Raw genomic sequence first — 55,629 nt, 5'->3', positions numbered from 1 at the left:
CCGCTCGCGGCCCCCATCGGCTCCGGCCTCGGCATCAGGAACCCGCTCAACATCCTCACCATCGTCGAGAACGCCTCGGTGCCCATCCTGGTGGACGCAGGCGTCGGCACCGCCAGTGACGCCGCCGTGGCCATGGAGCTCGGCTGCGACGGCGTGCTCATGAACACCGCCATCGCCGCCGCCAGGGACCCGGTGCTCATGGCGGGCGCCATGCGCAAGGCCATCGAGGCCGGCCGCGAGGCCTATCTGGCCGGCCGCATGCCCGCCAAGCGCTTCGCATCGGCGTCCTCACCCATCGAGGGGACCTTCTTCTGACCAAAGCCGCAGCCACCGCACAACGGAGCTGACCATGTCCCAAGCGCTCCCCGTCGCCCGCATCCCGGTCGCGGATTATCTCGATGGGGAGCGCACATCCGAGATCAGACACGAGTATGTCGATGGTCGCGTCCACGCGATGGTCGGCGTCAGCAAGACCCACAACCGCCTGACCAAACGCCTGTCTCGCCTCGTCGATGACCGCATCGGCGGCATGCCCTGCGAGGCATTCACCAGCGATGTCAAGGTCCGCATCAAGACGCTGGAAACGGAGCGCTTCTACTACCCGGACGTGCACATCGAGTGCGAGCCCTACACGGCAGACCCGTACTATTCCGATCACCCGGTGCTGGTGATCGAGATTCTTTCCAAACGGACGGAGCGCAAGGATCGCCCCGACAAATTCTACGCCTACCGCAAGCTGCCGAGCCTGCGGGAGTACGTGCTCGTGGCCCAGGACGAGCCCAGGATGGAAGTCTACCGCCGCGAGCGTGACTGGGAGCTGGAGGTCTATGGCGCAGGGGACCGGCTCCGGCTCGGCAGCATCGCCGGCGAGCTGGCCGTCGATGACGTCTACCGGGGGATCGAGCTGTCCACAGACGGCTGATCGGCATCGATTGACGTGCCGATGTCGATGGGCTCGTCCTTGCTGCTGATCGCAATCGCGCCCGACCAGCTCAATCGGCCGCGCCCTCCGTCGGCTCGAAGCTCACATCCTCGTAGACGGCGTCCAGGTCGCAGGCGAAGCCCAGCGATGCCAACCGCAGCTGCCCGCCCTCCGGCACGGCCTGGAACAGCCAGCCATCGTCGCGGCGGGAGAAAACCTCGACGCTGCGGCTGCGGGAGTCCACGAGGACGTAGTCCTTGAGCATCTGCAGCTGGCGGTAATGGGCAAACTTGGCACCGCGGTCGTAGCCCTCGGTACGCTCGGACAGGACCTCGATGATGACGCTCGCGCGCTGCTTGGCGGTGCGGCGGCCGGCATCGGCCGGGTCACAGGTGACAAAGACGTCGGGGTAGAAGTAGGCGTCCGCCCGCTCGACGCGCAGCTTCATGTCGGCGATGTAGACACGGCACGGGCCACCGCGGACATGCGCGCGCAACAGCGCAAAGAGGTTGCCGGCAATGGTGACGTGCTCGTCGCCGGCGTCGGCCATGGCGAAGACCTCACCGGCGATGTACTCGTGCTTGACGGGCGACCCGGCCTCGCCGGCGAGATAGTCGTCGACGGTGATGTAGGGGATTTCGGCGAGATTGGACATGGCGGGTCCGGTCCGGCGGTTGGCCCTGAAGATTAAGGCACGTCCGCCGCCGTGATCAACCGCCAGGCTTCAGCAGGGCCGCGGAGAAGTCCCGGTGCAGATAGCCGTCGACGATGGTCACCGCAGCGCCCAGCTCCGCGGCCCAGGCCTCCACCTCCGCCGGCTGGCGGTAGTTGAAGGTCTGGGAGGTGTCCTTGCCGCGCAGCAGGTTGAACGCGAAGCCCATGCGTGCTGCCGCGTAGCAGCGCGCGACGGCCGTGCGGGTCTCCTCCAGCGTCAGGTTGTTGAGCGCGCCGCTGCAGACGTACCAATCGGCTGATGGCAGGGGGTCGGACAGCACATCGGCCCGAATGATCTCGGCGCCGGTGCGCTCGCGAGCCACCTCGACCATGCGCTCGTGGAGATCGATACCGATATAGCCGCCGGGCGCCTCGCCATGCTCTTGCAGGTAGAGCAGGAAGTCGCCGAAGCCGCAGCCCAGGTCCACCAGGGTCACCCCGGCGAGAACCTCCGGCAGCAGCTCCCGCAGCACCCGGAAGCGGGCGCGTTGCGAGTCGGCGGATTGGTAGTGCAGGCCCTCGGCGGTCTCCCCGCAGCGGGCGAGCTCCCGGTCGTAGAAATCGTGGACGCTGATGCGTGGCATGGTCGCCTGTATCGGTTACGCGCTCGGGCTGGTGGTCCCGGTAGAATGGGCGCGCATCATAGCGCCGGGCCGCCCGCCGCGCAGCAGCCGGGCGACGGCGGTCGCCGCGGCACCGATGCTGCGGTGCTACCTGGCGCAGGTGCGTTGTACCCACCCCCGATTTAGCCCAGCCAAATCGCCCCAGAGCCACTGTGTCCGATGTTGCAAGTCCCGATTCGCCGGCGGCGACCGAGCCGGCCAAGCCCCCGCATCACCGCCCGGTGCGCAGCTTCGTGCTGCGCGAGGGCCGGCTCACGGCGGGGCAGCAGCGGGCCTTCGAGACCCTTTGGCCCCGCTTCGGCGTGGACTGGCAGCCGGGCACCGCGCTGGACCCGGCGGCGCTGTTCGACACACCGCAGCCGTTGGTGCTGGAGATCGGCTTCGGCAACGGCGAGTCGCTGGCGGCGCAGGCCGCGGCCGCGCCCGAGCGCAATTTTCTCGGCCTGGAGGTGCACCGGCCCGGTGTCGGGCACCTGCTGCTGGCCATCGAGCGCCTTGGGCTCGGCAATCTGCGGGTCATGCGCGCCGACGCCCGGGCCCTGCTGCGACCGCCGCCGGAGGGCGGGCTCCCGGCCGCGAGCCTGGCGGCCGTGCAGCTCTTCTTCCCGGACCCCTGGCCCAAGAAGCGCCACCACAAGCGTCGCATCGTGCAGCCGGACTTCATGCAGGATGTCTCCCGGGTGCTGGCTCCAGGCGGCATCTTCCACGCGGCGACCGACTGGGCGCCCCATGCCGAGCACATGCTGACGGTGCTGGAGGCCATGCCGGCGTTGTTCGAGAACACCGCGGGCCCAGGGCACTTCGCCAAGCGACCCGCGAGCCGACCGCCGACCAAGTTCGAGCGCCGCGGCGAGCGCCTCGGGCATCAGGTCTTCGACCTGGTGTACCGTCGCCGCTGACGCTGCCGCGAGCATGCCCCCAACACCCAGCCCCGAGCCCCCAGCCTTCCAATGCAGCGCTGTCGACACATGCGGCCAGGCCCATCTGCCGTCGGCGGACTGAAGTCCGCCGACCCCAGGGTGCCGACTGAAGTCGGCGTACCCAGGGCGGCCTTGCGACTGCCGCAGTGGTCCATCCGCCACTGGACCTGAGCTCGACACCGCCAAGGCCGTCCGCCCGATGTCCGCGCTGCGCCTGCAAGCCCTGCAACTGCGTCTGCTTGAGCCCATTGACCTGACCGTGGAGGCGGGTGAGCTGGTGTTCCTGTGCGGCCCATCCGGCGCCGGCAAGAGCCTGCTGCTGCGGGCCATTGCGGACCTGGACCCGAGCACCGGCGAGGCCTGGTGCGACGACACCGCACGCTCGGCGCTGCCGGCGCATGCCTGGCGCCGGCGCGTCGGGCTGCTGCCGGCGGACTCGGGCTGGTGGGCGGACCGCGTCGGTGTCCATTTCCCGCCGGCCGAGAGCGCGGAGCACGACCCGGCGGCACTGCTCGCGCGGCTGGGCTTCGGTCCCGAGGTGCTGGACTGGGAAGTGCGCCGGCTCTCCACCGGCGAGCGCCAGCGCCTGGCCCTGGCGCGACTGCTCGCCAACCGCCCGGAAGTCCTGCTGCTCGACGAGGCCACCGCCAACCTGGACCCGGAGAACCGCGCCCGCGTGGAGGCCGTCATCGGCGACTACCGCGCCGAGCGGGCGGCGGCGGTGCTCTGGGTGAGCCATGATCCGGAGCAGCGCGAGCGCATGAACGGCCGCCGGCTGGTGATCCGCGATGGCCGCATCGAGCCGGAGCTGCAGGCGACGGATGCCGCGGAGACCGGCCGGTGAGCCTGATCTCCCTCGGCCCCTTCGACCTGGCCCTGGCCGCCGCGCTGGTGCTGCTGCTGGCGGCGCTGTCCTGGCGCCTCAGGCTCGGCGTGGAGCGGCGCATGCTCGTCGCCGCCGCCCGCAGCACCGTGCAGCTGGTGCTGCTGGGGCTGGTGCTCAAGGTGCTGTTCGACACCACCAGCCCATGGCTCATCGGCCTGCTGGCGGCGGTGATGCTCTCGGTGGCGGGCTTCGAGGTCATGGCCCGACAGACCCGGCGCTACCGCGGCCCCTGGGGCTACGGCATCGGCGCGCTGTCCATGTTCCTGTCGTCCTTCAGCATCACGGTGCTGGCGCTGACGCTGATCATCCGCGTGGAGCCCTGGTACCAGCCGCAGTACCTGATCCCGCTCCTCGGCATGCTGCTCGGCAATACCATGACCGGCATCGCCGTTGCCCTGGACGGCCTCACCCGCCAGGCCCACGACAACCGCGAGCGCATCGAGGCGCGGCTCATGCTCGGCGCCACCTGGGGCGAGGCCATCGCCGACATCCGCCGCGACGCCCTGCGCGCGGGCCTGATCCCCATCGTCAACGCCATGGCCACCGCCGGCCTCGTCAGCCTGCCGGGCATGATGACGGGCCAGATCCTCGCCGGCAGCCCGCCCATGGAGGCGGCCAAGTATCAGCTGCTGATCATGTTCCTGATCGCCGCCGGCACCGGCCTCGGCAGCCTGGCGGCGGTGTGGATCGGCTCGCGGCGGCTGTTCGATGAGCGCGAGCGGCTGCGGCTGGATCGGCTCGCAGCGGGCCGGCGCTGATGTGCCGCAGCAGCACCCGCACAAGCATTTGAGACAGCAAGCACCACCGGGAGACGCACATGAGCCTGGAACGCCTTGCGACCACAGCCGACCCGCACGGCAGTGCGGCACCGAGCGCTGACCCCGAGCCCGCCGCCAAGCGCTTTGACTGGCGCCAGCACTGGTACCCCGTGGCCTTTGTTCGGGATCTGCTGCGGGACCGGCCGCACGCCTTCTCGCTCTACGACGAGCCGCTGGTGCTCTTCTTCGACGGCGCCGGCCGGCTCGGCTGCCTGCGCGATCAGTGCGCTCACCGGGCTGCGCGACTGTCTGACGGCTGCCTCCGCGACGGTCGGCTGGAGTGCCTGTACCACGGCTGGCAGTACGATGTGGACGGCGCGTGCCGGCACATCCCACAACTGTCCGCGGGGCGGAGTATTCCACCGAAGGCGGCGGTGACAAGCCATCCGGTGGTGGCGGCACAGGGCATCGCCTGGGTCTGGCCGGGCGACCCCGCGGCGGCGGACGAGGCCCTGCTGCCGCTGGTGGACGAGCTGGATGCGGACGGCGTGACCCGGGTGGACTTCCAGATGGACCTGCCCTACGACCAGAGCTGGTTCATCGAAAACGTCATCGATATTGCGCACATCCACATCGCCCACGACGGCATGCGCGGCGGCGGCCACCGGCACCTGGCGGGGCCGCTCCAGTTCGACGTGTTGCAGAACGACGCCCGCGGCATCATTGCGCGCTTTCGCTCGGATCCGGGCTCGGACGCCGGGCGTGCGCCGTCGGCGCCGGACCAAGGGCCGCTCGAGGACGCGCGCATGGAGTTTCACGCCCCCAATCTGGTGCGCTACCGCTCGGTATACCGGGACCGGAGCCGCATTGCCGGGCTCGCCCTGTACTCGATCCCCCTCGGGCGCAGCCGCTGCCGCATGCTCTACCGCAAGTTCAGCAACTTCACCTCCAGGGCCGAGCGCCGCAAGCCGCGCTGGCTGGAGCACTGGACTCAATGCACCATCCTGGAGCAGGACATGGGCGTGGTGGTGGGCCAGCACGCCACCGTGGAGGGCGCGGACCAGCCGCTCAAGGACCTCTGGCTGCCCATCCGCAGCTCGGACCCGCTGGTACTCGCCTACCGCCGCTGGCTGGACCGCCACGGCGCCTCCCTGCCCTTCTACCGCGGCCTCGACACCGCCAAGGACCCGACACCGCCGCCCGACCCGGCCGCGGGCGGCGAGGACCCGGTGGACCGCTACCGGCTGCACACGCGCATCTGCGCCACCTGCTCACGCATGCACCGGCGCCTGACCACGCTCGGCCGTATGCTGCCCTACACCGGCGCCGGGCTGCTGGTGGCAGCGCTGCTGCTGCCGGGGCAGGCGGTCACCGCGACGCTGGCGGGCCTCGGCGGGCTCGCCTTCGCCGGCGGCGCCGGAGCGGACTGGATGCGGCGGCGCTTCGAGTAGGCGGCAACGGGTGAATGCCGGCTGATGGGAGCAGCATCCCCGCCGCGAGGCCCGGTTGCCGGCGCCCGGGAAACGATCGCGGCCTGGAGGCCGCTCCCTTGACGATTGCCTAAGCGTCCGCGGATTTCTGCACCAGAAACACGAAGAAGCCTGGGAAGTAGCGCCCCTCAGCCAATCGCTGCCGGGCCAGGTCCCGGAAGCCCTCCTCCAGCGCCAGCACCCTGTCCACAGACTCGATGGGCTCGAAGCGGTTGATGGACGTGCTGACCAGCGTCGTGCCCTCGGCCTGAAGCAGCGGCAGCAGCTCGGCGAGGGTGTGCTGGGTCTCGTGCGGATGCAGCACCTGGTCGCGGAACCAGGAGCGCGCGTGCAGGTCATCCGCGAGCGACGGATGCAGCGCCCGATAGGCCGCGAACAGCTCGTCGTCGGTGGCGCCGCGCTCGCGCAGGTCGCGAAAGTGCCGCAGGAAGGGCTCCCGGCCCGGGCCGTGGTAGAGCCCGATGAAGGCATGGCCGCCGCGGGCGACGCAGTGCCGCAGCACATGGCGCAGCGCCGCGTGGCAGTCGATGGTGTGGTGCAGCACGCCCAGGGACACCACGACCTCGAAGGCCACATCGGGCCGGAACAGGAACAGGTCCGCCACCTCGAACCGCGCCGCTGAGCCGAGCGCCTCGCCCACGGCCCGGGCGCGCTCCACGGCCACCGGGTTGAAGTCGATACCGAGCACGTCGGCCCCCTGGTGCACCGCCGCCGCATGGCTGAGCCAGCCGCTGCCGCAGCCCACCTCCAGCATTCGCGTGCCCGGCTGCAACAGGGGCTTGAGCGGCGGGTAGGCCTCCAGGCTGTTGCGCCGGCGCACCGCCGCGGCCTGGTCCTCTGCCGATGACTGGTAGTTGAACGGCAGCGCCTTGTAGAAGGCGAGGACGGCGTCGCTGGCTTGGGTGTCAGCCCTCATGCGGTGGCGGCGCCCATGGTCTGGTCCGGCTGCCGCCAGGCCGCGACCTGGGCTGGGTAGAGCGCGGTCAGCGCATCCAGCAACTGTCCGGCGATGAGCCGGTTCGGCAGTCGGCCGGCGTGGATGAAGTCCCGCGCAAGGCCCGTGGAGGGCTCGTCCCGGTGGGCGTCGATGAGGGCGTGGATGCCGGGGCCGACGATGCGCCGGGGCTCCCGCAGCAGCCCCAGCAAGGGCTCCAGATGACGGGTGTAGGCCTCGGTGACGAACAGCCAGGGCACCCCCGCGTCGTCGCAGAAGGACTCCCAGGTCTTGATGTTGACCAAGAGGTTCATCAGGTTGTTGGCGGGGTTGCAGATGGTGCGTGCCGCGCGGTGCATCGCCGAGCGCTCCGGGTCCAGCAGCCGGTGCTGCCAGTGCGGCCTGGCGTCCACCGTGAACGGCCGGCCGGTCTCGCCGAAGAGCTCCCGGCGGTTGATCGGGAAGGCCGTCAGCACCAGCAGGTGCGGGCGCATCACCGGCAGCACGGAGCACAACAGCCGCGTCACCAGGTCCGGGCTGGAGCCGCCGACGCCGAGGTTCCAGTGCGTCACCGGGCGGCCGAGTGTCGCCGCGAGGTCGCGCGCCAGCACGGCGAGGAAGGTGTCCGGCTCCGGCAGCGCGGCGCCGAAGAGGCCGCTGGAGCCGATGCCGACCAACCGGAAGCTCGGGTCTGCGGCCCAGTCGCGTCCGGCGAGCTCGGGACATCGGTAGCCATCGCTGTTGATGTGGTATTCGACGTCCTGCGGACCGATGCTCGCGTGCGGGCGCTTGCGGAAATTCGCGGCTGAATCGACGCTGTACCAGTGCATCCGCCCCACCCGGTCCGGGCGCAGGTCCGGGCTCGGCGGGATGCGACGGCGCGAGAGGAGATAGGCCGGCGGCTGATCCAACACGACATCCATGGCGATGGCTGGCCCTGTTGCCGATGTCTATCGGCGGCGGCCTCGGGGACCTGAATCAGAAATGCGGGTAGATGTAGGGATCCTCGTCCTTCTCCTTGCGCTTGCGCTTGCGGCGGTCGAGGAACGCCTTGAAGGAGGCCTGCAGGTTGTTCCAAAGGGCGGCGAGCTTGCTCATCACGGACCTATGTGTACAGCGTTGATCGGTGGGCCTGGCTGACGCGTTCGATGTGGGGCGAAACCTTAGCAATTGATCGGGGTGAACCGCAATCACCGCGGGCCGAGTGCACGTAGAATCGAGCTATTCGCAGACACGCTGACGAGCGGGCACCATGGGCAACGACGCGGGCCGGGAACGGCGGCCGGACTTCCTCAACCTCTACCGCCACGGCCTGATCCGCGCCGCAGTGTGCGTGCCGGAGGTCCGTGTCGCGGAGCCCGGCTTCAACGCCCGGGCCACCATCGAGCTGGCCCGGCAGGCACATGCCGCGGGCGCCGTGCTGGCGCTGTTCCCGGAGCTCGGCCTCACCGCCTACAGCAACGACGACCTCTTCCATCAGCAGGCACTGCTGGAAGCCGGCGTGGCTGCGCTCGCCGAGGTGCTCGACGCCAGCCGCACCCTGCGTCCCCTGCTGGCGGTGGGCCTGCCGCTGGCCGTGGACGGCCGGCTCTTCAACTGCGCGGTGGCGGTGCATGGGGGCCGGGTGCTGGCGGTGACGCCGAAGACCTATCTGCCCAACTACCGGGAGTTCTACGAGAAGCGCCAGTTCGCGGGCGCCGACGCCGCCGTGTCCACGGACATCGAGCTGCTCGGCCAGCGCGTCCCCTTCGGCAACGATCTGCTGCTCACCGCCGCCAATGTGCCGGGCCTCAGCCTGCACATGGAGCTGTGCGAGGATCTGTGGACGCCCATTCCACCCAGCACCTATGCGGCGCTCGCTGGTGCCACAGTGCTGCTGAACCTCTCCGCCAGCAACATCACCATCGGCAAGGCGGCGTATCGCAATGACCTGATTGCCGCGCAGGCGGGCAAGTGCATTGCCGCCTATCTCTACTCCGCCGCCGGCCCCGGGGAGTCCACCAATGACCTGGCCTGGGACGGCCATGCGGTGGTGTTCGAGCAGGACCGGCTGCTGGCGGAGTCCGAGCGCTTCCCGGCCGGCGCGCAGCTGGTGCTGGCGGACATCGACCTCCAGCTGCTGCAAGCCGAACGTCTTCGCACGACAAGCTTCCACGACAACGCCGCAGCTCACAGGGAGCGCGTGCGCGACCTGCGGCGGGTGGCCTTTGAGCTTGATCTGCCAACGGGCGACCTGGACTTGAGGCGCCAGTTGCAGCGCTTCCCCTACGTGCCGGCGGCCGCCGCCGAGCGCGATGCGCTCTGCTACGAGGCCTACAACATCCAGGTGCACGGGCTCGCCAAGCGGCTTGCGGCGAGCGGCATCCAGCGCGTCGTCGTCGGCGTCTCCGGCGGGCTCGACTCCACCCAGGCGCTCTTGGTGGCGGCGCAGACCATGGACCGCCTCGGGCTGCCGCGGGCCAACATCCTGGCGTACACCATGCCGGGCTTCGCCACCAGCACTGAGACCCGTGACAACGCCCGGGCGCTGATGCGCGCGCTCGGCGTGACGGCCGGGGAGATCGATATCCGCCCGTCCTGCGAGCAGATGCTGAAGGACCTGGGCCACCCTTATGCCGACGGCGAGCCGGTATACGACGTCACCTTCGAGAACGTCCAGGCCGGCGAGCGCACCAGCCACCTGTTCCGGCTCGCCAACCACCACGGCGGGCTGGTGCTCGGCACCGGGGACCTGTCCGAGATCGCGCTCGGCTGGTCCACCTACGGCGTCGGCGACCAGATGTCCCACTACAATGTCAACGCCTCGGTGCCCAAGACCCTGATCCAGTACCTGATCCGCTGGGTCATCGCCACGGGCCGGTTCGACGCCGCCACCAACCGAACGCTGCAAGCCATCCTGGACACCGAGATCTCCCCGGAGCTGGTGCCGGCGGGCGGAAGCGATGACAACGGCGGCGCCGGCCTCCAGAGCACCGAGGCCAGGATCGGCCCCTACGAGCTACAGGACTTCAACGCTTTCTGGATCACCCGCTACGGGCTCAGGCCCAGCAAGGTCGCCTTCCTCGCCTGGCATGCCTGGCGCGACCGCGACACCGGCGACTGGCCGGACAACCTGCCGCCGGAGCGCCGCAGCCAATACGACCTGGCCACTATCAAGCACTGGCTCAGGGTCTTCTGCCGGCGCTTCTTCCAGACCAGCCAGTTCAAGCGCACCTGCATGCCGAACGGACCGAAGGTCGGCGCCGGCTCATTGAGCCCGCGCGGCGACTGGCGGGCGCCGAGTGACTCAGAGCCGGATGTTTGGCTGGAGGAGCTGCGGCGGAATGTGCCGGATGCTTAGGCACTCGGCCGAGTCTCCCAAGGCCGCGGCGCCGAGATCGCAGGTCTGCGCCGGGCGGCCTTCGTCGACACCCTCTCCCGCTGTCGCGTCAGCGTGATGCAGTACTCCAAGCAGGAACTGTTGGACGAGCAGCCCCCTGCGTCGGCCTGGGCAGGCTCCCCCGAAGGGATTCCGGGAGGGCGCCTCATCCCCCTCTGCGCATGCGGCGCCTATGGACCCCAGTCCTCCAGCCTGAGCCCCGCGACCCGGCCGAGCTCGCCGACATTGCTGATCACCAGGGTCGCCTCGAGCCACCGGGCATGGGCGGCGATGAGCAGATCGTTCGGCCGGATCGGGGTGCCGCGGCCCGCCAAGTCAGCACGGATCTCGGCAGAGAGATCCGCCGCCTCCTGCGGCCAGTCGAGCGCCAGACAACAGCGGAGGAAATCGTCCAGCGGGGCAGCGCTTCGCTCCCGCCGAACGCTCTTGCGGACGCCGAAACGAAGCTCGGCGAGGACGATGGCGGAGATGGCGACTTCCCCGACCGGTACACGGCGCAACCGCTGGGCGACGGCGGGCGGCTGGTCCTTCATCACATAGATGCAGGTATTGGTGTCGAGCATCCAGCGCATCAGAAGGGGTCCCTTTCGTCGGCCGGGCGCAGCTCCCGTGGGTCGGGAAAGTCGCGGTCCAACCGCCGGGCGCGGGCGAAGTCGTCGTCGCAGGTGCGCGGCCTCGGCGTCAGGATCAGGCTGTCGCCATCACGGCGGATGACGACCTCATCGGCGTCGAGCTCGAGGTCCCACGGCAGTCGCACGGCCTGATTGGCCCCATTGCGGAACAGTTGGGCAATGCGCGTGTCCGGGGGCGTCTTGACACCGGTTCGGGAAGGGCGTTCCGAGATTGGCCAAACCTCGCGTATGTCATTTGCATAGGCAAAGTCCAGTCGTCTGTGCCGGGCGCCGCCAGCCCGGATCGGTCGACCGACTCGCGGCGGCGCAAGCCGACCGAGCCGCTGTCACCGCGGGTGTGTCGCTGAGTCTATTTGGCCAGATGTCCGGACCGCGGGCATGACTTCTGTCCCAACTGCGGTGCGGACATGCGCATCATCGCCTACATCACCGGGGCTGCGCCCGTCGAGCGGGTTCTCACCCAGATCGGTGAGCCACCACGTCCACCCCCGATCACGCCCGCGCGCGGCCCCCTGCCTGGGACGAAGGGCCGGAATACGCACCGGAGCCGATGCCGGACTGGGACCTTGTCCAACAGCCCGAGTCCGACATCGAGCCAATTTGTGAATGGGATCAGCGCATTGCGTGGTAGCCGCCATCTCTGTCCCGCAGGAAACAGTGCAGCCCGCTCGTCTCCCAGCGGCGCGCTGCGGCGCCTGTGCTCACCCCAGCACCCGGAAACGCGCGCGCCCACACCGCGCGCAACGTCCGTCAGCCCCGCAGTCGGGCGTTGACGGCGTATCCCACCCCCGCCACCCTTCGTCCTCGGGTCAACCTGGACGCTCAGGGTGGCTTGGATTTCCTATCCGTATCGGGTTATCCGGTCGCGTCTCCTGCATAAACCAACCAAGACCCACCCTAGCCGAGCTTGTCGAAGCCAACGCGTTCTTTGGCAACCACAACACTTCTCGAGCCCGGTCCGCACAGACGCGTCGTACGTTTCTCGTGGCAGCCGACGAGCAGCGCCCGGCCCGTTCGACGCGCATGGCGCCGGAGTCATCTTCCGTCCAGTGCAATCCATCCCGATCGCACCAATCCCACACATGAAAGAGGAAATCGATATGACAGCACAGGTCTATGGCGCAGTTGATGGTCGCGGGAATGCCCTCATCGACGGCTCAGGCGATTGGACGGCCCAGCGGGTAACGTCCGGGGTCTATGACATCACATTCTCGACGCCCTTCACCGCGCAGCCGGTGGTGATGGTCACCGGCTACATCCCCCGCGAGCAGGGCGGCGCGGCCAGCGATAACGTGTTCTGCGTGGGTCCCATCACAGCCGACAGCGTGCGGGTGCGTACCTTCGACGTGGAGTCGAAGGATGTCGACAACGCCGGCGAGGCCCAAGACGCCGAGTTCACCTTCATCGCGCTGGGAGCCCGTTAGCCGTCGCTCACTAAGGCAACAGCGGAGCGTCGTCGTCCTGTTCCGGCTCTGACGGTCCAGCAGGGCAGCAAGCGACGACGCTCGGGCGTGGCGTGCCCACCCGGCATCCGCAACCACAACGAGCCGTGTGCGATAACGCGACAGCCTCGCGTGAGTATTCGGAGGCTGAGTATGGCGATCTAATCAGTATAACGTCCCCGGAATTATGCGGAATTGTGTTCTCGGTGAGGGCGGCTTCGCCGCGCAGGGCCGACTGAAAGTCGGCGCCCCAGGTGCGTCAGCGAAGGCCGCCGTCGGGGCCGAGGAGGCGGTCGATGATGGCGCGGATGCCGGGGTTGCTCATGAGCCCGCCGAAGCCTTCGTGCTCGCGCAGGGCCTGGACGTTGCCGGAAGTGATGAGGCCGATGAGCTCCGGGTCCTGGAGGACGCGCTGGAGCTGCGGGTCCTGCTGGAGGGCGATGATGGACTGCATGATGTCGGGGTCGCCGACAAGGCTGCGTTGGATGCCCTGGAGCTGATCACTGTAATCTCCGCCGCCCGCGCCGGCACCGCCGCCGGCGGCGGCCGTGGCCCGCTCCATGCGGCGGATGCGGGCGGCCTCGACGTCGATCTCACCGAGCGCCGGGGTGCGGATGCGGTAGACGCCGCCCGCGAGCCCAAGGGCCTCGCCGACGATGACGCTGCCGTCGTCGAGCTCGAAACGGGTGAGGTCGCCGGCGCCGGCGGTGCCCGAGAAGAGGGCGATGGTCACGAGCGCCGCGCAGGTGACGGCGCCGATGCCGAGCGCCCGGAGCCGCGCCCTGATGACTGCGCCGACGAGCATGCGGGCTTGCGGTGCTCGCTCCTGAGTGCCTGTATGCATGCCGCCCTCCGCTTCAGCTCAGGTCCATCATGGCGCGCAGCTCGTCGCTTCTCACCACGTGGCAGTAGATCATGTGGATGACCTCCAGCTCATGCTGGTGCAGCGCGTCGGTGCCGGCGGCGCAGCAGTCCTCCACCACGACGACGTTGAAGCTCTCGTCGGCGAGGCTCCGCACCGTGGAGCTGACGCACTGGTCGGTGTAGATGCCGGCGACGACGACGTTGCGGATGCCCATGTTGCTCAGCACCAGCCGCAGGTTGGTGCCGGTCAGCGCGCTGTCGGTGGTCTTGGTGACGAGAATCTCGCCCGGGGCCGGGGCCAGCTCCGGCACGATCTGCGAGGCCTCGCTGGTGAGCGGCATCAGCAGGTTGTTCCAGCCCGGCAGCTTCTGGCTCAGGGAGCGGTCACGGCCGTCCTCCAGCAGGCAGGCGATGCGGGCGTGGATGACGTCCATGCCGGCGGCGCGGAAGCTGTCCTGAAGCGCCCGCAAGCGCGGGATGACGGTGCCGTGCATGCGCTTGTGGAAGGGCGCCCAGCGCGCGCGCTCGGCGGGGTCGTCGTGCAGCACCATGCCGTAGTTCTGCACGTCGATGCAGAGCAGCGCGGTCTCCGCCGGCGGCAGGACCAGGTCGTCGGGCTCCGGTGCGCCCTGGTAGTAGAAGGAGCGGTTGCGGGTTTTCCAGGACATGGTGGGCTCTCGGCAGCAGGGGGTCGCAGGCCCGCAACTGTGCCAGATCCGCCGCAGCGATCCCAGACGTGTCTGACAGCGGGCGCAGGCCGCCGTTGCCTGTGCGAGAGACACCCCGCGGCGCCGGCCGCCACGCCGTCCGGACCGGGACCGCCGAGCGCGCTTTGCGAATCTTCAATGCGTGAACGGCCGAGATCCCTAGAATTTCGGTGAACTTTAACCGGATCGATAAGGGCGCAGATGAAACAGACCCTGCTGCAGGAAAAATATCCCGTCTACACCCTGGAAGTGCCGAAGGCGGAGTGCCGCTTTGCGGACGTGGACGCCATCCTCGCGCACCTGCGGGACTGCGTGGAGGGTCATAAGGTGGCGCGCATGATCGGCGAGTTCGACCATCACGCCCACACCAGCGACCTGCCAGAGGGCGAGATCGCCAGCGACATCCGGGCCGCCAAGCACATCGTCTTCTGCTTCGGCACCCACCTGCCGAATCCGCAGGTGATGGCGGTGCGCCCGCGCTCCATCGGCGTTGCCGACCTTGGGGACCGCTTCGTGGTCAGCTTTCTGGAAGCACCCATGCCGCTCGCCAACAACGCCATGACCGCCTGGGTGCGGGCCATCGTCGAGGCGTCAGCGGCCGAGAGCGCGGCGGCCTGACATCCGCGCGAGCGTCCTGCGCCAGACCCGTCAGCCCTTCCGGGCGCGCGCTGCGGCGACGCTCTCGGCGGTGATCTCGCCGGCGGCCATCCGCTCCACCTTGGCGAGCACCTGGGCTTCGAGGTCCGCCTTGAAGCGCGCCACGCGCTCCAGCAGCGCAGGGTCGGCAACGGCCAGCATCTGCGCCGCCAGCAGGCCCGCGTTGCGGGCGCCGTCGATGGCCACCGTGGCCACGGGCACACCCGGCGGCATCTGCACGATGGACAGCAGCGAGTCTTCGCCGGACAGCGCCCGGCTCTTCACCGGCACGCCGATGACCGGCAGCGGCGAGATGGCGGCGACCATGCCGGGCAGGTGCGCGGCACCACCGGCACCGGCGACGATGACCTTGAGTCCGCGCTCCACCGCGGAGCCGGCATAGTCGTACAGCCGCCGCGGGGTGCGGTGGGCGGAAACGATGGTCATCTCGAAGGCCACGCCGAGCTCGGTGAGCGCGTCGGCGGCGCCCTGCATCACGGGCAGGTCCGAGTCGCTGCCCATGATGATGCCCACCAGCGGCGTCGAAGATTGCTTTGCCATGGTGACTGTTTCGCGGTGTTGGTGCTCGGTTGACCGTTGCAGCAGTGGGATGCCGGCGTCTTTGCGCGCCTGCCTGTGCAGCCTCTGAACAGCAGCTGAGAAAGCCGCGAACAGCGCGAAAACATCCAGGCTTCACCGTCGACCCACGCATTGCCCCTGCTTCAGGTATTGCGTGGCAACAGAAGGCGTTTCCTGAGTCGGGTCAGCTTGGATTGTAGGTCACGCCTTTCGCGTCTTCCTCAGGCGCGCTCCTCCCCTTCGATGCGAATCAGCGCCCGCACCCGCTCCGCCTTGGCCCGCGCCTGCTCGATGTCCGCGTCCAGCACGGTGACATGGCCCATCTTGCGGTAGGCGCGGGTTTCGGCCTTGCCGTAGAGGTGCACGGAGACGCCCGGGATGGCCAGCGCCGCCCGCAGACCGCAGATGACCGGGCGGCCGGCGAAGCCGGGCTCCCCCAGCAGGTTCAGCATGGCCGCCGGGCGCACCAGGTCCGTGGCCCCCAGCGGCAGACCCGTGATGGCGCGCAGATGCTGCTCGAACTGGTCGGTGACACAGGCCTCGATGGTGTAGTGGCCGGAGTTGTGGGTGCGCGGGGCGACCTCGTTGACCAACAGCTCACCGCCCTGGGTGAGGAACAGCTCGACGCCGAAGATGCCCACGCCCGCCAGCGCCTGCACCGTGGCCACCGCCAGGTCCCGCGCGGCCGCGGCGATGCTGGCCTCCACCCGCGCGGGGGCCAGCAGCATGTCCAGCATGTTCTCGCCGGGGCGCATGCGCATCTCCACCGGCGGATAGGCGCAGGTGGCGCCGTCCTGCCCCCGCGCCACCATCACCGCCAGCTCCAGGCGCGCCGGCACGAAGCGCTCCACCAGGGACGGCACCGGCAGGTGCTTGCCGAAATCCGCCGGCTCATGCATCACCTGCACGCCGCGGCCGTCGTAGCCGCCGCGGCGGGCCTTCTGCACCAGCGGATAGCCGAAGACGGCGAAGGCGTCGGGGTCGGGCGCGTCTGCCGGCACGAACTCAGCGCTCGGGATGCCGGCGTCCGCCAGCACCTGCTTCTGCCGCAGCTTGTCCTGGATGTCGGCGAGCAGCCAGGGGCAGGGGAAGATGCGATGGCCGGCGGCAGACAGCCCGGCCAGGGTCGCGGTGTCGATGTCCTCGATGTCGAAGGTGGTCACGTCGCAGGCGGCCACCAGCTCCTTCAGCGCCGCCGGGTCGTGGTAGGTGCCGACGATCTGCTCGCCGGAGAGCTGGCCCGCGGGGCTGTTGGGATAGGGGTCCAGCACGGTGCAGGTGCAGCCGATGCGCTTGGCGGCGGCCACCAGCATGCGCCCGAGCTGGCCGCCGCCGATGATGCCGATCTGCGCGACCGGGTAAGGATAGCGATCGTCGGTGGCGGTCATGCGCTGGAGGTCCGGCGCCCGCGCAGCCTCTCGCGGGTCTGCTCGAAGGCCTCCCTGGCGTGGCCCAGCCGCTCGGCGATCTCCGGCTCGTAGGCGATGGCGAAGTCCAGGAAGGTGCGCGCCACCAGCGACAGCTCCCGCCCGCGCCAGTGCAGCAGGTGCCAGCGGCGCATGATGGGGAAGCCCTGCACGTCCAGCAGCGCCAGCCCGCCGCCGGCGCTCTCCAGCCGCAGCGAGTGCAGCGACAGCACCGAGATGCCCAGGCCGCCGACGATGGCGTGCTTGATGGCCTCGTTGCTGCCGAGCTGCATCCGCACCCGCGGCGTGAGGCCGGCCTGCTCGAAGCACTTGACCACCGCGTCCCGGATGCCGGAGCCCGGCTCGCGCAGGATCAGGCTCTCGCCGGCCAGGGCCTCGATGGGGATGTCGCGCTCCGTCGCCAGCGGGTGGTCGATGCGGGCGACGACCACCAGGGGGTTGGGTGCGAAGGGGATGCTCTCGATCTGCTCGTTCACCTCCCGCGGCTGCCCGGCGACGTAGAGGTCGTCGTCGTGCGCCGTCAGGCGCTCCAGAATGTGCTCGCGGTTGGTGACGCCGAGGGACACCTCGATGCCCGGATACTTTTTGCAGAAGGCGCCGAGGATCTCCGGGGCGACATACTTGGCGGTGGTGACCACGCCGAGCCGCAGGCGCCCGCGCTTCAGCCCCTTCAGGTCCGAGAGCTTGACCTCCAGGTCCGTCAGCGTGCCGAGGATCTCGCGGCAGGCGGCATAGACCTCACGACCGGCATCTGTGGGCTCCACGGTGCGGCCGACGTGGCGGAAGAGCGGCGTGCCGAGCGTCTCCGACAGCTTCTTGATCTGCATGGACACCGTCGGCTGCGTCAGGAACAGCTCTTCCGCGGCGCGGGTGAAGCTGCCGAGGCGCACGATGGCCTCCAGCAGTTGCAGCTGGCGCAGGGTGGCGTGGCGGATCAGGTAGTCGGCGCCACCCGGGAAGGCGTGGCGGCCGTCGTTGGCATGGGACATGGTGGCGCTGCGGTGTGCACCGGGCGATGGCGCCGGACGCTGGCTTTGGGATCTGGTGCCGACCTGCGCTGCCGGCCCGCGGCGGTTGACAGCGGCTCGGACCGGGTCGGACTCAGGCCCGCAGGAGGCCCGCTCGGGGTGCCCGGCCCGTCAGTGCTTCCGCGTGGGTTCACCTTCGATGCTAAACGCCACAGGATAGCCCGAATGCTGGACTCGTTCCAGCGGTGAGCGCTCCAGGCGCCCACGCGCCCGGGTGCGGCCGGCGACCCGCGACAGGGCACCGCGGCGTGCAGCGAGCATCGCCACCCTTCGGGCGCAGCGCATGCCGCCGTCCACGACCGCCGTCGGATTCACGGTAACATTACGGCGCATGGAACCCGCCGCCGAGACCCCGCTGAAGCGTGCCTACCGCGGCCGGCCCGACGCGCGCTCGGCGGTGGGCGGCGGGCTGCTGGGCCGGCTCGCCGGCCTGGGGCTCGCGGCGCGGACGCTCGCGGAGTGCATGGCGCTCTACGCCAACATCGTGCTGGGTCGGGAGCGGCTGGATCTGCCCGCCTTCACCGCGGCGCTGCGCCAGGCGGGGCTGTCCATCCTGCCGGCGGTGACGCTGGTGACCGCGGCGCTGGGGCTGATCCTCGGGCGCCAGGCAACCATGGTCCTGCAGAATCTGAATCTCCCGGGCGTGCTGCTCTACACCATCACCTATGCCGTCGTGATGGAGCTGGTGCCCATCCTGGTGGGCGTGCTGGTGGCCGGGCGGGCGGGGGTGGCGCTCGCGGTGCGGCATGCGACCCTGGTGGTGACGGGGCAGATGGACGGGCTGCTGGTGAGCGGTATCAATCCCATCCGCTATGTCACCGGCCCGGTGCTTTTGGCGATGCTCACCATGTCCTTCGCCTTCCTGGTCTGGGGCAGCCTGGTGACTGTGGGCACGGCCTTTGTCTGGCTGTTCTTCTTCTCGGACGTGCCGCCCTATCAGCTGGTGGACGCCGTGCGCAGCACCCTCGGCCCCTACGACCTGCGCGAGGCCATCGCCAAGCCGCTGGTGTTCGCGGTGGTCATCGCGCTCATCGCGACGGTGAACGGCACCATCGCCGGCCGCGACCCGGAGCTCATCGGCGAGGCGGCCACCCGCACCATGATCGCGGCGGTGACCAGCATCCTGCTCATCGACCTGTTGTTCGTACTCTGGCCGGAGACATGAGCCTTGGACCACCGGGCATCGGCAGCCACCGCCTCGGAGCCGGCGCCGGCACTGGAAGTCTCCGATGTCTTCCAGCATGTGGCCGGACACGCGGTGCTGAGCGGCGTGTCGCTGACGGTGCAGCCGGGCGAAGGGGTGCTGCTCATCGGCCGCAACGGCGCCGGCAAGAGCCTGCTCATGCGCCTGGTGCTGGGGCTGGACCTGCCCTCGGCAGGGCGGGTGCGGCTGTTCGGCGAGGAGCTGCGCCACCTGCGCGGCGCCCCCGCCCGGGCGCTGCGCCGGCGCGTGGGGGCGGTGCTCCAGCGCGGCGCCCTGCTGGATGGGCTCACGGTGCAGGAGAATCTGCTGCTGCCCCTGCTGCCCACACGGCTGTCGCGGGCGGAGATGACCCGGGCCGCGCGGCTCGCCATCACCCAGCTGCAGCTCGACGGCATGGAAAATCATCTGCCGCGGTCCCTGTCCGTCGGTCAGCGCCGGCGCGTGGAGCTGGCCCGGGCGCTGATCCACCGCCCGAATCTGCTCATCTGGGACGGCCTCACCGACGGCCTGGACCTGCCCGCGGTGCGCGAGATCTTCGAGCTGCTGCGCAACCAGATGACCCTGCGCGGACTCACCGTCATCGGCACGGACAACATGGCGCTGGAGGCGGTGGGGCCGGAGGACCGCGTGGTGGTGCTGGAGCGCGGCCGGGTCATCTTCGACGGCAGCCGCAGCGCGCTGGAGGCGGCCACGCCGGAGCGCCTGGAGCTGCGGTATCTATTGCATGGAAGGTGGTAGAGGGAGGGCTGAGGGCTGAGGCACGCGATACTTCTATGCGCCTCGTTGCGTTCACCACTGACCACTGACCACTGACCACTGATCACTGATCACTGATCACTGACCACCGACCAAATGAGCCTCGAACGCCTCTACCAACCCCCGGAGATCGGTGCCCCCGGCATCCGTCGCGGTCGCCGGCAGCGCCGTGACCTGGTGCTGGCGGGGCTGTTCGTGCTGGCCATGGCGGGGGTGGTGGCGGGAGTGGTGCTGCTGAACGTGCCGGCGCTGTTCGGCGGCTATCCGCTGCGGGCCTATTTTCCGGATGCGGGCGGCCTGGACCGGGGCCTGGACGTGGTGCAGGAGGGCTTCGTCATCGGCCACGTGGGCGCCGTGACACCGGTGTTTGCAGACGCCGCGGACCGCGACCAATGCCCGCAGAGCGACATGCCGCGCTCCGCGGAGCTGCCCTGCTTTCGGGCCACGCTGCGCATCCAGCAGGACTGGCCGGTGCCCGTCGGCAGCGAGGCGCAGCTGGCGCCGGCGGGCTTCCTCGGCGGCAATCAGATCCGCATCCAGCCGGGGCTCGCCGATGAGCGCCTCGCCGCCGATGCGGTCATCCCCACCCTGCCGCGGCAGCCGGATCTGCCGAGCCAGGCGGCGCTCGCACTCACCCGGCTGCAATCGGCCATCGACGAGACCATCCGCCCGGCGCTGGAAGACCTTCAGGCGCGCATCCAGGGCCTCATCGGCGCCCTAGGACCCGGTGAGGACGGCGCGGGGGGCGCGGGGGCCGCCGCCGGCGAGGGGCTCGCCGAGGTCTTCCAGAACCTGCGCCAGCTCTCCGCCGACATCGAGCAGACCGTTGACCCCGAGCGCCTGGGTGCCATTCTGGCCTCCGTGGACGCGCTCACCGCCAACCTCGCCACGGTCTCGTCAGGGCTCGATGCCCGCAGCGATGACGTCGGCGACGCCGTACAGGAGTACACCGCGCTCGGCGCCGACCTGCGGCGGGTCGTCAACCAGGCTGAGCCCGCGGTCACCGACTCCCTCGACGACGTCCAGTACCTGTTACAGGAAATCTCGGCGGCCCTCGCGCCCGTGCTCGCCAACATCGAGACCGCCTCGCGCAACCTGGCTGCGCTCACGGGTGACCTCAGGGAGGATCCGAAGTCGCTGCTGTTCAAGCGCCCACAGCAGGAGCCGTCACCATGGCTGGATCGCTGACCGGGCGCCTGCCGCGCCAGCCCCGGGGTCGGTTGAGCCGGGCTCGCCCTGGCCGGGGACTGCCCGTCCGGCCCCTGCTGACCTGGGTCCTGCTCGCCTGCGCCCTGTCCGCGTGCGTACTGCTGACCGGCTGCGGCGGCGGCGAGCGCCTGCGGGACCTCTACTTCAGCCTCAACCCGCAGGTGAGCGTGCCGCCGAGCGCACGGCCCATCCCCGGTACCCTGCGCGTCACCCCCATCAGCGCCCGCGGCTTCGTCGCCGGCAGCCGTATCGTCTACCGCACCGCGGAGGACCCGCTGCGGGTGCAGCGCTACGGGCAGCTGCTGTGGGAGGAGGTGCCGGCCCGGGCGCTGGCGGACGACCTCGCGGCCGCCCTGCGCGCGGCGCAGGTCTTCGAGCACGTCATCACCGCCGGGGACCCGGCGCGGGCCAATTTCCTGCTCACAGGCGAGCTGCAACGCTTCGAGCATCGCCCGACGGACGACCCGCCGCATGTCCTCGGCGAGCTGAGCCTCACGCTGGTGCGCGGCCAGGGCCGGCAGGTGCTGGTGGCCAAGACCTACAGAGCGGAGGAGCTGGTGGCGGTGGGCCCGGAGGATCGCACTACCCCGGAGGCCATCGTCGCCGCCTTCAACCGGCTCGCCGGGCGCCTCATCGAACAGGTGGTGGCGGACGCCCAGGCCATGGGCGGGCGCCTGCGCTGATGGCTGTGCACGCTCACCGGATCATCCCGGGCGGCCACCGGAGCCGGCCCGAAGCGTCCAGGCAACGCCCGCGCGCATGAGCGACGGCCGCCGCCGACAGCTGCCTGGTCCGGATGCAGCCATGCTGCGCGCGGACCCCTTCGGCGCCCTGCTGCCGGCGGCGGCCTGGCGCATGCCGGTGGCCTGGGACCGGCTGCGGGTGCCGGGTCCGCCGCAGTCCTTTGGTCTGCGGGGGCAGGAGCTGACCGGCGCGACGCCGCTTGAGCGCTTCCACCGCCGCACCCTGACCCTGCTGGAGTGCGCCGGCGGCGACCACGGTCACGGTGGCGACCGGCTGGCGCTGGTGGACAAGGCCATGCCGCACGCCCACTTCGACCTGATGCTGAGCGAGGTGTCCGCGCAGGACAAGCCGAGCCCCTGCGACGTGGCGCCGCTCACCGGCCGCGCGCTCTGGCGCACCGGGCTCGAATTCGTACGCTTCGTCTCCGACCCCGGGACCATGGCCGCCTTCGGGCTGGCCGACGGCGCCCTGCACCTGGCGCTCAACTGCGATCCGCACACGCGCGACCGCGAGAGCGTGCAGGCGGCCAAGCAGTTCCATCTGCACCTGCTGTACTGGAACGCCAAGGAGCTGGCGCAGCTCGCCGGCGCCGCCGAGACACCATTGCAGCATGACCCACGCACACGCCGGCAGCTCCTGGACCCCATCGGCGGCGTCGGCGCCCGACTGGTGACGGGGCTGCTGCATGACCTGGCACCGGGCGTTGCGGGTGCCGTCGTGCTGGAGGATGACGATGCGGCCGTCGTCGCCGGCCGGCGCCCCCCGGGTGCCCTGCTGCGGCTGCCGGCCTGGGATGTGCTGGGCGAGGCTGCCTTCGAAGACCTGATCCGCCGGCTGCACCAGCGCCTGACGCACCTGGCAGCCGGGCTGCAAGCCGCCTTCACCGGCGCATCGGCGGTGCCTGTCCCCTGGTGCCGGCACCCGCTGCGCCGCACGGATGCCGTGCACGCGGCACTCGACGCGCTGGCGCTGCCGACCGCGGCGCGGCCCGCGCTCGATGCCCTGGCTGCCGCGCTGCGGGACCTGCCGGCACCGGTGCTCGCGCGCCTGCGCCGGGGCGCACCGCCGCTGCGCAAGCACCTGCTGACCCTGAATCCGCCGAGCTATGCGCTGAACCTCTTCGCGCCCGGGCGCAACCGGCCCGGGGCGCCCGTGGCCGCCGCAGAGACCGTCTATCTCAGTATCCAGCCCAAGCTCTTCTCCGGCACCGGCGGCGCCGGGCTGCTCGCGCTGGACGGCGTGCCGAGCGTGCGCATCTGCCGCGGCGCCGGACACTTCACCGAGGCCGAGTGGCGCCGGCGTGCCGCCATGCAGCGGGCCTTCGCGCAGCACAACGCCGGTCGGCTGCGCGCGCTGCTCGGCACGGGCTGCGGGCCGGTGCGCCGCTTCGTGGACTTCGACTCGGGCTGGGCCTGAGGGCCGCGCGCCGAGGACCATCGCCGGGGACCGCCTGCCGCACCGATGGATTTCGCCGCCTTCGCCCCCTTCTGGATCGTTTTCTCGCTGCTGTCGGCGTTCTTCCATGCCTCGCGGCTCGCGGTCACCAAGCACCTGTCGTTCAGCTTCTCGGCCCGCGCGCTGACGCTCTACGTAAACCTCGCAAGCCTGGTGGTCACGGCGCCGCTCATCGTCTGGCACCACGACTTCCCGTTCCACGAGCCGGCCTATGCGGCTGTGGTGCTGCTCGGGGGCGTCGTCTCCGGGCTCGGCGGCTGGGCGCTCAACACCGCCATCCACCGCAGCGACGTGTCGCTGGTGGGGCCCATCATGACCCTGACGCCGGGCTTCGTCGTGGTCATCGAGTGGACGCTCATCGGCGATCTGCCGGGCAGGCTCGGCTTCCTGGGGCTGGCGCTGCTCATCGCCGGCGGCTATGTGCTGAGCGTCGAGAAGGAGCAGACCAGTATCCTGTCCCCCATACGGCGGCTGGTGACGACGCCGGGCAGCGTGCTGACACTGGTGGCGGCCTTCTGCTTCGCGGCGGCGTCCACGCTCGGGCGCGTCGGCATCCAGATGAGCGATCCGCTGTCCTTCGCTGTGTTGGTGGCGGTGGTGAACCCCATCGTGCTGTTCGTGATGTTCAGCCTCCAGGACCACCGCTTCTACCGTGAAGCGTTCCCCAAGCACCTGCGCCGGGAGGTGCGCCCGCTGCTGCTGCTGGGCCTGCTGTTCGCGCTGATGCGCATCGCGGACCAGATCGCGCTCAGCCTGACGCTTGCGTCTTACGCCATGGCCGTCAAGCGCACCGCCGGGCTGTTCTCCGTGCTGCTGGGGCACTGGTACTACGGCGAAGGGCACGTGACCTCCCGACTCGCCGGCAGCGCGCTGATGCTGGGCGGGTTGTTCGCGCTGACGCAGTCCTGATGCGCCGCCGCGGGCGGCGGTGGTCGCTGCCCGAAAGCTGGTCACCTTCGACGATCGCCTGCAAATCGCCACGGGCCGCCAGGCCCGGGAGCATCCGCATGGGCCGAGACCGCCGACGCCCGTTCTTCGTCGAGCTGATCAAGCCGTCCCACTACGACGACGACGGCTATGTGATCCAGTGGGTCAAAGCCTGGATCCCGTCCAACTCCCTGGCGAGCCTGTACGGACTCACGCTGGAAACCGGCGAGCAGCACGCGCTGGGCGCGGACGTGGGCATCCGCGTCCACGCCCATGACGAGACCTACACCGACATCCCGGTGCAGCGCATCATCAGGCGCATCCGAATCACCATAAGGCGCGCGAGATTGCCCCAATCATCAGCAGCAGGGCGGGCGCGATGCTTTGGCGTGACCGCGGCTTTCGCACGAGATCCGAAGCCGTGTAGGGTTGCCGAATGACGAATGCCCGGGAGTCCGCTCATGTCTGACGAGACGCTGAAGGAGCAGATCCGCCGCGAGCTGCCTGAATGGCTGCGCACCGACCCGGAGCTGCGGCGCTGGGTGCTGGAGCTGGACGTGATCGTCACCAACGGCACGCTGATCATCTGCGAGCTGAAGTCGTCCATCGACAAGGCCGGTATGTACAGCTTCGAGCGCAAAGCGCGCTTCTATGAGCGGCGCCACAACCGCACCGCCAACCGGCTCATGGTGATTTCACCGATGATCGACGCCCGGGCGCAGAAGGTGGCGGACAAGCTCGGCATCGAGACCTATGGCGATTCGCTGGACGTCGAGTCCCTCTGAGAGAGCAGCGCTGTGCGTCGATGGCCCGGCACGGCGCCGGGCTGTTACCCGCTCCGCTTCTCCCGCCGCTTGAGCCATACCTCCAGCCCCTGTGCATTCAGCTCCAGGTCCACGGCCAGCAGCTCGCGCATGCGCGCGTCACTCAGGGTGCAGCCGTGGGCGCGGGCGTCGGCCAACAGGTGCCCGGTGATGGCGTCCTTGATGCGGTCCTTGCGCTCCGCCCCCGGCGCATCGGCCTGTGCCAGGGCAATCGCCGCGAGGTCCTTGATGCTGCACCGGAGCCGGTCGACATGCCGCGCCGGGTCGTCGATGCGGCAGTAGTGCGTGAGAAAGGCGGCATTGGGCTGGTGCGCCAGCATCCGGTCGAGGCTCTGCTGCCAGGCGTCCGGGTCGAAGGCCACCGGCGTGGTGGGCGCGAAGAGCCAGGGGCCCTTGGCGGTGTCGAGCTCCCGGTAGGAGATGCCGAAGGTGTCGCCGGTGAAGATGCCGCCAGAGCCCGCGTCGACGATGCAGCCGTGGTGGTTGGCGTGGCCCGGGGTGTCGATGAAGGTCAGCCGGCGGCCGGCGAGGTCGAAGGTCTGTTCGTCCGCGGCGGCAATGACGCGCGCCTCGGGCACCGGGACCAACTCGCCGAAATCCCGGGCGAAGGCGGCCTCGCCATAGACGGCGGTGGCGCCCGCGATGAGCCGGCTCGGGTCGATCAGGTGCGGTGCGGCCTTGGGATGCGCCACCAGGGTCGCGTTCGGGCAGACCGCCATGAGCGCGCCGGCGCCCCCGGCATGGTCCAGGTGGACATGGGTCGGGATAACGTAGTCCACCTGCTCAGGCGTGAGCCCGAGGTCCGCGATGGCGCCGAGCAGGCCGGGCACCGTGTGGGCGGTGCCGGTGTCGATGCAGGCGAGGCGGTCCCGCTCGCGGATCAGATAGCAGGCGGCGAGGCCATCGCGATAGAGGCCGGTCTCGATGCAGTAGACGCCGTCGGCGACGGCTTGGTAGTGGGCAGCAGCGTCGTGGGGGGTGGGCATGAATCGCGGGGCGCAGGTCTGGGGACAATCGGTGAGACTAGCATCTTCGCCAATCCGCGGTCGCCGCCCGGAGCGCCGAGTTTCACTCGGCAGCGTCCCGCGCTGACACTGACGTCTTCGCGAGTCCGAGGTCGCTGCCTCAGGGGCGCCGAGTTTCGCTCGGCGACTCCCAGCATGGACACTGCGCGCTTCGCCAATCCACAGTCCTGGCCATCCCTCTCCAGCTCCCAAAGGCAGCGGCGGATCGAAGCGGTAACGCCGTCCCACGGCGCCTGCCTCTCCCGCCAGCCTCAGCGCGCACAGATGACGGAATCATGACGATTCGGTGACCGCCTTGCGGTGGCACGGGCTGGCGTCCGGCGCCTAGACTCCCGCGCCGGAGCAGCGCCCGAGCATCATTCCAACAGCCCGCGCCGCTGCATTCGTCGCATGCATCTCATCACCCCTTTGGAGCCGAGGACCGGAACATGAACCACACCCGCCCGATGGCCCGGCTGGGCCATTTGCTCTTCGCCGTATTGCTGCTCGCGCTGGCCGCACCGACGCAGGCGGAGGATGCCGAGCAGCAGGCGCTCAAGCTTCTCGGCACCGGTGCCTCCTTTCCGGCGCCGCTGTATCTGCGCTGGTTCCGTGACTACTTCGTGGCACATCCGCACGTGCGGCTGGACTACCAGAGCATCGGCAGCGCCGGCGGCGTCAAGGACCTGATCGGTGGCCGCGTGGACTTCGCCGGCACTGACCTACAGCTCACCGACGACGAGGCCGCGCAGATTCCCGGCGGCGTGCGCCAGCTGCCCATGGCGGCCGGCGCCATCGTGGTGATCTACAACCTGGAGGGCGTGCCGGAGCTCAAGCTGAGCCGCGACGCCCTGCTGGGTCTCTTCTCCGGCAGCATCGCACGCTGGAACGACCCGGCCATCGCCGCCACCAACCCGGACGTGACCCTGCCCGACCTGCCCGTCGTGGTGGTGGCGCGCGCCGATGCCAGCGGCACCACGTACAAGTTCACACGGCACCTGAGCGCCCTCAGCCCCAGCTTCGCCGAGGCCGTTGGCGCCTCCATGAAGCCGGAATGGCCGGATGCCTTCAACGCCCGGTCCGCACTGGTGCGCTCCCCCGGCAACGGCGGCGTCGCGGCCACAGTGCGTGCCGTCCCAGGCAGCATCGGCTATGTGCAGTATGCTTGGGGCTTCCTGCCGGGCATCAGCATCGCAGCGCTCGAGAACCGCAGCGGCAAGATCGTCGCCCCGGGGAAGGTGGGCTTCGACGCGGCACTCGGCTCCATCATGGAGAACCACAGCCTGACCAACGCGACGGACCCGGTGGGCGAGGCTGCCTATCCCATTGTGGGCCTGTCCTGGCTGATCCTGCGCAACGAGTACGACGACCCGGCCAAGCTGCCGACGCTGAAGGCCGTTATCGAGTACGCCCTGGGGCCGGGTCAGGCGGTGACCGAGCAGCTCGGCTATGTGCGCTTCCCCGACCCTGCGATTGAGTACGTCGAGCAGCGGCTCAAGTAGCCCCGGCTCCAAATTGCGGCGACGGAATAACGGGGACGGTAACCTTAATGCTGTCCCGCTGGCGGGGCACGACCCGGAACCTGAGCCCCGACGCTGTCAGATCCGTGGCCCCCGCGGGCTGATGGCTCATGAGCTCGCCGTCGGTGGGTCCCCGTGACGATGCCGCGGTTGGGATCGGCTCCAGCACCGAGACAACAGCCCCTCGGCATCCCTCCCCGAGCCTGAGGGAGGGGATGTCGATGCGCGCTCGGTGGCGCGGCGGGCCGACGCGGGGGCTGACCTGGTCTTGCCGCGCCCGCCTGGAGGGCAGTATCGGCGGGGGCGCCTTGCCGCGGCCGACCTTGCGGTCGGCGCTCGCCGGGGCCAGTCAGAAGTGGGGCTTCTCGGGGGCGTCGTCGAACATGGCGACGCTCGCCATGATCTCCTCCCGGGCCTCTTCCCGGCCTCCCCAGCCGTCGACACGTACCCACTTGCCCTCGTCCAGGTCCTTGTAGTGCTCGAAGAAGTGCGCGATCTGGTCCAGCAGGTGCGGGGGCATGTCGCGGAAGCTGGTGATGTTGCGATAGCCTTTGAAGAGCTTGTCGATGGGCAGCGCCAGGATCTTGGCATCGTCGCCGGACTCGTCGGTCATCTTCAGCACACCGATGGGCCGGCACTGGATGACAGAGCCCGGGATGAGCGGATAGGGCGTCACCACCATGACATCCACCGGGTCCCCGTCAGCGGACAGGGTGTGCGGCACATAGCCGTAGTTGCACGGATAGTGCATGGCAGTGGACATGAAGCGGTCCACGAACATGGCGCCGGTCTCCTTGTCCATCTCGTACTTGACGGGCTCGGAGTGCGACGGGATCTCGATGATGACGTTGATCTCGTTCGGGATGCGGTCACCGCGGGTGACGCGTTGCAGATCCATGGGCAGGCTCCTCGGGTGGTTGGCGATTGGACATCTGGCCCCGCGCCCCGGGTAGCGGGCAGCGGGGGCGACGGATTATGCAGAGACAGGGGAGTCCCGGAGTGTAACGCAGGTGCAGCAAAACTGCCGGCGTTGACCCGCTTGGACCGACACCCTGGGAAGCTCAGCGAGGCTCGCTACGCCCCGCGGATGAGCTGTGGCGGATGGTCGCATGGCAAGCCAGCACGGGGGCGAGCGGGGCCGCAGCTGCGGCGTCAGCGGTCCGACGCATCGCGCAGCCGCGGGAGCCGGTTTGGCCGGCACCGGCCTCAGACCGCAATCAGCGGCACGATCAACAACGCCACGATGTTGACGATCTTGATGAGCGGGTTCACCGCGGGCCCCGCGGTGTCCTTGTAGGGGTCGCCCACGGTGTCGCCGGTGACCGAAGCCTTGTACGCCTCGGAGCCCTTGCCGCCGTAGTTGCCCTCCTCGATGTACTTCTTCGCGTTGTCCCAGGCGCCGCCGCCGGTGGTCATGGACACGGCGACGAAGAGCCCGGTGACGATGGTGCCGATGAGCATGCCCCCGAGCGCCAGGGCGCCGGCATCCCCGCCCATGAGCCAGCGCACGCCGAAGGCCACCACAACGGGGGCCAGCACCGGCAGCAGGGAGGGCACGATCATCTCCTTGATGGCAGAGCGCGTCAGCATGTCCACGGCACGGGAGTAATTCGGCTTCTGGCTGTGATCCAGGATGCCGGGCATGGCCTTGAGCTGACGGCGTACTTCGGTGACGATCTCGCCCGCCGCGCGACCGACGGCCTCCATGGCCATGGCGCCGAACAGGAAGGGGATCAGCCCGCCGATGAAGAGGCCGATCAGCACCGCCGGATGGTCCAACGGGAATGACAGCGTCTTGCCCGCCCCCGCCAGGGTATTGGTGAAATCCGCGAACAGCACCAGCGCCGCGAGTCCGGCGGACGCGATGGCATAGCCCTTGGTGACGGCCTTGGTGGTGTTGCCGACGGCGTCCAACTGGTCTGTGATGGTGCGGATGCTCTGGTCCATTTCCGCCATCTCGGCGATGCCGCCGGCGTTGTCCGTGATGGGTCCGAAGGCGTCCAGCGCCACGATGATGCCGGTCATGCTGAGCATGGCGGTGGCCGCGATGGCAATGCCGTACAGCCCGGCCATGGAATAGGCGCCCCAGATGGCAAAGCAGATGACGATGACGGGCGCCGCCGTGGCCTTCATGGCGTTGCTCAAGCCCGCAATCACGTTGGTGGCGTGCCCGGTGGTGGACGCCTTCGCAATGGCGCGCACCGGGCCATAGTCCGTTCCCGTGTAATACTCGGTGATGATGACCATGAGCCCGGTGAGCGCAAGCCCGATGCCGGCCGCGCCCAGCACGGCCCAGCGGCTGAAGGCATCGCCGGTGGCGTCGATAGCGAGGGTCGGCGGCAGCATCAGCCAGGTAACGGGAATGAAGAGCACGAAGGCGATCACCGCGGATGCGGTGAGCCCCTTGTACAGGGCTGCCATGATGCGGCTGTCGTCGTCCTTGGCCTTGACGAAGCCGGTGCCGATCACCGACGCGATGATGGAAACGCCGCCCAGCACCAGCGGGTAGACGATGGCACTGGGGCCGTACTGCCCCAGCAGCAGGCCACCCAGCAGCATGGTGGCCACCACCGTGACGGCATAGGTCTCGAACAGGTCCGCAGCCATGCCCGCACAATCGCCGACGTTGTCGCCCACGTTGTCCGCGATGACGGCCGGATTGCGGGGGTCATCCTCCGGAATGCCTGCCTCCACCTTGCCCACCAGGTCCGCACCCACGTCCGCGCCCTTGGTGAAGATGCCACCGCCGAGGCGCGCGAAGATGGAGATGAGCGAGCCGCCGAAGGCGAGCCCCACCAGCGCATGCAGGGCGCGCATCTGCCCGTCGGTGTCCAGCGGGTCCGCGGGCACCAGCCAGAGGTAATAGCCGGCCACACCCAGGAGCGCCAGGCCGACCACCAGCAGCCCGGTGACGGCGCCGCCGCGGAAGGCCACCTGAAGCGCCGGATTCACACCACCGTGGGCGGCTTCCGCCGTGCGCACATTGGCGCGTACCGACACACTCATGCCGATGTAGCCCGCGGCGCCGGACAGCACCGCGCCGATGAAGAAGCCGATGCCCGTTGCCAGATCCAGGCTGTGCGACAGTCCGGCCATCAGCAGCGCGCCCACCACCAGGATGGTGAGATATTGGCGGTGCAGGTAAGCGCTCGCACCCTCCTGAATGGCGCCTGCGATCTGGCGCATGCGCTCGCTGCCCTGGGGCCGGGCCAGCACCCAGCGGATGGACACCAGCCCGTAGCCAACGGCCAACAGGGCACAGAGAACGGCAAAGACCAGGCCAAAGGACATGCAGCTGCGCTCCTCAGCGGTGACCGGCCGCGACCGCGACCGACGCGCGGCATTGTTCGGTCAGCCGGAGGAGGATTGCAAGTTGAGCGGGGCACGAACGGCCCGTCCCCGCGCCCAACGCGCAGGGAAAGGCTCAGGCTGGATGGCAGGAGTACGGGGTACGGAGTATGGGGCAGACAACAAGGGCACCAGAGCTCGGCGCCCGCCTCCGCCCTCCGCCCTTCTCCCCGTTGCCCTCAGCCTTCAGAGCAACGAGAACGAGATCGTCACACCGGTCATGACGATGGCGACGATGCTCATGAGCTTGATGAGAATGTTCAGGCTCGGCCCCGAGGTGTCCTTGAAGGGGTCGCCGATGGTGTCGCCGATGACCGAGGCCCGGTGCGCCACCGAGTTCTTGCCGCCGTGGTGGCCGGCCTCGATGTGCTTCTTGGCGTTGTCCCAGGCGCCGCCCGCGTTGGACAGGAACACCGCCAGCGCAAAGCCGGTGGCGAGTCCGCCCACCAGCAGGCCCACCACGCCGGCGACGCCGAACAGCAGCCCCACCAGCACGGGCGCGAGGATGGCAATCACGGACGGCAGGATCATCTCGCGCTGCGCACCCACGGTGGAGATGGCCACGCAGCGCTCGTAGTCCGGGTCTGCCTTGCCGCGCAGGATGTCCGGGTTGTCCTGGAACTGCCGGCGCACCTCCTCCACCATCAGCTGCGCCGCACGGCCCACCGCGAGGACCGTGAGGCCGCTGAACGCAAAGGCCACCATGGCACCGAGGAAGAGCGCAATGAGCACCACCGGATTCAGCAGCGTGATGTTGTAGAAGGCCATGAAGTCCAGCAGATCGGCATCCGCCGTGGCCACGCTGGCGCCGCTCGCGAGCACCAGGCTCTCGGTGCCCGCGGCGATGAGGTCGATGCGGATGACTTCGATATACGAGGCGATGAGCGCCAGCGCCGTCAGCGCCGCCGAGCCGATGGCGAAGCCCTTGCCGGTGGCCGCCGTCGTGTTGCCCAGCGAGTCCAGCGCATCGGTGCGCTCGCGCACCTCCGGCCCCAGGCCGCTCATCTCCGCATTGCCGCCGGCGTTGTCGGCGATGGGACCGTAGGCATCGCTCGCCAGGGTGATGCCGAGGGTGGAGAGCATGCCCACGGCGGCGATGGCGACGCCGTAGAGCCCGTGGCCCATCTGCGCCACATCGAACCCGGCCGCGAACAGGTAGGCGAGCATGGTGCCGGCCGCCACCGCCACCACCGGCGGGATGCTGGAGAGCATGCCGACACCGATGCCGGCGATGACCGTGGTGGCCGCCCCGCCCTCTGCGGCACGGGCGATGCTGCGCGTGGGCCGGTAAGACGGCGAGGTGAAATACTCCGTGGAGCGGCCGATGACGATGCCCGTCACCAGGCCCGTCACCACCGCCGCCCAGATGCCCCAGGTGTTGTCGATGCCGAGCAGCCAGAGCAGCACGGCGGACGCGACGACGATGAGCGCGGCGCTGACATTGATGCCGCGGGACAGGGCGTGCAGCAGCTCGCGCTGATCCGCCCCCTCGCGCGTCTTCACCAGATAGACGCCGAGCACCGACAAGAGAATACCGATGCCGGCGATGGCGAGCGGCGCCACCACGGCCTTTAGCTGCATCGCGGGCTCGGTGACATAGGCCGCGGCGCCCAGAGCAGAGGCGGCGAGGATGGAGCCGCAGTAGGACTCGAACAGGTCCGCGCCCATGCCGGCGACGTCACCCACGTTGTCGCCCACGTTGTCGGCGATGACGGCCGGGTTGCGGGGGTCGTCCTCGGGGATGCCGGCCTCCACCTTGCCCACCAGGTCGGCGCCCACATCCGCGGCCTTGGTGTAGATGCCGCCGCCGACGCGGGCGAACAGCGCCTGAAGTGACGCGCCCATGCTGAAGGTCAGCACCGTGGTGGTCACCAGCACCAGCCGGGCGCCCTCGTCGGCGACATCGCCGGGTGTGAGCAAATCGATCAGGACGAACCAGAACACGAGGTTGGCGAGGCCAAGGCCCACCACCACGAGCCCCATCACGGCGCCGCTGCGGAAGGAAATCCTGAGTGCCTTGCCGAGCGAGGTCTGCGCCGCCGCCGTGGTGCGGGTGGAGGCGCGGGTGGCCGTCTGCATGCCGAAGTAGCCGGCGAGCGCCGAGAAGAAGCCGCCGAAGACGAAGGTGATGGGCAGCCAGGGGTTCTGGATGCCGAGGCCATAGGCGAGGTAGGCGAAGATGGCGGCCACCACGGCGAAGACCACCAGCATGATCTTGTACTGCTGGCGCAGATAGGCCATGGCGCCGGTGCGCACATGGCCACCGATGGTGCGCATGGTCTCGTTGCCTTCGTCCTCGGCCTGCATTTCCTTGTAGAAGCGCCAGGCGAAGACCATGGCGACAATGGCGGCGATCGGGGCGATCCAGAAAACGGGCTCAGTCATGGCATCGGTACCGCGGATGTGATCGGGCGAGGGACTGAATCGGATGCCGGTCACGCGCCATCCGCGGCCGCACCAGCGCCATGCCCGGACCGCCGGTGGCGGCTTGGGCTGTTGCTCACCCGGTGCGTGCTGCCACGCCCGGGCGGCACCGGGCGTCCTGCCCGATGCTGGATTACCGAAAACCTCAGGGTGAGTTTCTTGGGGACCACGGCCGCCTCTGTCGGGCGGCTTCAGTCAGCCGGGATCAGACCGGGGGCGGCCTGGGGGCAACCCCGGGGGTCGGTCCCGTTCTGTCGATCCCGTCCTGGGTCAGTCGAAGCGCGTCACCTGCGCCGAGCGCCACCAGTCGTAGTGCTTGGACTCAAGCTCCTCGTGGCTCGGGAAGGGATAGTAGGCGAAGTCCTCGTGGTCGCCCACATAGAAGCCGCGCTCCACCATGCGGTAGATGATGCCCTGGCGAACCTGCCGCATCACGAGCTTGCTGTCCTTGGTGTTCTGATCGAAGTCCAGCAGCACATCCCGCAGATGGCCGACGGCGGGGTACGGCAGGTCGTCGGCGTTGCCGCGGGCCGGGTCGGACCAGAGCTCGCCGAGCTTCAGCTCCGCGAAGGCGATGCGCGGCACGTTCACGGGGTGCTGCGGATCGGTGATGGAGAGACAGAAGTCGCGCGGCTCCAGCCGGCTCGCCACCAGCGGGCGTACCGGGCAGAACTCCTGGTACAGGTGCAGCTTGTGCGCGCTGTCCGCCGTGTAGTCGCCGCGCGTGAGCTCCAGCGTGCGGCCGTCGTCGGTAACCAGGTAGAGGTTGCCGAGCGCCGACACGGGCACCCGCGCCAGGGCCGTGTAGATGCCGAGGTACACCGAGGACTTGGGCGCGCCGCTCGGCTGGGTGACGCAGCGCTCGTCCGCGAGGTGGAACGGGAAGTCACCGCCACGGAAGGACGGGTCCACCTCGAAGAACATGGCCTGGTCGTGGGCGTGCAGGTCGCGGCCCACGGCGTAGTAGGCGCCGAACGCCGCCGGCTCCAATTGCGAGGCGATCAGCGCCTCCGGGATCAGCGACAGATACAGCCGGTAATCGCTCATCGATACCCCCTTGGGACAGCGCCGATGGGATTGCGAGCCCAAGTGCTCGCGTTGGTGAATACGCTAACGGAAACGCGTGCGCTTTGCAGCAACCGATTTGTGACAAGGCCGACCTGCGGTGAGGTCAGTGGCGCTTCGGCGGGGCTGAGCGGGCGTCGGCTTCAGCTTTGGCGCCCTGTCGGTCATCGTGCTCTGTGAGCTGGTGTGGGTGCTGAGACGCGCCTATCGGTATCCCAAGCGGGACGTCGTCTCGGTGCCGGAGCAGCTGCTCATCACCGCCGAGCTGCGCATCGAGGGGCGACGCGCTCGTGCGAGCGGGACTGGACGCCTACCGGGACGGGCCGGCGGACTTATCGGACTGTCTGCTGCTGCTCGGCAATCAGGCCGCAGGCTGCACGCTCACCGACAGCCTCGATGCCGGGCTGGCACGGCATCCCTGCGCCGCCCTCCCGGCCTGAGCTGATCGCCCGCCTGTGCTGATTGCGTGCATTCCCCGGCTGCCGGCCGCCGAGGTCTCTACACCAAGGCGCCCGGCTGCGCCGAGCCCGGGCAGGCCGGGTCAGACCTCGAACGGCCCGAGCTTCTTCGCGACGGGCTTGTTGTCGAGTGTGACGTACTTCGGCAGGCCCTTCTCGTAGGGGGGATAGTCCTCGCCGGAGATCAGCGGGTAGAGGTACTCACGGCACTGGCTCGTGATGCCGTAGCCGTCGTCGCTGATGAAGTCCCGCGGCATGAACTTCTCGACGTTGGCCACCTCCGAGAGCGGCGCCTCACCGATCTCCCAAACGTAGGGGTCCGAGGACTTGCGCACCACCGTCGGCATGATGGCGTTGTGGCCCTGGAGGGCGTACTCGACGCCGGCCTTGCCGAGGGCGTAGGCCTGCTCCACGTCGGACTTGGAGGCGAGATGCCGCGCGGCGCGCTGGAGGTAATCCGCCACGGCCCAGTGGAACTTATAGCCGAGCGCCTCCTTGACCATGTTCGCCACCACCGGCGCGGCACCGCCGAGCTGGGCATGACCGAAGGCGTCCTTGGTGCCCTGCTCGGCCAGGAAGCGCCCGTCCGGCCAGTGGCAGCCCTCGGACACCACGACGCTGCAATAACCGTGCTCCTCCACCTTGGCCTTCACGGCGGTCATGAACTTGTCCTGGTCGAACTCGATCTCCGGAAACAGGGTCACCACCGGGATGCCCTGGTCCGCCACCAGCGCGCCGGCGGCGGCGATCCAGCCCGCATGGCGGCCCATGACCTCCAGCACGAAGAGCTTCGTGCTGGTGGCACACATGGAGCGCACGTCGTAGCTCGCCTCCAGCGTGGAGGTGGCGATGTACTTGGCGACGCTGCCGAAGCCCGGGCAGTTGTCGGTGATCGGCAGGTCGTTGTCCACGGTCTTGGGCACATGGATGGCCTGCACCGGGAAGCCCATCTTCTCCGACAGCTGACTCACCTTGTAGCAGGTGTCCGCGGAGTCGCCGCCGCCGTTGTAGAAGAAATAGCCGATGTCGTGGGCCTTGAAGACCTCGATCAGGCGCTCGTACTCGCGCCGGTTGGCCTCAAGGCTTTTGAGCTTGTAGCGGCAGGAGCCGAAGCCGCCGGACGGCGTGTACCTGAGTGCCGCGATGTTCTCGGCGGACTCCTGACTGGTGTCGATGAGGTCCTCGGTGAGCGCCCCGATGATGCCGTTGCGCCCGGCATAGACGTTGGCGATCTTGTCGGTGTGCTGGCGGGCGGTCTCGATGACGCCGCAGGCCGAGGCGTTGATCACGGCGGTCACACCGCCGGATTGGGCGTAGAAGGCGTTCTTTGCGGTCATGGCTGTCCCCTTTCGTGTTCTCCGTCGAAGCGGTTATCGATGGTCATCGCCCGGGCTGCTGCCACGCAGCAGGCAGGTTGCCGGCAGGCATGGCTCGCAGCAGCCGGGCGCGTCAGTTGCTCGGCTGCGGCCCGGGCCTTGGCCCGGGCCGGGGCAGGTCGCGAAGCCGCCGGTCGGCCGGCGCCGGCGACCCCGTCCGCCGCGCAGCGGGCGCAGGCGCGCGTGCGGTTGGTCAGCACCGCGCGCCATGATCCTGGCCGGCACAGCCGAGTGCCGGGCGGCGGTGATGTCCGGATGCTGCACACGGGTATGGGTGGGTCCGTCGGCCCCTGGGCCTTGGTGAGCATTGCCGGGGTCACCGGGGCCGAGCGGGGGCCGACCCTCGACCTTGGTGAGCACGGCATGCACGCACAGCGCGCCCCCATCTGGAATACCCGCAAGGCGCTCCCATGAAGCCATGGGCACCGTCAGGGCGCAAGCCTACAAAAACCGCGGCGACAGCGCACCGCAATCCGGCTGATGGGTGCATTGAACGGCTCGATTCGGCGTCGAGCGCGCATGGGTGGCGGGCATCCCGGCGTCTCGGCCTGCGGTGGATACGCTTTGCGGATGCAGCCTACATCGGCAACGTGCAGGTGGTTCTTGGAACGCTGCCCGGGGGAGCCGCCATGACACAGACAGTGGCTGCGGGCCGCGAGCCTGATACTGTACCCCCGTCGAGCACTATTGGTGTACATTTCAGCAGTCAAGAACATCACTCGACGACACCCATGCAGCCTGGTCAAGACGGCGTCCATGTCGTTGCAGATGACCGCGAGCCCGCGGATGGCGTGGTCGCGCGGCTGCGGCAGCACCCGGATGTGACCCTGTACAGCGGGCGTCTGCCCGTGGGCGATTATCTGGTCGACGATGGCCTGCTGTTCGAGCGCAAAACGCTGCCTGACCTCGTCCAATCCATCAAGGATGGGCGCTTGTTCTCCCAAGCGTTGCGGCTGGCGCAGGCCAGGCAGCGTACCGCCCTGGTGCTGGAAGGCCGCGGGCGCGACCTCGCCGGGAGTCGCATGCGCCGGGAGGCCATCCAGGGGGCGCTCGCCATGCTGACCCTGGAGCTGGGACTGCCGATCCTGCGCAGCACCGGCGCCGCAGAGACCGCTGATCTCATCCTCGTCGCTGCCCGCCAGCGGCGGGCCGTCGCCAGCGGCGCACTGGCGCGCAAAGGCCGCCGCCCGCGGGGTAAGCGGCAACTGCAAGCCTACATCCTGCAAGGACTGCCAGGCATTGGTCCGGCCCGTGCGCAGCGGCTCATCGAGCGCTTCGGCAGCGTCGAGGCGGTGGTGTCGGCGTCTGCGCCCGAGCTTGCGGCGATCCCCGGCATCGGCCCAGACACGGCGTCGGTCATCCGCTGGGCCGTGGAAGAAGAGCCGGCGCGGCGCTACGCACCCGCCGGCTGTGGCTGCGCCGCATCGGACTGCGCCTCAACATACGCCCAGGCATAGCCCCAGTCGATCCGTTCCTGCTCCAGCCGCACGCGCTCGCCCCAGCGGCCGGTGAGCAGGCCCTGGAAGACGGCTTGCTCACCGGCCGTGAGCCGATGCAGCGGCCCGGCGGCCGGCTTGTCCTCGTGCTGCCAGAGGTCACGATGGCGCAGCAGGCTGTCTGCGTCCATCAGCAGGGAGCGCACGCCCGGCAAGTGTGCTCGCAGGCGGTTCAGGATGGCGAAGCCGTGGGTGTCGAGATCGCCCCAGTAGTGGCAGGGACGCTCGCGCAGCCAGCGGATGCCGCCGTAGGCTTCGACGGCGTAGCCGCGGGCCATGCAGCAGACCGCACCCGGAAGCTCGCCGAAGGCGAGGCCGGTCTGGAGATTCTCGACGATGAAGATGCGCTCCGGGCGCAGCGGCAGCGCGGCGATCTGCTCCACCGGCGCCGTGATGTCGCCGAGGCCGCCGACCGCGGCGCGCAGGTCCGGGTCGAGGATGCGGATGCGCATCAGGTCCGGCTCGCGGCGCAGTCCGGCGAGCGCGTGGAAATCCTTGCCGGCGGTGTCGTCAGAACCCAGCGCCGGCCGTTGACGCTGGCCAAGGAGGTGCACGAGCCGGCCGCGGTTGGTGCCGATCCACTTGGTGTCGATGCCCGGGATCGGCAGCTGGCGCAGGTACAGCCCGGAGCCGGGGTGCTCGTCGAGCCAGCGGAGCACAGCCAGCAACCGCTCGAAGTCCGCCGTCGGGGCGGCGGGGAGCCAGTCGAAGTGGCGGCCGACGCGCAGCGTCGCCAACACCTGCCGCAGGGCCGCCGCTCGCTCGCAGGCCTGCTGCCACCCTGCCTCCTCACCCAGCCAGACCGCCACCTGCTCCGGCCCCGCCAGCAGCAGCCGCTCCGGCAGCCGCTGCCGGCCGAGCCCCGGCCATTGCCGCTCGGTCCAGACCAGCTCCCCTGGCCGCGCCGGGTCGGCCTGCGCCGCGGCCCAGCGCTCGATCCAGTCGCGCACGCCGGCGAGGTCCCGTGCCGTATCCCGCTCCGTCGGCGGGTGCAACAGGATGGTCAGCGGCCAGCCGCCGGCGGCATCGAACCGGCCGCCGGCGGCGTCGAACCGGCCGCCGGCGGCGTCGAACCGGCCGCCGGCAGCGTCGAACCGGCCGCCGGCAGCGTCGAGCCGGCCGCCGGCAGCGTCGAGCCGGCCGGCGGTCGCATCAAGCCAGCGCCGGTGGCCGCTCTGCCAGCGCTTGCGCAGGAGCGCCGCGACGGCGGCGGGGTCAAGCCGACGTGACGCGGCCATCGCGCCGGACCTGCACTGGCCCGGCACCCGTGAGCGGCGCCGGCAGCGGGTCGTCGCCGGGTACCGGCGCTGCCGCCCAGGACTGGGCCGGCGCCGGTGCGTCGGCTGCCGCCGGCTGTGATGCCGACGCCTGTGCACGACGCTCCGGCAGTGCCAGGCGCCTGCGGTCATGCTCGTAGGCAATCTGCAGGGTTGTCGAGTGCTTGCGGTCGCGGATATCGACGAAGCAGGCGCCGCCGATGAAGGGCTCCAGGGTCATGACGGACTTGAGCGGGGTGGCGACGATCATCTGAAAGCCGAAGCGCTCGAAGATGCGCATGGCGAGCTCGGTGAACTCGTTGTCGGCCTTGCCGAAGGCCTCGTCCAGGATCACCGGGGCGTAGCGCGGCAGGCCGCCGTCGCCGCGCCCGTCTGCGCTGCCGAGCTGGTAGCGCAGCGCGGCGGCGAGGCAGGTGGTGGCCAGCTTCTCGCGCTGGCCGCCGGACTTGCCGGCCCCGGAGCGGTAGACCTCCACCTCGCGGCCGTCGGCGTCCAGCTCCCGGCCGATGAACTCCACGTGCAGGCGCACGTCCAGCACCTGCGCCCGCCAGCGCTTGTCGTCCGGCTCCTGGCCCGCCAGACGGGCGACGATGCCGGAGAGGGTCGTAAAGCGGGTCTCGGCATCGGCGGTGTCGAGCTCCGCGGTCCAGACGTGCTCCAGCACCGCGCGCACCTGCTCGCGGAAGGCGAGCACGTCCGGCAACTGGCGCTCGCTCACCTGGATCTGCAAGTGCGTGCCGGGATTGAACTCGGCCTCGGCGAGGCCGTCGTTCACCAGCGCCATGCGCTCGCGGATCTGCCGGCGGGCCTCGTCCACGTGGCGGTTCAGCGCCGCGAGGTTCTCGGTGCTTTGGTCCTTGAGCAGGGCGGCGAAGCGCTCCTCGAAGCGCGGCAGGCCGTCCTGCTCGATGCGCGTCAGGAGCTTGAGGTACTCGGGCGCCGAGGCCAGGGCCTCGTCGAGGTCCCCCGCCGCCATGGGCCAGCCGCGCTTGAAGGCGCCGAACTGGCGCTCCATGACCCGCGCGTGCTGGTGGCGCTCCTGCTCCGCGGCGCTGCGCGCCTCGCGCAGGTCGCGCTCCACGTGCCGGGCACGGCTGTCCAGGTTGGCGAGCGTCAGCGGTGCTTGCGGGGCCTCAAAGCGCGCGGTCAGCGCTGCCAACGGCGCCGCCTCGATAGCCACCTCGGCAAGCTCCCGGTCCAGCTCCGCCAGGGCCAGGTTGTGCGCATTGCGGTGGCGCCCGATGTCGGCGCGCTGCCCGCGCAGCTCGCCGAGCGCCGCCTCTGCCTCCCGCAGCGCGGTGCGGGCTGCCTCGATCTGCCGGCCCAGCTCGGCGAGGTCGCGGTTGGCCTCGCGCAGTGCGCGCAGCTCCGCCTGCAGCCCGTCGATGAGCCTGAGCTGGGCGGCGACGTCGAGATCCTCCCAGCGCAGGTTCATGAGCTGGCGGCAGGAAAGCGCGTGCTGACCCGCCTGGTCGCGCCGCGCGGCCAGCGCCTTGAGCTGCCGGTCCAGCTGGCTGCGCTCCGCCTGGAGCCGCTCCACGGTGCGCCGGAACAGCGCCAGCTTGTCGCGGTTGTCGAAGCCGAGCACCCAGCGGCTCTGGTCGTCGATGCGGTGGCGGTCGTCCTTCTCGTGGCGGCCGCGGTTGTGCTTCACCTGGCCGGCGAGGGTGACGGCGCGCTCGGCGTCGCGGAAGGCGCTCAAGCTGGCGGCGCACTGGTAGTCGAAGCGCCGGCTCAGCTCATCGAAGAGCCAGTCCCGGTAGGGCGATGCCTTGAGGTCCAGCTTGGCCACCAGGGAGCCCGGCCCGAGCCGGCGGGTGGTGCGCGGAGCCTCCCGCTCGACGCGATGGTAGACCAGCCGCTGGCCCAGATGCGTCTCATTGATGATGCGGGAGACGGCGCCGTAGTGGCGCTCATCGACGATCAGCGACAGCGCGAAGTTGTGCAGTACCCGCTCGATGGCGCCGCGCCAGTCGGCGGCCTCGGGCCGCACCTGCACCAGCTCGCCGACGAAGGGCAGGGCCTCGTCCGCAAGGCCCAGGCCGTCGGCGATCTGCACCCTGAGTGCCAGCATGCGGGCCGGGATGTTCGAGGGCTGCCGCAGCAGGGCGGCCAGCTCCGCCTCGGCCTCGTCCAGCTCGGCCACCACGGCCTTGTGGCGGTCGCGCACGCCGTCGCGCTCCTGCTCCGTCTCCTCCTGCTGCTGCTGCCAGCGCTCCACCACGTCGCGGGCGCGGTCGGAGAGCGCGGCGAGGCCTTCCGGCGTGTCCGGCAGGGTCCAGTCCAGGTTGCGACAGAGCCGCTCCGCCTCCTGGCGGGTGCCGAGCCGGCGCTCGCGCTCGCGCTCCGCCTGGGCGATGTCGCGGGCCAGCTGCTCGATGCGCCCGCCGCCCTGGGCGTGGTGGCGCTCGCGCAGGCGCTCCAGCTGGGCCTGGTCCTGCTCGACGCGGGCCTGCTGGGCCGTCTCGCGGTCCGCGAGCGCCCGGTCCTCGGTGTCGAGCCGGGCCAGATCCGCCTCCAGCAGCTCCCGGCGGCGCTGCTTCAGATAGGGGTCGATGGCGTGCAGCTGGCGGTCCAGGTCCACCAGCCGCTGCCCGGCCTCCGCGTGGGCGGCATGCGCGTCGCGGGCCGGGGCCAGCACCTCGATCTGCTCCCGGGCCGTGACCACGGCGCGGTGGGCCTGGTCCAGCTCGCCGAACTCCTCCACCAGGCGGTCGGCCACCTCGAAGGTGCGCGGCGGGTCCAGCATGAACTCCCGCAGGAAGGCGTTGAGATCGCCGAGGTTCTTCGCCGATTGGGTCTTGTGCAGCAGCTTCAGCGCCATCTCCGAGTCGATGCGCAGCAGCATGCGCAGGCGCTCGCCGTAGCGGGCGTACTCGCTGAAGTGACTGACCTCGGGCAGGTCGCGCTTGAGGCCGCGCAGGTCCAGGTCCTCGGCGAAGCCGGCCAGCTCGCGGCGCAGGTCGAAGGGCCGGTCCGCGATCATGTAGTGGCGCCGCAGGTCCTGGGTCGCATTGCCGCTGCCGCGGATCCAGAACAGCTGGACGAGCGTCACCACTGCGCCGTCGCCATCCGCGTACTCGGCGGCGAGCGCGGACCAGGTGGTGCCGGGTCGCAGCGTGCGCGAGGCGATCTCGCCGGTGTCGGCGCTGGACTGATCGGCCCAGGCGCCGCGCACATAGGTGACCAGGTTGCGGTCGGTGCGGGAGCGGTCGCCCTCGCGCGCGGCGGCGTTGAAGCTGGTCCAGCGCGGTGGGATCAGCAGCGCCGTGTAGGCATCCAGCAGCGTGGACTTGCCGGAGCCGGAGCGGCCGACGATCAGAAAGCCATCCGGGGCGACGGGCACCTCGTGCAGCCCGTTGAAGGTGCCCCAGTTGAACAGGCTGAGCCGGGCGAGGCGGAACTGCTCGCGGCGGTCCGCGTCGTGCCAGGCCGGGGTCCGCATGGAGGATGCGGCTGGAGGCTGGGCTGCGCTGCTGTCCGGCGTGTGTTGGAGCTCACTCACAGCACTGCCTCCGTGGACCGACAGAGGGGTTGGTCCGCTCCAGAACACGCGGAAGGCGGGAAGGACGTTGTAGGGCGGATAAGCGAAGCGCATCCGCCGCCGCGGCGACAAAAGTGCGAGGTCGTAGGGGCCGCTCCGCGGACATTCAGGCATAGAGAAACTACGAAACACGCGAAAGGCGCGAAAAAGGGCAAGCCGGGGCCAGTCATCAAGCCGCTCCTTTCGCGTGTTTCGCGCTTTTCGTAGTTCCAGAACCAGTTTCTCGCACGCACGGATGCGGTGAATCGACCTCGCAAGATTTCGGCCGCGTCGCGGTGCCGGTGGCCCGCAGCAGTCATTGCGCGCCCTCCCGGCCGGGCTCGGCGGCCATGGCCGTATAGATGGCGGTCAATTGCTCCACCTCCTCCGGCCCGAAGATCAGCTTCAGGCTCGCCGAGACCTCGAACCGGTCCGCATTGCCCTTCAGCGCCGCGAGCAGGCTGTTCTTCTTCGCCTTCTCGATGGCGGTGTTGATGCGCTTCTCGAAGCCGGCCCGATCCGTGTTGTCGGCGCCCTCGTAGAGCCGCAGCTGATCCGCCAGCTCGTCGCGGTCCACCAGCGCCGGCTCGCCGCGCAGCTCCGCCTCCACCAGCACCTGGCGCAGGTACAACAGCAGCACCGAGTCGATGAAGGTGAGCGGCGAGCGCCGCAGCAGGATGGGCGTTTCCAGCTCCCCTGTATCGGCCTGGCGGGTGAAGGCGATGCCGCGGTCCGTGTCCAGGATCAGCTCCAGGAACAGGTCCGCAAGGCGCGAGCGGATCACCGCCTCGTGCAGCATCAGCGCCGGCCAAAGCCTTGGGTGGCGGCGCTGCTCCAGCGCCGGACCGGAGAGCAACTGCACCAGCGCGCGGCGGGCCGGTTCGGGCAACTGACCGGTGTCGCCGGGGTAGAGCTGAGCGGCGGTGTGCTCGTCGTCGCCGTGCGCCTGTGTGTCGGCGCCCGGCTCGACCAAGACAGCATCACGATCCGCGCGCATCCGGTCCTCTGTCGTGCTCGTCATCTCCCCGATCATGCAATCTGCCCCATGTCGATGGCTCCACCATCCCCCGTGCCGACCGGCGGCGTCAAGGAGGGGCGCCGGCTTGCAGGAGATGCTTGGGAGCGCAGTGTGCGGCGGCCGGTGGCTCAGAGCGTGAGCCCGGTTCGTACCCTCGATCAAGGAAATGATCGTGACAATACTCCGGCCCTGAGCAACGCCCCCCCTGCGCGAGCCTCTCCACCAGAGCCCAATCGGCGAAGCGACCCTGCGCCGCGTGCTGCGCGAGGAACTGCAGGCGACCGGCTGAGGCCGAGGCGGCAGCGAGCGCCCGCGGACAGACCTGCATCGTGACCTTTGCGCGGGACGGGGCCATACTGCCGGCATGCTCCCCAACACCTGAAGATGACGCCGCTCATGACGACCGAACGCCTCAGCTATCTCGACGGCCGCATCACCGTCGATCCCGATCTTTGCAACGGTCGCCCCACCATTCGCGGCCTGCGAATCACGGTCGAGACCGTGCTCGGCTTCCTCGGCGCCGGGGACTCGCCTGCTGAGATCCTCGCGCAGTACCCATCCCTGGAAGCCGCGGATATCCACGCCTGCCTGCGTTTCGCGGCCGACATGATGTCCCACCGGTACACCCTCGCACGCGTGGCGTGATGCCGCGCTTCCTGATCGACGTAAACCTGCCCTATCGGTTCTCGCTTTGGGCCGGCGATGACTGCGTGCATGCGCGGGACCTCGGCGAGCGCTGGTCCGATTCCGAGCTTTGGGCCTACGCCAGAGACCATGGCCTAATCATCGTTTCCAAAGACGCCGATTTCTCCGACCGGGCGCTGGTCAGCAGACCTCCGCCAAAGGTCATCCACATCCGCTTCGGGAACATGCGGATGCGTGACTTTCATGGGCTGATCTGCCGCCAACCCTGCCGTGCCTGGCTCCGGCACAGGGGCAGCTGAGCAGCCCGCGGCCCGTGACGACGCTGGCGCGTCGTGACGATCAGCGAGCAAGCGGGCGTCGGGGAAAGAAGCTGTCCCGGAGCCTCCACACCGCCTCCATCGTCAAAGGTTCGCCATCGAAGGCGATCTGGCGGCTATGCCGGTCCTGTCGATCCTTCAGGTAGCGCGTGATGTTCATCCAGCGTATGGACTGGTCGCCGGTACGCTCGTCCGTCTGGCGGATGACGAGATACACGTCCACGGGCTGGCTGACCCAGTACTCCAGGTGGCGGTCGTTCTTCACATCGAAGACCTCGCTGCCGTCGCCCTTGCGCGTGCGCAGGTAGGAGTTGCCGCTTTTCAGCTGGACATAGATCTTTCTGCCGCTTGGGCGGCCGTCGTCATCGCGGAACTCGACCTCGCCATCGATGCCCTAGTCGGCCATGGTGACCGGGCGGAACACCTGGTTCGCCTCACCGCAGGTGGCCATCATGTGCCCGATCAGGATCTGCTCCAGGGCCTGGGTGTCCAGCGCCCGCGTCGCCGTCTCCTCCATGGCCAGGATCTTACGCGCCACCGGGTCGCTCTTCAGCCGCTGCTCGATGAAGTCGATCAGCGGCACGCGCTCGTCGCAGATCTGGCAGGTGATGAAGTCCTTGTTGAGCTCCAGGCGCTTGCGCACCGCGGCGAGATTGGTCACCGGCGTGCCGCACTCGGTGCAGACATAGCGCCGGTCGCGGGTCACATCGCAGCCGTACCGGGCCAGGTGGCGGTGTACGTACTCGATGAAGATCACCTTCAGCTCGTCCGGCGTCTGCACATCGAAGAACAGGCTGATGGTCGCCTCGCCCTCGCCCTGGCGGTTGTCGATCTTGAGCCCCAGCAACTGGCCGCGGCTGGAGCAGAATTCCGCCGCATTGCGCCAAAGCTCCCGCTGCTCGAACTCCTGGCTGTACCAGAGGCGCACCACCAGGGTCGTCCAGATGGTCTGCCACTCGCCGCCGAAGGTATAGGAGACGAAGACATCCGGCTCCCAGGGGATATCCTTGTCGCGGCGGTACTGGGACGGAAACACCAGCTGCCGTCCCTGCGGCGTGTCCTCAGCGATGCAGAGCGAATGGTCGAGGAAGGTCTGCACCATCGCCCGCAGCAGCAGCTCCTCATCCGGGCGCGGCAGCCGGTCGACGCCGGTGAAGTCGAACCCCGGGTCGTAGATGTCCGCCTCCGGCACGCAGCCGATCTCGTCATGATGGGCACGGGCAGCGCGGATCACGGCGCCGGCATAGCCGTTGAGCAGCTCCGGCTGCAACAGCACCAGGTCGCCGAACTTGAGCACCATGGCCAGGCCGTGGTTGGCCAGCAGTGTCACCGCCGTGCGCACATCGGCCTGGTCGAACCGCTCATTCGGCAGGGCCTGCTCAAGGCGCTGCTCCAGCTCGCGGAAGCGAAGCAGCCGGATATCGCTGGCATCGCGCATCCGCATCACCGCGCCCTTCAGCTCCGCCAGCAGCCGCGGCGTCGCCGTCCAGGGCAGCCGCTGCCAGGGGATGCTCTCGGCGATCAGCCGCTTGAGCGTCGAAGGCGCGCCGCCGTTGGCCGCGTCTGAGCAGCCGGCGCCGGTCTTCGCGCTGGTGGCCAGCCAGGCGTCGAAGCCGTGCGCCTCGGCAAAGCGCTCGATCTTGGCATCGCCGAGCTTCATGCCGCCCACGTCCACCTGGGAGAACACCAGCAGCCGGGCCGCGTCGCGCTTGGTCTGCTGCAGCCCGGCGGCCGTCTCCAGCGCCTTGAGCCAGTCCCCCGCTTCGGCGAACGGATCGGCCTTCTGCGGGTTGATCAGCAGCAGCGCCAGCGCCGTTTCGTCCAGGAACAGCCGATGGATCAGCCGATAGTCCTCCTGCCCCGCCAGGTCCCAGAGCAGGGCCTCGCGGTCAATCTGCTCTTCCGGCGGCAGCGGCAGGTCCAGCGGCCAGACGTTCATGCCGTGGGTGCGGTCCTTGACCACGTACTCGTCGTCGACCAGGCGGTGGGCCAGCGAGGTCTTGCCGACGGCGCCTTCGCCTATGACGACGACCTTGGCGTTTGTGTAGCGGCGGGGGGTGGTGGTGAGCAGCGCGGCGCGGGCGGCAGAGATTCGGTAGATGTGGATACCGCCGCGAACGGTGCCGACGATGAGCCGCGAGCCGTCGGGGGTGAACGCGAGCGAGACTGGCTCAAAACGATCCCGGACCACTTGTAAGCAGGATCCTGTCTGCCAATCCCATAGCCTGACGGAACCGTCTGCAAAACCAGCTGACGCGACTATAGCACCGTCATGTGTTACGGCAACAGAGTTGACTTCGTCTTCGTGGCCTTCCAGTGTTCCGACGCAACGTCTCGCTTGCAGATCCCAGATTTTTACCGTTTGATCCTTTGAACCCGAGACCACCAATCGGCCGTCTGGCGTGGCTTGAACGGAGTTCACACCTTCAGAATGGCCGGCTAGCAATTCAAGGCACTCCCCGCTATCGATGTCCCATACCCGTAGCGTTTTGTCGTATGATGCTGAAACAGCTCGCGTTTCTTCGGCAAAAACAGCAACTGAGGTTATTGCCTCAGTGTGTCCTGTCAGCGTCATCCGACATTGCTGAGTCTGCACGTCCCAGACGCTCAGGTTCTGAGTAATTGCTGCTCCTGCAGTGATCAGGCGGTCGCCGTTCGAGATTGGCGCGAGAGCGAGTAAAGAGTTCACGCTTGCCTGCCAGTTAGCGATGAACTCGTGTGTGGTCAGGTCAAAGACATGAACGGTGTGGTCACTCCATCCAGACAAAATCCGTTTCCCATCGGCCGTGATCGCAACGCATCTCACGTAATCATCAGCACTGTGTAGAGCGAAGAGGCAATGTCCTTTCCGTAGGTCCCATACCTTCACTGTCTTATCCATGGAGACAGATGCCATCCATGTTCCGTCCGGGCTCACCACTAGGTTCCAAATCTCGTCGTTGTGTGCCCGAACGACGCGCTCCGCCACCGCGAGTAGATCCGAATCAGGCTCGGTTTCAGGCTTTGGCTCCTGCGAGATCGGCGTATCCCGCGTCTTCACATTGTTATCCTTAGTCAGACACGCATGCGACTGCTGCTCCTGATTATTCGACCGGGCGGCGCCGGCATTGGCTTGCCCGGCTCCGGACAAGCTTGTCGATGCTGGTTCTGGCAGACAAGCCTCAATCAGCACGTCAAGGGCGCCATCCTTGTCATCCCGATAATCCACCCACGCATACCGCCGCAGTGCATCCGGCACCTCGCAATCGGCCAGCAACAGCGGCACAAATCGCCGCCCGGCGTTAGTCGGGTCGCGAAACAGCACCGTGCCGCGCTCCAGCGCCACCCAGTCAGAGCCCAGTGCCGCCGGCGACAGGCAAAGCACCAGCACGCGGGATTCCTCAAGCCCACGCTCGATGGCGAGATAGATGTCGTCGCCCGGCCGGATCACCCACTCGTCGAGCCAGACCCTGAGCCCCGCATCCCGCAGCCGCTCGGCGAGCCGGCGCACCCGCGGCTTGTCCTGCTCGTTGTGGCTCAGGAAGCAGTCGTAGCTGAAGGGGGCTTGCATAGGCGATCGTCAATCCTCGGTTTCTCTGGTCGCGAAGCTCCAGCTTCGCGACCCCGGTCGGGAAGCTCTGCTTCCCGACGCTTCGGCCTTTACGGGCGCCGGCATCTTGGCGTCGCAAAGCAGAGCTTTGTCGCCTGCGTCGCGAAGCGGAGCTTCGCGACAAGGGAATAGCGCTGGCTCTGGCGGGCGGCGAGGCGCTCGTACAGGGCCTGGGCGACGCGGGTCTTGCCCCAGCCGGATGGGGCCTCCAGCGAGACCCAGCGGGTCTCGCCGGTCTGCTGGACCTCATCGACCAGGGCGAGCAGACCGTCTACGAGGCGGACGCGGGAGCTGCCGATGAGGGGTGGTTGCTGGGCGTCCATGGCCGCCTCCGTGGGGCGGTTGTCGGCTGCGGCGAGCCCTCATGATAGTGGGGGAGCGCCCGATGCCGCACCTGGGAGATGTGCCGCACGCCCGGCAAAGCGCCGTTGCCGGGGAGCGCGATGGACCGGCCGACGCCTTCAGAGCGCGGCCACACCTTCGCGGGCGGCAACACGCGCGAAGCGCTTGTCGAAGGTGTAGAGGGGCGTGGCGTTGCCGGCGCCGGCAAGATGCAGCGCGTCGGCGAAGTCGAAGCCGCGCTCGTAGCGTTCCAGGGTCAGCGCGATCAGGGCAGGCCGGTCGATATGCACCGACGGCAGCCCCAGCACCTGCCGGAAGGCGGTGAGGACCGCGCTCCGCTCGAGGCCATAGACCGCCCGCAGGACCCATTCCATCTCCAGCAGCACGGTGGGCGGTACGTAGACCCCATCGGCGCCACCAAGCAGGTCCGCGGCCCGGCGCGACTGCACCGGATCGTCGGCGGTCACGTAGCGCACCAGCACGTTGGTATCGACGGAGATCATGCACCCTTGTCCTCGCGCCAGCGTCGCCGCAGCTCGGCGTCGATGCCGGCGTCCATCTCCGCCACGGACTTGGCGGGGCCCCGGTATCCGGTGCAGCCGAGGCCGTCCTCGATCCGGGTCGGCGCAAAGGGCTTGGCGGCACGCAGCACCACGGCGTCGCCCTGTTCCTCGACGATCAGCTCCGTCCCGGGCTCCCAGCGGTGGCGGGCACGCAGCTCGCTCGGAATCACGATCTGGCCCTTGGTGGAAAGCCGGACGATGTCCATTGCAGGCCCTCGGTAAGACGCGGTAAGCGAATGCTATCCGGCCCAGTGGCGCGGGCGCAACTCGCTCAGGCCGTGTCGGGTGCCGATATTCTCGTCAAGCGCGAGCTGTGCTGTGCCGCCGGTCGGGTCTCGATCGGGATGACAGGCTCGCGCGCCGTTTCCGCACTGCAGGTGATCGCGGCGCGGAGGTCTTCACGGCTGAGCTGCGGGTCGTCGGCGATGGTCTCCTGCTCGGTCGCAGCAGTCCGGGCTCAATCCCGCCGTCGCGGCGCCTCCAATGCCCGCCGCAGCACCGCCGCGTCTGCCTAATCCTTCGGCCGCAGCCCTTCCTTGGTCTTGAGCAGCCCCTCAAGGTCCAGCGCGGACACTTGCTCGCCGCCGAGGTCGAGCCGGACGATGTGCGGCGCGGGCTCCTTGAATGGAATACCTGTGAGGCGGACGCGGTGCAGGTGATCGCCCTCGAACGGGTCGGCTTCATCGGCAAGCTCCAGGCTGACGCCGTCGGGCAGCGCGCTCCGGGTCGCTTTCCCGCTGCCGAGCAGTCTCCACAACCAGCTCAGCATGCCAGCGCTCCCAGTCGGCGTTGGCTTCCTCGTGGGAGCGGTAGCGGAAGACGCCTTTGGGGACGCGGGTGCGATAGTTGGACATGGCGCGGATCCATTCGATCTCCTCCGGCGTGGGGCCAGTCGCGGTGCGGGCGCGTTGAGCGAGGTTGGGCGCAAGGCGCCTGCCGACGGAGCGGTGGTGGGCGTCGTCGCCAGGCTTTGCGGCCTTTGGGGAGGTCGGTTGGGTCTTGGCGTTGTCCGGACTGGTCATCGGATGATGCTTGGTGAGTCAGCGTGTGACGGTTTCGGACGGAAACGCGCGCGGGGGCGCCGGTCTCGCATGTCGTCGTGGCACCACCTCAATCATCGAGCGCCCAAGTCTGCCAGCCGTTGACGGCGGTAATGCCGGGGGCGATGTCGAAGGGGGTCTCGGTGGTGCAGGCGATGAAGGCGCGGGCGACACTGTCGCCGTAGAGCTGGCGTAGGCGCTGGATGCCCCGTGTGGCATGGCCGCCGGGGCGCTCGGCGAGCTTGCATTCGACCGGATAGAGACGGGCGTTGTGCTCGATGAGGAGGTCCACTTCGTCGCCGCTCTGGTTACGCCAATACCAGAGCGCCGCCGCCGGCTGCGTCCAGTCGCGCCAGCGCAGCCATTGGACGATGACGTAGTTCTCCCAGAGTGCCCCGGCCAGCGGGCTGCCGCGCAGCGCATCGGCGGACTGGAAGCCCATCAGGAAGCTGGCGAGACCGGTGTCGGTAAAATAGAGCTTCGGCGACTTGGCGAGGCGCTTGCCGAGGGAGCGGTGGTAGGGCTCCAGCAGCAGGACCTGGTTGGACGCCTCCAGCACGCCGATCCACTGGCGGGCGGTGGATGGAGACACGCCGACGTCGCGCGCCAGCTCCGACATGTTCAGGGTCTGCGCGCAACGGGCGGCGGCGGCCCGCAGCAGGCGCTCGAAATCGCGCAGATTGCCGACATTCGCCAGGCTGCGGACATCCCGTTCCAGATAGGTGGCGACATAGCCCTGGTACCAGCGGTCGCGCCCGGGCGAATCCTTCCCGGCGGCCCACAGGGCGGGGAAGGCGCCGCGCCAAAGGAAATCCATCCAGTCGTCCGCCGACGGCGGCTGCCGGGATGCGGCCCATTCGCGGGCGGACAGTCCAAGGAACGGGATCACCGCAGCCCGTCCAGCCAGGCTGTCGGCCACACGCTCCATCAATAGGAAGTTCTGCGAGCCGGTGAGCACGAACAGGCCGTTCTCGCCGCGCCGGGCGTCGACCGTGGTCTTGATGTCGCGTAAGAAGCCCGGTGCATATTGGACCTCGTCCACAAGCAACGGTGGCGGATGCAGGCGGAGAAACTCGGCCGGCCGCGACTCCGCCATCTCGGCGTTGGAGGCCAGGTCCAGCGTCACGTAGCGGTGCCCGGTGAACAGTCGCTCCAGCAGCGAGGTCTTCCCCACCTGGCGGGAAGCCGTCAGCACCAGCACGGGATGGCGCCGGGCAAGCTCGGTGAGCTCGGACGAAATTTCTCTTTCAATCCACATGCTTGACAATTTTGCGGTGGCATCGACGAATTGTATCGATGTCCGCAACGACCTGCTGTCTTGCGTGACGGCGCCGCACGAGCATGCGCCGACAGCCTCGATCAAGGGGCTGTCTGTCTTCAGCCGTTCCCGCGGGAGGCCTGCCCTTGGGGTTCGTCCGCGTGGGCTGATCGGCCATCGGCGCCGCCGACGAAATAGACCCGCGGAATCCGCGCCGAGCGCTCGACGCCGTCCCGCCCCAGCCAGCTCACCCGGTCGGTCCCCTCGGCGACGATGCCGTCGCGCAGGCCGAGCGCCAGGTAGCCGACGACGGTGCCGAGGCCCTGCCCGGCCGGGTACGCGCGCAGCAGCTCGGCGACGGTGACCTGGCCGCGGGCGGCGAGTAGCTCGGCGATGTGCTCTTCCAGCGTGCGGAAGTCGATCTCGGACTGGGCCACCAGCTCGGCGATGGCGTCCAGGCCGATGACGGACTCCGCCGCATCGCCGATGCCGGCGTCCACCGCATCCAGGCTCGGGTCGTGCAGGCGCAGCTGCGCGACGGAGCGCAGCCGCGCGCTGGAGAGGGTGAGATCCCGGCCGATGGCCTGCTGCGGGCGCAGCCGCTCTTTGAGCGCCAGGGAGCGGCGCTGGGCGGTCTTCACCAGCTGGCTCATGCGCCGCTGCTCGCGGTACTCGCGGCTCTGCACGAACTGCTTCAGGCCGCGGGCGAACTGATACAGCACGTCGTGCACCTCGCCGCCGCGCTCCAGCAGGGTCCCGGTGAGGCCGGACAGGTCACGGCGCTCGCGGCGGCCGAGCCGCCCGGCGAAGTCCCGCTGGAGCACCGCCTCCAGCGCCGCCTCCAGCTCGCCGCTCTGCTGCGGGTCCGTCAGCAGCCGCCAGAAGGCGCGGAAGGTCTTGCCGGCGTCGCTGTCGGCGATGAGGTCGACGTCGGCGAAGACGGCATCCAGCACCTCGCCACGGCTGCCGTCGTTGTCGACGATGCGCTCGCGCAGCTCCCGGTTCAGGGTGCGAAAGTCATCGCGCACACGGCGGAAGTCGGAGGCCAGCTCGCCGCTCAGGCTCAGGATCTCACGCAGGCGCTCCAGGGCGCGGTCCGCCGGCAGCGGCTCCAGACGGCCGGCGCGCACGGCGGCGATGCGGGCGTCGATGCGCTCGCGCTCGCGCAGCAGCCGGCGGGCGCGGACCTCCGGGTCCGGCTCGGTCTCCTCGGCGAGCTGCGCCAGCTGACCGATGACGAGCCCCAGACGGCTCTCGGTGGCCACGGTGCGCTGGGCGGTGAGCTCCTGCGCGAAGCGGATCGCCTGCGCCGCCGCGGCGCTGGCCTCGTACGCCTCCTCGCCGTCGGCGGACAGGCTGCGCTCCAGCCAGCCCGCCGCGAGCCAGTCCGCCAGATAGGCGCAGCCCGCAGCCCGCGGGTCAGGTCAGTCCCCGGCCGTCGGGACGAGCACCCGGCCGCCGGGCAGCCGGCAACGACCCCCGGATGCTTCAGCGCCCCGGCGCCGAGGCCATGCCGTCGGAGAGGGCGAGGAAGAGATCGGACAGGCAGGCGGTGGTCACCGCGGTCTGCTGTCGTGCAAGCACGCGGGACCAGGCGCTCGGTCGGATCATGCGCGGCGCGTGGCTCGCGCCCGCGAGCGCCGCCATGGCGCGGGTGAAGCCCGGATTCTCCGCCGCCCCCGCGGCCTCGGCGTCGAGCCGGAAGACGGTGCGGCCCTCCTTGACCGTCTCCGTGACCTTGAGTGTGTCCAGGGTCTCCGGGTCCACCGCGGTGGGGTCCGCGGAGAGAATCACGAAGTCGGCGAGCTTGCCCACCTCCAGTGAGCCCTTGGTCGCCTCCTCAAAGTGCTGGTACGCGGGCCAGAGGGTCATGGCCTTCAGCGCTGTGATCACGTCCACCCGATGCTCGGGCCCGACCACCACACCCGACCCCCGCGCCTGGCGGGTGACGGTGGCGTCCAGCACGCGCATGGAGTTGGGGAAGGCGACCGGGGCGTCATGATGGCTGGTGAAGATCATGTCGCGCGCCAGCACCCAGCCCGTGGGCGAGATGTTCTGCCCTTTGTCGGGGCCGACGGTGTGCTCCAGGTGCCAGTCGCCCCAGTAGAAGGTGTGCATCGGGAACAGCGACGGGATGACCCCCAGCGCCTTGAAGTCGTCGAGCTGATCGGCCCGCACGAACTGGCCGTGAATCAGCGCCGGGCGCAGCTCGGCGGCGTCGGGATGCCGGGCCGCGGCGGCGCGCTGGGCGGCGATGAGGAGGTCCATCGCGCGCTCGCCGTTGGCGTGGGTGATGAGCTGGATCTCGTTGTCCGCGGCCCAGAGCGCGGCGTCGAAGACCTGCTCCGCGGTGGCCGCCGCGTACCCCGAGTAGCCCGGCGGATAGTCGCCCACCGGCCTGTAGTACGGCGCGTCGCGCCAGGCGGTGAAGCCCTGCGGGCTGCCGTCGATGGTGAGCTTCGCGCCGCCGATGCGCAGGCGCTGGTGGTACCCGGAGCTGACGCCGTCCTTGATGAAATCGCGGTCGATGAGCACGTCCGGGTAGGTCACGACATCGATGGCGAAGCCGCCCTCCGCGGCGACCTCCCGCATGATGCGCACGGTGTCCGGCGAGGACCGGCCCTCCTGCGCCGTCGTGTAGCCGAAGCGCGCCCAGAGCTCGCTGCCCGCGCGCGCGAATGCCTTGAACCCCTCGGCGCCGATGGCGGGCAGGATCCTGAACAGGGCGCTGAACATGGCCAGCTCCTCCAGCACGCCGTTGGGCTCGTCGCTGCCGGCGCGGCGGCGGATGACACCGCCCTCCGGGTCCTTGCTGGCCGCGGAGATCCCGGCGACCTCCAGCGCCTTGCTGTTCAGCACCGCGAGATGGCCGGACTGATGGATGATCAGCATGGGATAGTCACTGGAGACGGCATCCAGGTCGTCGCGGGTGGGATGGCGCAGCTCCGCGAGCTGGGCGTTGTCGTAGCCGAAGCCGATGATCAGCTTTGCCCTGTCCACCGCCGCCTGGTTGGCCGCCACCCAGTCCCGCAGCACCTGCTGGAGCGAGGCGATGTCCGTCACCTCACCATCGGGCGGGGCCAGCAGATTGGCCGAGAGCGCCTGCAGCCCGCCCATCATCACGTGGCCGTGGGCATCCACGAAGCCCGGCAGCAGCGCACGCCCGTTGAGATCAATCAGCCGCGTGTCCGGCCCGCGCAGCTGCATCACCGCCTCGCTGCTGCCCACCGCAATGATCCGGCCGTCCTGCTCGGCAATGGCCTCGGCGCGCATCGCCGCATCGTTCATGGTCAGGATGGGACCGCCGGACCAGATGCGCTCCGCGGTTTGCGCGAAGGTGCAGGCGCTCGCCAGCAGCAGGGCGGCGGCCATGGTGAATCGGAACATCGGCGTCTCCCAGGGTCGGCGAGGGGTGTCAGCGAGCGGCGGAGGTGCCAGCATAGGCGCAGACCGGCATCGCGTCGAACCCGCCAGGCATCCAGCCGTCGCGGCAGACGCCTGCTGGAGCGGCCCGCGGGCACGGGCTGTGCGATGCGCAGTCCCGTGGCGTGCCGCCGCGGACCTGAAGGGAGACTAGGTTCACGGTCCCTCGCGCCGGACCTTACCTCACGACCAAAACCAGCATCACCGACCGCAGGCAGGACAGATGGAATTCTTCGCGACAACCACCGCGCGGGCCACCGAGGCCCAGCTCCAGCAGCACCTCACCATCGACACCCTCGCCGGGCATTGCGGCGCCATCGACAAGGTGCTGTGCGCCGACGGCGACACCGGCGAGATCTGGTGCCTGTGGGGCCAGTTCCGGGTACATCGGGAGCCCATCCGCGGCGGCGTGCGCTTCACGCTCCCACGCTGCCCCAACGCGCTCGCCTGGACGGTCACCGCCGGCACCGACACCCCAGCGCCCATGGTCGTGCACTGCACCATCAACCGCACCGAGCACGATCCGGACTTTATCGAGTCCATCGAGCTGTTCGTGGAGGACTGGCGCGCCGGGCTCGAGCGGCTTGCCGCGGCGGACGCCAACCTCGGCACGGCGTCCTGAGCCGGAAGCCCGCGCCACTGGCGCCCTGCTCCAGAGCCCGACAGCCCCGGATGATGAGCCTCGGTGCGCAGGTGGCGTGCTGACCCCAACCGGCCCTCAAGCGCCCTTGACCTTGCCCGTGCCGGCCCAGGCGCCGCGGAGCCGTGCGCGGCGCTCACCGGCGTCCAACACGCGGGAACAGGTTTCCCACTCGATGGGCTGCACGGCCGTGTAGCGCAGCGCGAACGGATGCTGTTGCGGCACGGCGTCGATGGTCTCCCG

General features: G+C 69.4%; 52 protein-coding genes and 2 pseudogenes (1 of these 54 only partly in view). 25 read left to right on the top strand and 29 right to left on the bottom strand.

All coding sequences use genetic code 11. The annotated features are described in order from the left end of the window. Positions 1-315: the end of a thiazole synthase gene (locus QZ607_RS06840; RefSeq protein WP_295881144.1), read on the top strand. 498 nt of this gene lie to the left of the window's left edge; 315 of the gene's 813 nt are visible here — the last part of the coding sequence; its start codon lies off the left edge, out of view; the stop codon is at positions 313-315. Between the two features lie 34 nt (positions 316-349). Beyond that, entirely contained in the window at positions 350-922 is a 573-nt protein-coding gene (locus tag QZ607_RS06835) for a Uma2 family endonuclease (protein ID WP_295881141.1), read from the top strand. A gap of 70 nt (positions 923-992) precedes the next feature. On the opposite strand, the gene QZ607_RS06830 is transcribed toward QZ607_RS06835, so the two are convergent. Together QZ607_RS06830 and QZ607_RS06825 are read right to left on the bottom strand one after the other, a co-directional pair. Further along, entirely contained in the window at positions 993-1,577 is a 585-nt protein-coding gene (locus tag QZ607_RS06830; RefSeq protein ID WP_295881140.1) for a Uma2 family endonuclease, read from the bottom strand. A 55-nt stretch (positions 1,578-1,632) separates the two neighbouring features. Beyond that, positions 1,633-2,220, bottom strand: coding sequence for a class I SAM-dependent methyltransferase (locus QZ607_RS06825; RefSeq protein WP_295881138.1), 588 nt, complete (start codon positions 2,218-2,220; stop codon positions 1,633-1,635). A gap of 191 nt (positions 2,221-2,411) precedes the next feature. On the opposite strand from QZ607_RS06825, the gene trmB reads away from it, so the two are divergent. The 4 genes from trmB to QZ607_RS06805 all read left to right on the top strand — a co-directional run bounded on the left by trmB (position 2,412) and on the right by QZ607_RS06805 (position 6,274). Next, positions 2,412-3,158 carry a tRNA (guanosine(46)-N7)-methyltransferase TrmB gene (gene trmB, locus QZ607_RS06820; RefSeq protein WP_295881136.1) on the top strand — a complete coding sequence of 249 codons (747 nt, stop codon included), beginning with the start codon at positions 2,412-2,414 and terminating at the stop codon, positions 3,156-3,158. Positions 3,159-3,378: 220 nt separating this feature from the next. Further along, positions 3,379-4,023: an ATP-binding cassette domain-containing protein gene (locus QZ607_RS06815; protein ID WP_295881134.1), complete on the top strand. Its 645-nt coding sequence runs from the start codon at positions 3,379-3,381 to the stop codon at positions 4,021-4,023. Continuing rightward, the gene (gene fetB / locus QZ607_RS06810; RefSeq protein ID WP_295881133.1) at positions 4,020-4,823 is read left to right on the top strand and encodes an iron export ABC transporter permease subunit FetB; all 804 of its coding nucleotides are present in this window, start codon (positions 4,020-4,022) and stop codon (positions 4,821-4,823) included. Before QZ607_RS06815 ends, fetB begins: the two co-directional genes overlap by 4 nt. A 59-nt stretch (positions 4,824-4,882) precedes the next feature. Beyond that, on the top strand, positions 4,883-6,274 hold the full coding sequence (locus QZ607_RS06805; RefSeq protein WP_295881131.1) for a Rieske 2Fe-2S domain-containing protein: 1,392 nt from the start codon (positions 4,883-4,885) through the stop codon (positions 6,272-6,274). A 109-nt stretch (positions 6,275-6,383) separates the two neighbouring features. Here the strand turns inward: QZ607_RS06805 and QZ607_RS06800 are convergent, their stop codons facing one another. Beyond that, positions 6,384-7,229, bottom strand: a complete 846-nt coding sequence (locus tag QZ607_RS06800; protein ID WP_295881129.1) for a bifunctional 2-polyprenyl-6-hydroxyphenol methylase/3-demethylubiquinol 3-O-methyltransferase UbiG — start codon at positions 7,227-7,229, stop codon at positions 6,384-6,386. Then, positions 7,226-8,170 carry a hypothetical protein gene (locus QZ607_RS06795; protein ID WP_295881127.1) on the bottom strand — a complete coding sequence of 315 codons (945 nt, stop codon included), beginning with the start codon at positions 8,168-8,170 and terminating at the stop codon, positions 7,226-7,228. The genes QZ607_RS06800 and QZ607_RS06795 overlap by 4 nt, the downstream gene beginning before the upstream one ends. 329 nt (positions 8,171-8,499) lie before the next feature. On the opposite strand from QZ607_RS06795, the gene QZ607_RS06790 reads away from it, so the two are divergent. Together QZ607_RS06790 and QZ607_RS06785 are read left to right on the top strand one after the other, a co-directional pair. Further along, the gene (locus QZ607_RS06790) at positions 8,500-10,587 is read left to right on the top strand and encodes an NAD(+) synthase (RefSeq protein ID WP_295881125.1); all 2,088 of its coding nucleotides are present in this window, start codon (positions 8,500-8,502) and stop codon (positions 10,585-10,587) included. A 15-nt stretch (positions 10,588-10,602) separates the two neighbouring features. Then, positions 10,603-10,704 (top strand): annotated as a pseudogene (locus QZ607_RS06785) (UPF0175 family protein); the annotation flags it as partial. Between the two features lie 92 nt (positions 10,705-10,796). Here QZ607_RS06785 and QZ607_RS06780 read toward each other — a convergent pair. After that, the gene (locus tag QZ607_RS06780; RefSeq protein ID WP_295881123.1) at positions 10,797-11,198 is read right to left on the bottom strand and encodes a PIN domain-containing protein; all 402 of its coding nucleotides are present in this window, start codon (positions 11,196-11,198) and stop codon (positions 10,797-10,799) included. Beyond that, the gene (locus QZ607_RS06775) at positions 11,198-11,410 is read right to left on the bottom strand and encodes an antitoxin (protein WP_295881315.1); all 213 of its coding nucleotides are present in this window, start codon (positions 11,408-11,410) and stop codon (positions 11,198-11,200) included. Before QZ607_RS06775 ends, QZ607_RS06780 begins: the two co-directional genes overlap by 1 nt. A 930-nt stretch (positions 11,411-12,340) precedes the next feature. Here QZ607_RS06775 and QZ607_RS06770 point away from each other — a divergent pair. Next, a complete protein-coding gene (locus QZ607_RS06770; protein ID WP_295881121.1) occupies positions 12,341-12,682 on the top strand; it encodes a hypothetical protein in 342 nt (113 codons plus the stop codon). Between the two features lie 277 nt (positions 12,683-12,959). Here QZ607_RS06770 and QZ607_RS06765 read toward each other — a convergent pair whose 3' ends face one another. Continuing rightward, positions 12,960-13,505 (bottom strand): hypothetical protein, encoded by a 546-nt coding sequence (locus QZ607_RS06765; protein WP_295881118.1) that lies wholly within the window; start codon positions 13,503-13,505, stop codon positions 12,960-12,962. A gap of 52 nt (positions 13,506-13,557) precedes the next feature. Beyond that, positions 13,558-14,232 (bottom strand): cysteine hydrolase family protein, encoded by a 675-nt coding sequence (locus QZ607_RS06760; protein ID WP_295881117.1) that lies wholly within the window; start codon positions 14,230-14,232, stop codon positions 13,558-13,560. A 240-nt stretch (positions 14,233-14,472) separates the two neighbouring features. Here QZ607_RS06760 and QZ607_RS06755 point away from each other — a divergent pair, with 240 nt between their 5' ends. Further along, entirely contained in the window at positions 14,473-14,889 is a 417-nt protein-coding gene (locus tag QZ607_RS06755; protein ID WP_295881116.1) for a DUF6858 family protein, read from the top strand. A gap of 30 nt (positions 14,890-14,919) precedes the next feature. Here QZ607_RS06755 and purE read toward each other — a convergent pair whose 3' ends face one another. The 3 genes from purE to QZ607_RS06740 all read right to left on the bottom strand — a co-directional run bounded on the left by purE (position 14,920) and on the right by QZ607_RS06740 (position 17,902). Next, positions 14,920-15,468 carry a 5-(carboxyamino)imidazole ribonucleotide mutase gene (gene purE, locus QZ607_RS06750; protein WP_295881115.1) on the bottom strand — a complete coding sequence of 183 codons (549 nt, stop codon included), beginning with the start codon at positions 15,466-15,468 and terminating at the stop codon, positions 14,920-14,922. 239 nt (positions 15,469-15,707) lie between these two features. Then, positions 15,708-16,874: a 5-(carboxyamino)imidazole ribonucleotide synthase gene (purK, locus tag QZ607_RS06745; RefSeq protein WP_295881111.1), complete on the bottom strand. Its 1,167-nt coding sequence runs from the start codon at positions 16,872-16,874 to the stop codon at positions 15,708-15,710. Next, positions 16,871-17,902, bottom strand: coding sequence for a LysR family transcriptional regulator (locus tag QZ607_RS06740; RefSeq protein ID WP_295881110.1), 1,032 nt, complete (start codon positions 17,900-17,902; stop codon positions 16,871-16,873). Before QZ607_RS06740 ends, purK begins: the two co-directional genes overlap by 4 nt. Before the next feature lie 370 nt (positions 17,903-18,272). Here QZ607_RS06740 and QZ607_RS06735 point away from each other — a divergent pair, with 370 nt between their 5' ends. The 8 genes and pseudogenes from QZ607_RS06735 to QZ607_RS06700 form a co-directional block, all read left to right on the top strand. Next, positions 18,273-19,106: an ABC transporter permease gene (locus QZ607_RS06735; RefSeq protein WP_295881108.1), complete on the top strand. Its 834-nt coding sequence runs from the start codon at positions 18,273-18,275 to the stop codon at positions 19,104-19,106. 3 nt (positions 19,107-19,109) lie between these two features. After that, on the top strand, positions 19,110-19,883 hold the full coding sequence (locus tag QZ607_RS06730; RefSeq protein ID WP_295881105.1) for an ABC transporter ATP-binding protein: 774 nt from the start codon (positions 19,110-19,112) through the stop codon (positions 19,881-19,883). 114 nt (positions 19,884-19,997) lie between these two features. After that, a complete protein-coding gene (locus QZ607_RS06725; protein ID WP_295881103.1) occupies positions 19,998-21,089 on the top strand; it encodes an MlaD family protein in 1,092 nt (363 codons plus the stop codon). After that, positions 21,074-21,793, top strand: coding sequence for an ABC-type transport auxiliary lipoprotein family protein (locus QZ607_RS06720; protein ID WP_295881101.1), 720 nt, complete (start codon positions 21,074-21,076; stop codon positions 21,791-21,793). The genes QZ607_RS06725 and QZ607_RS06720 overlap by 16 nt, the downstream gene beginning before the upstream one ends. Positions 21,794-21,869: 76 nt before the next feature. Beyond that, positions 21,870-23,270 (top strand): hypothetical protein, encoded by a 1,401-nt coding sequence (locus QZ607_RS06715; protein WP_295881099.1) that lies wholly within the window; start codon positions 21,870-21,872, stop codon positions 23,268-23,270. Between the two features lie 45 nt (positions 23,271-23,315). Next, positions 23,316-24,218 (top strand): EamA family transporter, encoded by a 903-nt coding sequence (locus QZ607_RS06710; protein ID WP_295881097.1) that lies wholly within the window; start codon positions 23,316-23,318, stop codon positions 24,216-24,218. Positions 24,219-24,316: 98 nt separating this feature from the next. Beyond that, positions 24,317-24,676 carry a hypothetical protein gene (locus QZ607_RS06705; protein ID WP_295881094.1) on the top strand — a complete coding sequence of 120 codons (360 nt, stop codon included), beginning with the start codon at positions 24,317-24,319 and terminating at the stop codon, positions 24,674-24,676. A gap of 105 nt (positions 24,677-24,781) precedes the next feature. After that, a pseudogene (locus QZ607_RS06700) lies at positions 24,782-25,021 on the top strand (hypothetical protein); the annotation flags it as partial. Positions 25,022-25,065: 44 nt separating this feature from the next. Here QZ607_RS06700 and QZ607_RS06695 read toward each other — a convergent pair. After that, positions 25,066-26,046 carry an MBL fold metallo-hydrolase gene (locus QZ607_RS06695; protein ID WP_295881092.1) on the bottom strand — a complete coding sequence of 327 codons (981 nt, stop codon included), beginning with the start codon at positions 26,044-26,046 and terminating at the stop codon, positions 25,066-25,068. A gap of 467 nt (positions 26,047-26,513) precedes the next feature. On the opposite strand from QZ607_RS06695, the gene pstS reads away from it, so the two are divergent. Beyond that, positions 26,514-27,566 (top strand): phosphate ABC transporter substrate-binding protein PstS, encoded by a 1,053-nt coding sequence (pstS, locus tag QZ607_RS06690; protein ID WP_295881089.1) that lies wholly within the window; start codon positions 26,514-26,516, stop codon positions 27,564-27,566. 367 nt (positions 27,567-27,933) lie between these two features. Here pstS and ppa read toward each other — a convergent pair whose 3' ends face one another. From ppa to QZ607_RS06670, 4 genes are all read right to left on the bottom strand, one after another. Beyond that, positions 27,934-28,482, bottom strand: coding sequence for an inorganic diphosphatase (gene ppa / locus QZ607_RS06685; protein WP_295881086.1), 549 nt, complete (start codon positions 28,480-28,482; stop codon positions 27,934-27,936). A 308-nt stretch (positions 28,483-28,790) separates the two neighbouring features. Further along, the gene (locus QZ607_RS06680) at positions 28,791-30,875 is read right to left on the bottom strand and encodes a sodium-translocating pyrophosphatase (protein WP_295881084.1); all 2,085 of its coding nucleotides are present in this window, start codon (positions 30,873-30,875) and stop codon (positions 28,791-28,793) included. A gap of 243 nt (positions 30,876-31,118) precedes the next feature. Continuing rightward, positions 31,119-33,317: a sodium-translocating pyrophosphatase gene (locus QZ607_RS06675; RefSeq protein WP_295881082.1), complete on the bottom strand. Its 2,199-nt coding sequence runs from the start codon at positions 33,315-33,317 to the stop codon at positions 31,119-31,121. 309 nt (positions 33,318-33,626) lie between these two features. After that, positions 33,627-34,403 (bottom strand): hypothetical protein, encoded by a 777-nt coding sequence (locus tag QZ607_RS06670; RefSeq protein ID WP_295881078.1) that lies wholly within the window; start codon positions 34,401-34,403, stop codon positions 33,627-33,629. Positions 34,404-34,711: 308 nt separating this feature from the next. On the opposite strand from QZ607_RS06670, the gene QZ607_RS06665 reads away from it, so the two are divergent. After that, complete coding sequence (locus tag QZ607_RS06665; RefSeq protein WP_295881074.1) at positions 34,712-34,861, top strand: hypothetical protein; 150 nt, start codon at positions 34,712-34,714, stop codon at positions 34,859-34,861. A 101-nt stretch (positions 34,862-34,962) separates the two neighbouring features. On the opposite strand, the gene QZ607_RS06660 is transcribed toward QZ607_RS06665, so the two are convergent. Next, positions 34,963-36,216, bottom strand: coding sequence for a 6-phosphofructokinase (locus QZ607_RS06660; RefSeq protein ID WP_295881072.1), 1,254 nt, complete (start codon positions 36,214-36,216; stop codon positions 34,963-34,965). A gap of 294 nt (positions 36,217-36,510) precedes the next feature. Here QZ607_RS06660 and QZ607_RS06655 point away from each other — a divergent pair, with 294 nt between their 5' ends. Continuing rightward, positions 36,511-36,669: a hypothetical protein gene (locus QZ607_RS06655; protein ID WP_295881069.1), complete on the top strand. Its 159-nt coding sequence runs from the start codon at positions 36,511-36,513 to the stop codon at positions 36,667-36,669. A gap of 317 nt (positions 36,670-36,986) precedes the next feature. Then, entirely contained in the window at positions 36,987-37,712 is a 726-nt protein-coding gene (locus tag QZ607_RS06650; protein ID WP_295881066.1) for an ERCC4 domain-containing protein, read from the top strand. Here the strand turns inward: QZ607_RS06650 and QZ607_RS06645 are convergent. The 3 genes from QZ607_RS06645 to QZ607_RS06635 form a co-directional block, all read right to left on the bottom strand. Further along, entirely contained in the window at positions 37,649-38,989 is a 1,341-nt protein-coding gene (locus tag QZ607_RS06645) for a DUF3322 and DUF2220 domain-containing protein (RefSeq protein ID WP_295881064.1), read from the bottom strand. The genes QZ607_RS06650 and QZ607_RS06645 overlap by 64 nt on opposite strands. Continuing rightward, on the bottom strand, positions 38,967-42,533 hold the full coding sequence (locus QZ607_RS06640; RefSeq protein WP_295881063.1) for an ATP-binding protein: 3,567 nt from the start codon (positions 42,531-42,533) through the stop codon (positions 38,967-38,969). The genes QZ607_RS06645 and QZ607_RS06640 overlap by 23 nt, the downstream gene beginning before the upstream one ends. A 334-nt stretch (positions 42,534-42,867) precedes the next feature. Next, the gene (locus QZ607_RS06635) at positions 42,868-43,572 is read right to left on the bottom strand and encodes a DUF4194 domain-containing protein (protein WP_295881060.1); all 705 of its coding nucleotides are present in this window, start codon (positions 43,570-43,572) and stop codon (positions 42,868-42,870) included. 393 nt (positions 43,573-43,965) lie between these two features. On the opposite strand from QZ607_RS06635, the gene QZ607_RS06630 reads away from it, so the two are divergent. Further along, positions 43,966-44,214, top strand: a complete 249-nt coding sequence (locus tag QZ607_RS06630; protein WP_295881058.1) for a DUF433 domain-containing protein — start codon at positions 43,966-43,968, stop codon at positions 44,212-44,214. Then, positions 44,214-44,513 (top strand): DUF5615 family PIN-like protein, encoded by a 300-nt coding sequence (locus QZ607_RS06625; RefSeq protein WP_295881054.1) that lies wholly within the window; start codon positions 44,214-44,216, stop codon positions 44,511-44,513. Before QZ607_RS06630 ends, QZ607_RS06625 begins: the two co-directional genes overlap by 1 nt. A gap of 40 nt (positions 44,514-44,553) precedes the next feature. Here the strand turns inward: QZ607_RS06625 and QZ607_RS06620 are convergent, their stop codons facing one another. The 9 genes from QZ607_RS06620 to QZ607_RS06580 form a co-directional block, all read right to left on the bottom strand. Beyond that, positions 44,554-44,922, bottom strand: coding sequence for a DUF4365 domain-containing protein (locus tag QZ607_RS06620; protein ID WP_295881313.1), 369 nt, complete (start codon positions 44,920-44,922; stop codon positions 44,554-44,556). 3 nt (positions 44,923-44,925) lie between these two features. Further along, positions 44,926-48,081: a TIR domain-containing protein gene (locus QZ607_RS06615; RefSeq protein ID WP_295881052.1), complete on the bottom strand. Its 3,156-nt coding sequence runs from the start codon at positions 48,079-48,081 to the stop codon at positions 44,926-44,928. A gap of 89 nt (positions 48,082-48,170) precedes the next feature. Continuing rightward, the gene (locus tag QZ607_RS06610; protein WP_295881049.1) at positions 48,171-48,443 is read right to left on the bottom strand and encodes a hypothetical protein; all 273 of its coding nucleotides are present in this window, start codon (positions 48,441-48,443) and stop codon (positions 48,171-48,173) included. Positions 48,444-48,581: 138 nt separating this feature from the next. Continuing rightward, the gene (locus tag QZ607_RS06605) at positions 48,582-48,965 is read right to left on the bottom strand and encodes a type II toxin-antitoxin system VapC family toxin (RefSeq protein ID WP_295881047.1); all 384 of its coding nucleotides are present in this window, start codon (positions 48,963-48,965) and stop codon (positions 48,582-48,584) included. Then, on the bottom strand, positions 48,962-49,231 hold the full coding sequence (locus QZ607_RS06600) for an AbrB/MazE/SpoVT family DNA-binding domain-containing protein (protein ID WP_295881044.1): 270 nt from the start codon (positions 49,229-49,231) through the stop codon (positions 48,962-48,964). Before QZ607_RS06600 ends, QZ607_RS06605 begins: the two co-directional genes overlap by 4 nt. 305 nt (positions 49,232-49,536) lie before the next feature. Next, positions 49,537-49,794, bottom strand: a complete 258-nt coding sequence (locus QZ607_RS06595; protein ID WP_295881042.1) for a hypothetical protein — start codon at positions 49,792-49,794, stop codon at positions 49,537-49,539. Positions 49,795-50,135: 341 nt separating this feature from the next. Then, the gene (locus QZ607_RS06590) at positions 50,136-51,323 is read right to left on the bottom strand and encodes an ATP-binding protein (protein WP_295881040.1); all 1,188 of its coding nucleotides are present in this window, start codon (positions 51,321-51,323) and stop codon (positions 50,136-50,138) included. A gap of 119 nt (positions 51,324-51,442) precedes the next feature. Beyond that, positions 51,443-52,717: a DUF3375 domain-containing protein gene (locus QZ607_RS06585; protein ID WP_295881311.1), complete on the bottom strand. Its 1,275-nt coding sequence runs from the start codon at positions 52,715-52,717 to the stop codon at positions 51,443-51,445. Positions 52,718-52,811: 94 nt separating this feature from the next. Beyond that, positions 52,812-54,710: an amidohydrolase gene (locus QZ607_RS06580; RefSeq protein ID WP_295881037.1), complete on the bottom strand. Its 1,899-nt coding sequence runs from the start codon at positions 54,708-54,710 to the stop codon at positions 52,812-52,814. 259 nt (positions 54,711-54,969) lie between these two features. Here QZ607_RS06580 and QZ607_RS06575 point away from each other — a divergent pair, with 259 nt between their 5' ends. Next, complete coding sequence (locus tag QZ607_RS06575; protein WP_295881035.1) at positions 54,970-55,368, top strand: hypothetical protein; 399 nt, start codon at positions 54,970-54,972, stop codon at positions 55,366-55,368. Positions 55,369-55,629: the final 261 nt, after the last annotated feature.

The organism is uncultured Thiohalocapsa sp., from assembly GCF_913063425.1.
In the GTDB taxonomy this organism is placed as follows: Bacteria; Pseudomonadota; Gammaproteobacteria; order Chromatiales; family Chromatiaceae; genus Thiohalocapsa.
The sequence above is the reverse complement of the archived record's forward strand: the minus strand, read 5'-3'. Positions and strand labels throughout refer to the sequence as shown.

Bases quoted from the DNA above. Each gene is read 5' to 3' on its own strand.
- QZ607_RS06835 (WP_295881141.1), top strand. From the start codon at position 350: ATGTCCCAAGCGCTCCCCGTCGCCCGCATCCCGGTCGCGGATTATCTC.
- QZ607_RS06830 (WP_295881140.1), bottom strand. From the start codon at position 1,577: ATGTCCAATCTCGCCGAAATCCCCTACATCACCGTCGACGACTATCTC.
- QZ607_RS06825 (WP_295881138.1), bottom strand. From the start codon at position 2,220: ATGCCACGCATCAGCGTCCACGATTTCTACGACCGGGAGCTCGCCCGC.
- QZ607_RS06815 (WP_295881134.1), top strand. From the start codon at position 3,379: ATGTCCGCGCTGCGCCTGCAAGCCCTGCAACTGCGTCTGCTTGAGCCC.
- QZ607_RS06805 (WP_295881131.1), top strand. From the start codon at position 4,883: ATGAGCCTGGAACGCCTTGCGACCACAGCCGACCCGCACGGCAGTGCG.
- QZ607_RS06800 (WP_295881129.1), bottom strand. From the start codon at position 7,229: ATGAGGGCTGACACCCAAGCCAGCGACGCCGTCCTCGCCTTCTACAAG.
- QZ607_RS06795 (WP_295881127.1), bottom strand. From the start codon at position 8,170: ATGGATGTCGTGTTGGATCAGCCGCCGGCCTATCTCCTCTCGCGCCGT.
- QZ607_RS06790 (WP_295881125.1), top strand. From the start codon at position 8,500: ATGGGCAACGACGCGGGCCGGGAACGGCGGCCGGACTTCCTCAACCTC.
- QZ607_RS06780 (WP_295881123.1), bottom strand. From the start codon at position 11,198: ATGCGCTGGATGCTCGACACCAATACCTGCATCTATGTGATGAAGGAC.
- QZ607_RS06770 (WP_295881121.1), top strand. From the start codon at position 12,341: ATGAAAGAGGAAATCGATATGACAGCACAGGTCTATGGCGCAGTTGAT.
- QZ607_RS06765 (WP_295881118.1), bottom strand. From the start codon at position 13,505: ATGCTCGTCGGCGCAGTCATCAGGGCGCGGCTCCGGGCGCTCGGCATC.
- QZ607_RS06760 (WP_295881117.1), bottom strand. From the start codon at position 14,232: ATGTCCTGGAAAACCCGCAACCGCTCCTTCTACTACCAGGGCGCACCG.
- QZ607_RS06755 (WP_295881116.1), top strand. From the start codon at position 14,473: ATGAAACAGACCCTGCTGCAGGAAAAATATCCCGTCTACACCCTGGAA.
- purE (WP_295881115.1), bottom strand. From the start codon at position 15,468: ATGGCAAAGCAATCTTCGACGCCGCTGGTGGGCATCATCATGGGCAGC.
- purK (WP_295881111.1), bottom strand. From the start codon at position 16,874: ATGACCGCCACCGACGATCGCTATCCTTACCCGGTCGCGCAGATCGGC.
- QZ607_RS06740 (WP_295881110.1), bottom strand. From the start codon at position 17,902: ATGTCCCATGCCAACGACGGCCGCCACGCCTTCCCGGGTGGCGCCGAC.
- QZ607_RS06735 (WP_295881108.1), top strand. From the start codon at position 18,273: ATGGAACCCGCCGCCGAGACCCCGCTGAAGCGTGCCTACCGCGGCCGG.
- QZ607_RS06725 (WP_295881103.1), top strand. From the start codon at position 19,998: ATGAGCCTCGAACGCCTCTACCAACCCCCGGAGATCGGTGCCCCCGGC.
- QZ607_RS06720 (WP_295881101.1), top strand. From the start codon at position 21,074: ATGGCTGGATCGCTGACCGGGCGCCTGCCGCGCCAGCCCCGGGGTCGG.
- QZ607_RS06715 (WP_295881099.1), top strand. From the start codon at position 21,870: ATGAGCGACGGCCGCCGCCGACAGCTGCCTGGTCCGGATGCAGCCATG.
- QZ607_RS06710 (WP_295881097.1), top strand. From the start codon at position 23,316: ATGGATTTCGCCGCCTTCGCCCCCTTCTGGATCGTTTTCTCGCTGCTG.
- QZ607_RS06705 (WP_295881094.1), top strand. From the start codon at position 24,317: ATGGGCCGAGACCGCCGACGCCCGTTCTTCGTCGAGCTGATCAAGCCG.
- QZ607_RS06695 (WP_295881092.1), bottom strand. From the start codon at position 26,046: ATGCCCACCCCCCACGACGCTGCTGCCCACTACCAAGCCGTCGCCGAC.
- pstS (WP_295881089.1), top strand. From the start codon at position 26,514: ATGAACCACACCCGCCCGATGGCCCGGCTGGGCCATTTGCTCTTCGCC.
- ppa (WP_295881086.1), bottom strand. From the start codon at position 28,482: ATGGATCTGCAACGCGTCACCCGCGGTGACCGCATCCCGAACGAGATC.
- QZ607_RS06680 (WP_295881084.1), bottom strand. From the start codon at position 30,875: ATGTCCTTTGGCCTGGTCTTTGCCGTTCTCTGTGCCCTGTTGGCCGTT.
- QZ607_RS06675 (WP_295881082.1), bottom strand. From the start codon at position 33,317: ATGACTGAGCCCGTTTTCTGGATCGCCCCGATCGCCGCCATTGTCGCC.
- QZ607_RS06670 (WP_295881078.1), bottom strand. From the start codon at position 34,403: ATGAGCGATTACCGGCTGTATCTGTCGCTGATCCCGGAGGCGCTGATC.
- QZ607_RS06660 (WP_295881072.1), bottom strand. From the start codon at position 36,216: ATGACCGCAAAGAACGCCTTCTACGCCCAATCCGGCGGTGTGACCGCC.
- QZ607_RS06655 (WP_295881069.1), top strand. From the start codon at position 36,511: ATGCTGCACACGGGTATGGGTGGGTCCGTCGGCCCCTGGGCCTTGGTG.
- QZ607_RS06650 (WP_295881066.1), top strand. From the start codon at position 36,987: ATGCAGCCTGGTCAAGACGGCGTCCATGTCGTTGCAGATGACCGCGAG.
- QZ607_RS06645 (WP_295881064.1), bottom strand. From the start codon at position 38,989: ATGGCCGCGTCACGTCGGCTTGACCCCGCCGCCGTCGCGGCGCTCCTG.
- QZ607_RS06635 (WP_295881060.1), bottom strand. From the start codon at position 43,572: ATGACGAGCACGACAGAGGACCGGATGCGCGCGGATCGTGATGCTGTC.
- QZ607_RS06630 (WP_295881058.1), top strand. From the start codon at position 43,966: ATGACGACCGAACGCCTCAGCTATCTCGACGGCCGCATCACCGTCGAT.
- QZ607_RS06625 (WP_295881054.1), top strand. From the start codon at position 44,214: ATGCCGCGCTTCCTGATCGACGTAAACCTGCCCTATCGGTTCTCGCTT.
- QZ607_RS06615 (WP_295881052.1), bottom strand. From the start codon at position 48,081: ATGCAAGCCCCCTTCAGCTACGACTGCTTCCTGAGCCACAACGAGCAG.
- QZ607_RS06610 (WP_295881049.1), bottom strand. From the start codon at position 48,443: ATGGACGCCCAGCAACCACCCCTCATCGGCAGCTCCCGCGTCCGCCTC.
- QZ607_RS06605 (WP_295881047.1), bottom strand. From the start codon at position 48,965: ATGATCTCCGTCGATACCAACGTGCTGGTGCGCTACGTGACCGCCGAC.
- QZ607_RS06600 (WP_295881044.1), bottom strand. From the start codon at position 49,231: ATGGACATCGTCCGGCTTTCCACCAAGGGCCAGATCGTGATTCCGAGC.
- QZ607_RS06595 (WP_295881042.1), bottom strand. From the start codon at position 49,794: ATGCTGAGCTGGTTGTGGAGACTGCTCGGCAGCGGGAAAGCGACCCGG.
- QZ607_RS06590 (WP_295881040.1), bottom strand. From the start codon at position 51,323: ATGTGGATTGAAAGAGAAATTTCGTCCGAGCTCACCGAGCTTGCCCGG.
- QZ607_RS06580 (WP_295881037.1), bottom strand. From the start codon at position 54,710: ATGTTCCGATTCACCATGGCCGCCGCCCTGCTGCTGGCGAGCGCCTGC.
- QZ607_RS06575 (WP_295881035.1), top strand. From the start codon at position 54,970: ATGGAATTCTTCGCGACAACCACCGCGCGGGCCACCGAGGCCCAGCTC.